The sequence below is a fragment of the Kribbella sp. NPDC048928 genome (assembly GCF_043197975.1).
Lineage (GTDB): Bacteria > Actinomycetota > Actinomycetes > Propionibacteriales > Kribbellaceae > Kribbella.
The window spans coordinates 678,311-734,881 of sequence record NZ_JBICUC010000004.1; the positions used below are offsets into that span (position 1 = coordinate 678,311).

The following is a 56,571-nucleotide window of genomic DNA, read 5'->3' on the forward strand; positions in this document are numbered from 1 at the left end:
TGGCGGGCCGCCGACAAGGCGATCGCGAACGCCGGCCTGGACGTCACCGAGATCGACTACGTGATCGTCGCGACCTGCACCGCGATCGACCGGTCGCCGAACATCGCGGCCCGGGTGGCCGCCCGGCTCGGCCTCGGCAACCCGGCCGCCATCGACCTGAACACCGCCTGCTCCGGCTTCGCGTACGCACTCGCGACCGCCGACCAGGCGATCCGCGCCGGCGCCGCGTCGAAGGCGATCGTGATCGGCGTCGAGAAGCTCAGCGACTGGACGGACTGGACCGACCGCACCACCTGCGTACTGATCGGCGACGGCGCCGGCGCGGCGGTTCTGGTCGCCGACGAGTCCGATGACGAGCCCGGTGTCGGCCCGGTGGTCTGGGGTTCGGTGCCGGAGATGTCCGACGCCGTCCGCATCGAGGGCCGCGAGGGCCCGTTCGCGCAGGAGGGTCTGAGCGTCTTCCGCTGGGCCACCACGCAGCTGCCGCAGATTGCCCAGCAGGTCTGCGAGAAGGCCGGCCTGAAGCCCGAGGAACTCGGCGGCGTCGTGCTGCACCAGGCGAATCTGCGGATCATCGAGCCGCTCGCGAAGCGCCTCGGCGCGGTCAACGCCGTGGTCGCCAAGGACGTCGTCGAGTCCGGCAACACCTCTGCCGCGAGCATCCCGATCGCACTGTCCAAGCTCGTCGAGAAGCGCGAGATCTCGTCCGGCGCGCCGGTGCTGCTGTTCGGATTCGGCGGCGGTCTGACGTACGCCGGCCAGGTCATCCGCTGCCCCTGACGCAGCAGGCGCCGGACCGCCGTACGCGGGACATCGCCCGTTCTACCTACTGCACGGTCCGGATGCACGGTCGGGTGCACGCGCACCTACCGCCGTGCACCCGGCTGTCCGTGCCGTACCCGGCGAGCTGACCGATATCCGCGCAACTGTCTGCGGGGAACCGCATAGACTCAGGTTCCGTGGCGGCGAACACGGACAAGAACAGCACCGGCGCCCGGCTGCGCGCGACCCTCGCGGCGGTGGCCCCCGGTACCGAACTGCGCGAAGGCCTGGAACGGATCCTGCGAGGACGGACCGGTGCCCTGATCGTGCTCGGGCACGACAAGGCCGTGGACGCGATCTCCACCGGCGGCTTCGAGATCGACGTCGAGTTCACCGCGACCGGGTTGCGGGAGCTCAGCAAGATGGACGGCGCGATCGTCCTCGACCGGGACGCCACCCGGCTGATCCGCGCGGCCGTGCACCTGATGCCGGACCCGGCGATTGTCACCCAGGAGACCGGCACCCGGCACCGGACCGCGGACCGCGTGCACCGGCAGACCGGGTTCCCGGTGATCTCGGTGTCGCAGTCGATGCACATCATCGCGCTGTACGTCGACGACCAGCGCTACGTACTGGAGGACTCCGGCGCGATCCTGTCCCGCGCGAACCAGGCGCTCGCCACCCTCGAGCGCTACAAGCTCCGCCTCGACGAGGTGTCCGGCACCCTGTCGGCGCTGGAGATCGAGGACCTGGTCACGGTCCGGGACGTCGCCGCGGTCGCGCAGCGGCTGGAAATGGTCCGGAGGATCGCGACGGAGATCGACGGGTACGTCGTCGAGCTCGGCACCGACGGCCGGCTGCTCACGCTGCAGCTCAACGAGCTCGTCGCGGGCGTCGCCGGCGAACGTGAGCTGGTCGTCCGCGACTACCTCCCGCCGGCCACCGGACGGCGCGCGAAGACCGCCGACGACGTGCTGGTCGAGCTGGACGCGGTGAGCCCGTCCGACCTGCTCGACGTGGGTCAGGTCGCGCGGGCGCTGCAGATCGGCGGCGCCGAGCAGCTCGACGCTGCGGTCACCCCGCGCGGCTACCGGCTGCTGGCCAAGGTGCCGCGGCTGCCGGGGGCCGTGATCGATCGGCTGATCGACCACTTCGGCCACCTGCAGAAGTTGCTCGCGGCAAGCATCGACGACCTGCAGACGGTCGAGGGCGTCGGCGAGAACCGGGCCCGTACGGTCCGCGAAGGCCTGTCCCGGCTGGCCGAGTCCAGCATCCTGGAACGCTACGTCTAAGTACTGAAAGTCACCCGACGCCTCCGGTTCGTGAAAGAACCGGAGGCGTCTTGCATTTGGGTCCGATACGTCTAATACTCCACATGGAACATTCCGTTTGGAGGATGATGTCCGACCTGACCCCGTTGGCGATCGCGGTGCTGGCGTTGCTCCGGGAGCGGCCGATGCACGCGTACGAGATGTACCAACTGCTGATCAGCCGGCAGAACCACCGGCTGGTGAAGGTACGGCCCGGCTCGCTCTACCACACTGTCGAGCGGCTGGCCCGGCACGAGTACGTCCGCGCGACGGGCACCGAGCGCGCCGGGAACCGGCCCGAGCGGACCACGTACGAGATCACCCCGTCCGGCGGCGAGGCGCTCACCGAGCGGGTGGAGAGCGGGATCGAGAAGTTCGTCTACGAGTACCCGCTGTTCCCGGTGATGCTCAGCGAGGCGCACAACCTGGACGCCGACGACGCCGTACTCCGCTTCCGGCGCCGGATCGAGGACCTGGACCACTGGCTCACCGACGTGGACCGGGCGGTCGCGGGTGCCCGCGCCACCGAGGTTCCCGAGCCGTACTGGATGGCCGCCGACTACGTCCGCGAACAGGTCGTCGCGGAGCGCGCGTGGCTCACCAAAACCATCGAACGTATCGAGAGCAAGGATCTGGAATGGCAACCGCGCAAGACCCACAGCAAGACACAGTGAGGCCCGAGATCCGGCCCTGGCCGGCGTTGTGGGCACTGGTGCTCGGCTTCTTCATGATCCTGGTCGACTCGACCATCGTCTCGGTCGCCACCCCCGCGATCCTCTCGGACTTCAAGTCCGACGTCGGCACGGTGGTCTGGGTGACCAGCGCCTATCTGCTCGCGTACGCCGTCCCGCTGCTGATCACCGGCCGCCTCGGGGACCGGATCGGCCCCAAGAAGCTCTACCTGACCGGACTGGCGCTGTTCACGCTCGCGTCGATCTGGTGCGGCCTGACGAACTCGATCGAGATGCTGATCGTGGCCCGGGTTTTCCAGGGCCTCGGCGCCTCGATGATGACGCCGCAGACGATGGCCGTCATCACCCGGATCTTCCCGCCGAACCAGCGCGGCCGTGCGATGAGCCTGTGGGGTGCGACCGCCGGCGTCGCGACGCTGGTCGGCCCGATCCTCGGTGGCGTACTGGTCGACGGGCTCGGCTGGCAATGGATCTTCTTCATCAACGCGCCGGTCGGCGTGGTCGGCTTCGTGCTGGCGATGCGCCTGGTGCCGGACCTGCCGACCCACCAGCACAAGTTCGACCTGGTCGGTGTGGTGCTGAGCGCCGCCGGACTGTTCCTGCTCGTGTTCGGCATCCAGGAGGGGCAGAAGTACGACTGGGGCAAGATCACCGGCCCGATCTCGGTCTGGTCGCTGATCATCGCCGGCGTCGTCGTCCTGGCGGCGTTCGTCGTCTGGCAGTCCCGGAACAAGGGCGAACCGCTGCTGCCGCTCGGGCTGTTCAAGGACCGCAACTTCTCACTCGCGAACGTCGCGATCACCACGGTCGGTTTCGCGATCACCGCAATGGCGTTCCCGCTGATGCTGTGGGCCCAGGCGGTCCGCGGCCTGACCCCGACCAAGTCGGCCCTGTTGCTGGTACCGATGGCGGTCATCTCCGGCGCACTTGCACCGTTCGTCGGCCGATTGGTCGACCGGACGCCACCGCGGTTCATCGCCGGCTTCGGGCTGGCCTGCTGCGCGACCTCGATGTACTGGATGAGTCAGGTGATCGAGCCTGACGTACCGATCTGGCATCTGCTGCTGCCGATCGCGCTGCTCGGTGTCGCGAACGGCTTCATGTGGGCCCCGATCGGTACGACGGCCACGCGGAACCTGCCGCTGCACCAGGCCGGTGCGGGGGCCGGCGTCTACAACACGACGCGCCAGGTCGGCGCGGTGCTGGGCAGTGCGAGCATCGCCGTACTGATGGAATCCCGGCTGGCGCACAACCTTCCGGCGATGCCCGGCGGGGCGCCTGCTGCGGAAGGGTTCTCGAGCGGCAAACTGCCGGAGATCGCACGGCAGGGGTTCAGCGACTCGATGGCGCAGGCGCTCGTGCTGCCTGCGGTGGTGCTGCTGATCGGCCTGGTCGCGGCACTGCTGTTCACGGCACCCGGCCACCTGCAGAAGCAGCCGACCGACGCGAGCTGATCAGGGCGTGTCTGGTGATTCCGCGCCGTAGCGAGGAGGTGCTCGGCGCCGTGCCGAGTGCCCCGCAGTAGGCGGGGAATTGCCAGACACGCCCTATACGACCTGGAAGGCCTGAGCGCCGGACGGGCGGCCGTTGTACTCGGCCTTGACGACATAGGTTCCAGGCTTGGCGATCGGTTGACCCGGAAGGCAGCCAGGCCTGGACCGGTGTCCGTCCCACGGTACGGTGACGGCCGCTTGCTTGCCCTTGGCAACGACGAGGGTGGCGTTCTGGACCGCCTTCTCGCACTGCGTGGTGCTCCAGATCAGGTCCTTGCCGGACATCACCGTGACGGTCAGCTTGTCGGGGCCGACGGCCGCCTTGCAGCCGTCACCGGTCGGCACCAGCTGGATGACGAAGTTCAGCATCGAGCCGGAGACGATCTTCCGGTTCGCCGGCAGCGCGGTGACCGTGACGTCCGAGCTCTTGCACGGCAGGTCCGTCGGCGGGGTGGTCTTCGTCGGCTTCGGGGTCGGTGTCGGGGTCGGTGTCGGGGTCGGTGTCTTGGTCGCCGCCGTGGTGCCCGCACTGGTCGGCGTCGACGTGGGTGCCGACGCCGGTGGCGCGGTGGTCGGGTTCGGCTCCGGATCCGACGCGGCGACGTTCTGCGCGTCGCCACCGCCGCCGAACAGGTTCGAGATCAGAACGATCAGCACCACCAGGACCGCGAGCACGAGCCCCCGCCGGAACCAGTACACGCTGGCAGGCAGGTGCCCGACCGGACGGAGCAGACTGCTCATGGAGCGCACTCTAATATCGGCTCCGTGCTCGACCACTCAGGCTCGCCGCTGTACCTTCTGCCGCGACTCCGTCGCGGCGGGTCACGGGGCTGTTGCTCCCGTTCTTCCCTCGTCGCTCCGCTCCTCAGTCCAGAACGGGAGGCCCCGTGACCGGTCTTTACACCCCTGTGCTGACCTGGTACGACGCCAACAAGCGCGTCCTGCCCTGGCGGGAACCGGGTGCGAGCGCCTGGGCTGTGATGGTCAGTGAGTTCATGCTGCAGCAGACACCGGTGAATCGGGTGCTCCCGGCGTACGTGCGCTGGCTGGAGCGGTGGCCGACGCCCGCTGACCTGGCCGCAGAGGCTCCTGGTGAGGCTGTGCGGGCCTGGGACCGCCTCGGGTACCCCCGGCGCGCCCTCCGGCTGCACGCGACCGCTCAGGCGATCGTGGAGCGTCACGGCGGCGAGGTGCCGGACGACCATGCCGCGTTGCTCGCACTGCCCGGCGTCGGGACGTACACGGCCGCCGCGATCGCGTCGTTCGCGTTCGGCCAACGGCACGCGGTCGTCGACACGAACGTACGCCGAGTCCTCGCCCGAGCCCTGACCGGCGTCGCGCAGCCGGCGATCTCCCCCACTGCCGCCGACCAACGGCTGGCCGTCAGCGTGCTCCCTGCCGACGAGCCGACGGCCGCCCGCTGGGCCGTGGCGTCGATGGAGCTCGGCGCGCTCGTCTGCACGGCCCGTACGCCGCACTGCGCCGACTGCCCGATCCAGTCCCGGTGCGCATGGGTCCTGGCCGGCAGCCCGCCGTACGACGGCCCGCCCCGCAAGGGCCAGACCTACGAAGGCACCGACCGCCAAGCCCGCGGCCGCCTCCTCGCCGTACTGCGCGCCGCCTCGGCCCCAGTCCCCAAGGCAGCCCTGGACGCATCCTGGCCGCACGCCCCGCAACGCGAACGCGCCCTGGACGGCCTAGTAGCCGACGGCCTGGCAGAGCCCCTCAGCGAAGGCCGCTACCGACTCCCCCGGTAAAAGCACTTACGTCCGAAGATGTGAGGGCCGGAGCCCACACACCTTCGGACGTAAGTGGGGGTACTTCAGTTCTTCTTGCTGCCGGTGGTGGCGTCTGCGTCGTCGTCGGCCAGCAGGTCGAGCGGCATCGCGGGCTGGCCGGACAGCGTCGCCAGCATCTGGCGGACGTTGGTCAGCTGCGCGTTGATGCTGTCCCGGCGCTGCGTCGCGGCCGCGAGCTCGCGCTCGGACTCGGCGCGGATCCGCTCGGACTTGTCCTTCGCGGCGGCGACGATCTCCTGGGCCTGCCGGTTCGCGTCGGCCAGCTGCTGCTGGGACAACCGCTCGGCCTCGGAACGCGACCGGTCGGCCTCCCGCTGCACCTGCGCGGCGCGGTCGGTGACGGCGGCCAGCTGCTGCTCGGCCAGCGCGGTACGAGCGGCGAACTCCTGCTCGACCTTGCCCCGGCGCTCGGCCAGGGTGGTCTCGAAGGCGGCCGCGGCCTGAGCGGACTTGGCCCGCTCCTGCTCGTACAGCGCCTGAGCCTCGCTACGGCGCGCAGTCGCGTCGCGCTCGGCCTCGTCGCGCATGTCGTCGGCCTGGGTCCGGGCCTCCTCGAGGATCCGGGCGGCCTCGGCGTCGACCTCGCTCTTCCAGTCCAGGGAGTACTGCTCGGCCTCCTTGCGGACCTTCTTCGCGTGCGACTCGCCGTCGGCGACGATCGCCTCCGCATCGGTGCGGGCGCGGGTCACCAGGTCACGGGCCTCGTCGTCGGCCAGCGACAGGATCTTCGCCACCCGCTCACCGAACTCGGTGAAGGTCGGTGCGCGGTCCTTGGCATCCTCCTGGGCGGAGATGACGGCCGACTCCGCGGCGTCCGTACGGGACTGGAGCTCCTGAACGTGCCGCTGCAGCTGCTCGGACTGCTGCTGCAGGGCGGTCAGGGAGGTGGTCAGCTCACGGATGTGCTGATCCACCTGGGCAGGCTCGTAGCCACGCAGAACGGTACGGAACGGGGTTGGGCTTTCACTGCTCATGTTTTCCGATGCTCACTTCGATGGGTGGGTGGATCACACATTGTCACTGACAAGGATCTGACTGTCACGTCCTCATCCTGATTCCCCCGTGGAACCCTCACTGGAGGACATTCCACCACCTGGGCGGAACCCCGGTACAGCGAGTGCCTCGATCACACCCGAAAGCTGGGTGAGCTCCTTGGTGATCTCATCACGGCGCTGGTTCAATGCCGCGACCCTCGCCTCGGCGTCGGCGAGAAGTTTTCGGGCCTGCGCACGCAGGTCGTCGGAGTGCTCGCGGGCCTGGGCCTCGATCTGCTGGGCCTCGGCGCGGGACTTGCGGATCAGTTCGTGGGACTGGCGCTGCGCCTCGGAGAGGTCGTTGGCGGCGCGTTCGCGCAGTACCTGGGTGCTCGCCTCGGCCTCGGCCTCGCGGCGGTTCGCGCGCTCGATGATGGAGCGGGCGTCCTCGCCGGCGGTCGACTTCAACCGGTCCGCGCGGGTCTGCGCCTGGGTGGTCAGCTTGTCGGCCTGCTGCTGGGCAGCCGCGAGCGTCGCCTCCGCCTGCTCGCCGGCCGAGTACAGCGTGGTCTCAGCGAGCTGGGTCAGCTCGGCGTTCTCCTTGGCGATCGCGTCCTGAGTCTGCTTGAGGCGGCTGGTCGAGCGGCCGACCACGCGGCGCAGGTGCGCGCGCTTCTTCTTGAGCAGCTCGGTCGCGTCGGCGGCTGCCTGGTCGCGGATCGACTGCGCCTCGCGCTCGGCGGCAGCGATCAGTTCGTCGACGGTCTTCCGGCTCCACTGCGTCTGCTTCTCGGCCTCGGCCAGCGCGACCTCGGCGGCCTGGTTCGCCTCCTCGACGATCCGCTGTGCCTCGCCGGACGCGGCCCGGCGGTCCGCTTCGATGGAGTCCACCACAAGCTTGGCCTGGGCGCGGGCGTCGGCCATCAGCCGCTCGTTGCCGGCCTCGGTCTCGGCCTTCCGTTCGGCGATCTCCGCGACCGCCTCGGCGCGCAGCTTGTCGATCTCCAGCTTGATCGCGGCCCGCTTGGCGCGCTCGGTCTCCTCAAGCTCGGCCGTCCGGCGCTCCAGCTCGGTACGGTTCTCGCCGCGCAGCCGTTCGATCTCGGCATGCGCCTCGGCGATCTCGACGCGGGACCTCTCCCTGGCGGTCTCGACCTCACGCTCGACCGCGGCCCGCAGGTCGCTCGCCTCCGCCTCGGCCCGGGCGATCAGGTCGGCCTCGTTCCGGACGGCGGCCTGGGACACCAGCGCGGCCTGCTCACCCGCGTCGGCGACCAGCTGCTGCGCCTCCTTGCCCGCACGGTCGACGGCCGTCTGCGCGGACTCACGCGCCATCCGGGCGTCTTCGAGAAGCTCCTCGGCCTCTTCCTGCACGCGGGCCGCCTCGGCCTCCGCAGCCGCCACCCGCCGATCTGCCGCCGCCTGCGACTCGACCCGAACCTGCTCAGCCGCGGCCTCGGAGTCCGCCTGCCACTTGGCCACCTCTTCGGCCACCGCAGTCCGCAACTGCTCAGCCGCCGTCTCCGACTCCACCGTCAACCGTTGGGCCGCGGCTTCGCTCTCCGCCTTCAGTTGCGCCGCGGCCGCCTCACTGTCCGCCTTCAACTGCGCGGCCGTGGACTCGCTGTGCGAGGTCAGCTGCTCGGCTGCGGCCTCGGAGTCCGCCCGGCGTTCGGCGACCTCGTCAGCGACCGTGGTCCGGAGCAGCTCAGCAGCCGCCTCCGACTCCGCCTTCAACCGCTCCGCGAACCCGATCGCCTCGGCCCGAACCCGCTCCGCCTCCGCCGTCGACTCGGTCTGCAGCCGGTCCGCCTCGGCGATTGCCTCGGTGCGGACGCGGTCGGCTTCAGCGGTTGATTCCGTCGTCAGCTTCTCGGCGGCGGCGATGGCTTCGCGCCGGACCCGCTCGGCCTCGGTGGTTGATTCGACGTGCAGCCGGTGGGCGATCTCGTCGGCTTCCTCGCGGACGCGTAGCGCTTCCGCCTCGGATTCCGTACGGAGCTGCTCGGCGGCCCGCTCCGCGTCGTTCAGCACCCGTTGGGCGGCCGCCATCGCGTCGCTGCGGAGCTTCCTCGCGGCGGTCTCGGCGTCGGCCTTCAGACGCTCGTTCGCGGTCCGGAGCCGGCTTGCCTCGTCGCGGGCGAGATCGTTCTCGTGCTCGGCCTGCTCGCGCAGGGTGTCGGCGATCCGCTGCGCGCGTTCGAGGACTCCGCCCGCCTGCCGCACGCCAAAGGAACCGGTATCGACGACCGGTTCCTGGGTCAGCGGCAGACGCGGAGCGTCCATGCGACGAGATGATTCCATCACCGGCCCCCTTTCCGACAGTCCGGGTCCGAACAGCGTGCTCACAGGGTTACAACGCGGTAGACAGGCGGTAAGTAACTGCTTCATCAGCAGTCGCGCGATCTTCCCATCGATCCGTCGGCCGAGGCGAGCCGTCAGCGTACCGAGTTGATCACGCTCCGCAGGACGATACGACCAATCAGTAGCCCCCGCGCAAATCAAGCGTGTCCCCCAGTACGCCAAAGCCCCCCGCAGTACTACCCACCCGCCCGAGACCACCCACCCACACCACTCACCCGCCCGAGACCACCCACCCACACCACTCACCCACCCGAGACCACCCACCCACCCACACCACGCCCAACCCAGACCACCCAAGCCCTCGCCCACCCCAGACCACCCACCCCAGACCACCCACCCCAGACCACCCACCCCAGACCGTCCACCCCCGTGCCCGCCCCAGACCGTCCACCCTCACGCCCGCCCCCACCCACCCCTGCACTCCGCCACGCGCCGAAGCCAGGGTTGGGGAGGAAAACTTCCCGAATCGGGCAGAGGATCCTCCCCAAGACCTCCCCCTCCCCCGACGTGAGCGCCGAGTCGTGGCGTTTGGCTCCAGCCCGCTACGCCGAGTCGTGGATCGAGGTTCCGCAAAGCCGCATTTCGCTACCGCGATCCACGACTCGGCGAAAATGCTGGGGCTGCGGCGCGGTAAGTAGGCGGAATGGCGGCGGCGTCCGCGGATGCGTCGGACGGGGAATGGTTGTCCACGGTTGTTGGGGGTTCTCCGCCGGTATACGCCCAGAGAACCCCCACCACGAGCGGATATCCACTGGCGTCGACCGCGCCGGGGCGAGCGTGAGTGGCGCGGACGTGCGGCGTCCGGGTAGACGGGGCGCGGGGCCGGCGCCGGGGTGGCAGGTGGCGGAGTGCGGGTCGGCGCGGGATGGCAGATGGCGGGGCGCGGGGCATATGGCGGAGTGCGGGCAGGCGCCGGGCGACGGGTGGCGGGGCGCGGGGCCGGCGCGGGATGGCAGATGGCGGGGCGCGGGGCGAGCGCGGGGTCGGCGCGGGATGGCAGGTGGCAGGCCCCGGGCGGCAGGTGGCGGGGGCGCGGGTGCGGGTGCGGGGTGGGACGTGGCGGGGCGCGGGGCGGGCGCAGGGAGGAAGGTGATCACCCCCTGATCCAGCCGGCCCCGGCGGCGTTGTTCGCGCGGTTCGCGTCCCGGCAGGTGGCGGGGCGCGGGGAGGCAGGTGGCGGGGGCGGGGGCGGGGGCGGGGTAGGGCAGACGTGCGAGACGCTCGGCTGGAGGGGTCCGGCCGAGCGTCTCTTGGGGGTTCGGTTTTGGGTTAGGTGTCCTGGAGGCCGGTGGTGCCGGGGTTGGTGCCGCCGGTGGTCAGGTCGGTGAGCTCCAGGTCGGAGGTCGAGGACTTCTCGTTGCCGGTGAAGGTGAAGTACTCCGTCAGGCCGTCCTTGTCGACCGTGCCTTCCGGAGCGACGTCGACCAGGACGATCTGGCCGGGACGCAGCTCCCCGAACAGGATCTTCTCGGCCAGCACGTCCTCGACGTCGCGCTGGAGTGCGCGGCGCAGCGGGCGGGCTCCCAGGACCGGGTCGAAGCCACGCTTCGCGGCGAGTTCCTTCGCCGCCGGCGTGAGCTCGATGCCCATGTCCTTGTCCTTCAGCCGCAGCTCGATCTGGGCCACCATCAGGTCCACGATCTTCACGATGTCCTCCATCGTGTGCTGGTGGAAGACCACGATCTCGTCGACCCGGTTCAGGAACTCCGGCCGGAAGTGCTGCTTGAGCTCCTCGGTGACCTTGCCCTTCATCTTCTCGTACGACGAGGTGGTGTCGTTCGCCTGCGAGAAGCCCAGGGAGACCGCCTTGGCGATGTCCTTGGTGCCGAGGTTCGTGGTCATGATGATCACGGTGTTCTTGAAGTCGACCACGCGGCCCTGGGCGTCGGTCAGCCGACCTTCGTCCAGGATCTGCAGCAGCGAGTTGAAGATGTCCGGGTGGGCCTTCTCGACCTCGTCGAACAGCACCACGCTGAACGGCTTGCGGCGGACCTTCTCGGTCAGCTGGCCGCCCTCTTCGTAGCCGACGTACCCAGGAGGCGAGCCGAACAGCCGGGAGGCCGTGTGCTTCTCCGAGTACTCCGACATGTCGAGGCTGATCAGCGCGTTCTCGTCGCCGAACAGGAACTCGGTCAGTGCCTTGGACAGCTCGGTCTTACCGACACCGGACGGGCCGGCGAAGATGAACGAGCCGCTCGGGCGACGCGGGTCCTTCAGGCCGGCGCGGGTACGCCGGATCGAGCGGGACAGCGCCTTGACCGCGTCGGTCTGGCCGATGTAGCGCTTGGCCAGCTCCTTCTCCATGTCCAGCAGCCGCGAGGACTCCTCCTCGGTCAGCTTGAAGACGGGAATGCCGGTCGCGGTGCTGAGCACCTCGGCGATCAGCTCCTCGTCGACCTCGGCGACGACGTCCATGTCGCCGGCCTTCCACTGCTTCTCCCGCTCGGCCTTCGCGTTGATCAGCTTCTTCTCGTCGTCCCGCAGCCGGGCAGCGCGCTCGAAGTCCTGCGCGTCGATCGCCGACTCCTTCTCCCGGCGCACGGTCGCGATCTTCTCGTCGAACTCGCGCAGGTCCGGCGGAGCGGTCATCCGGCGGATCCGGAGCCGGGCACCGGCCTCGTCGATCAGGTCGATCGCCTTGTCCGGCAGGAACCGGTCCGAGATGTACCGATCGGCCATCTGCGCGGCGTTCACCAGCGCGGCGTCGGTGATCGTCACCCGGTGGTGTGCCTCGTACCGGTCGCGGAGGCCCTTGAGGATCTCGATCGTGTGTGCGATCGAGGGCTCGGCCACCTGGATCGGCTGGAACCGGCGCTCCAGCGCGGCGTCCTTCTCGACGTACTTGCGGTACTCGTCGAGGGTGGTGGCGCCGATCGTCTGCAGCTCGCCGCGGGCCAGCATCGGCTTCAGGATGCTCGCCGCGTCGATCGCGCCCTCGGCCGCACCGGCCCCGACGAGGGTGTGGATCTCGTCGATGAACAGCACGATGTCGCCGCGGGTGCGGATCTCCTTGAGGACCTTCTTCAGCCGCTCCTCGAAGTCACCGCGGTAGCGGGACCCAGCAACGAGGGCGCCCAGGTCGAGGGAGTAGATCTGCTTGTCCTTCAGCGTCTCCGGGACGTCACCGCGGACGATCTGCTGGGCCAGACCCTCCACGATCGCGGTCTTGCCGACACCCGGCTCACCGATCAGGACAGGGTTGTTCTTGGTCCGCCGGGACAGCACCTGCATGACCCGCTCGATCTCGGTCTCCCGGCCGATCACCGGGTCGAGCTTCGCCTCGCGGGCGGACTGGGTGTAGTTCCGGCCGAACTGGTCGAGCACCAGGGAGCTGCTCGGGGCATCACCCTGGGTGCCGGCGCCGGAGGTCTGCGTCTCCTTGCCCTGGTACCCGCTGAGCAGCTGGATGACCTGCTGCCGGACCTTGTTCAGGTCCGCACCGAGCTTGACCAGGACCTGCGCAGCGACACCCTCACCCTCGCGGATGAGGCCGAGCAGGATGTGCTCGGTGCCGATGTAGTTGTGGCCCAACTGAAGGGCCTCGCGCAGGGAGAGCTCCAGCACCTTCTTGGCGCGGGGGGTGAACGGGATGTGCCCGCTCGGTGCCTGCTGCCCCTGGCCGATGATCTCTTCGACCTGGGAGCGAACGGCCTCGAGCGAGATACCCAGGCTCTCGAGAGCCTTGGCGGCGACCCCTTCACCCTCGTGGATCAGGCCGAGCAGGATGTGCTCGGTCCCGATGTAGTTGTGACTGAGCATCCTGGCCTCTTCCTGAGCCAGGACGACTACCCGACGGGCGCGGTCCGTAAATCGTTCAAACATCGCCAAAGCGCTCCTTGCCTCAGAGGAGTCGGACGTGCCGTGTAGGCCGACCCCCGTACCTGCATGCTAGTCCCCGGCGCCGACAGGCTCGCTCTCGGCGAACACCCGATCACGCTTCCACCGGCCGCCCGGGCAGCATCACAAGTGAACAACCGACCGGATCTCCAGCGTGTTCCCGCGGGAGCCGGATGCGACACCATGTTCGCCACCAGCGAATTCCCCGAACTACCTGCGGACTCAGTCACCGACGCCGACACGCCCGGGTCCCACTCTGTGAAACAACCGGAATGCGGACGGTCCCGGCACCCCACTTCGGGTGCCGGGACCGGCGAAAGCTGAAAACCCGTACCACCGCGCCGAGCGGAGCGACGCGGGTAGTTACTTCGCTTCGTTGTACGCCGCGCGCACCTCGGCGGAGATCCGGCCGCGCTCGCTGACGTCGTACCCGTTCTCCTTGGCCCAGGCCCGGATGTCCGCGGAGTCCGACGCCGAGCGGCCACCACGGCCCCGGGAGCGGCCCGCAGCACCCCGGCGGCCGGCTACGCGGCGGCCGGAACCGACGTACGCGGCGAGGGCGTCGCGCAGTTTGGCGGCGTTCTTCTTGGACAGGTCGATCTCGTAGGTCGTTCCGTCCAGCCCGAATGTGACGGTCTCGTCGGCCTTACCGCCGTCGAGATCGTCCTCGAGAACCACCTGCACCCTTTGTGCCATCGATGACAACCTTTCCGCGCCCGCCATCGGGCACAATCCCCCTGCTGAATTGTTAGCACCTGATTTGTACCGCACAAACCAGGTTCTTGTCATTCATCGACGCAGCGGAGTCGTGGTGACCTTGCGTATTCATCCGGTTCGAACCGGCCGGTCCGGAATCACCGTACCGGCTCCGAAACAAAACCGGGGACCCGGGATTTGCGAAGGCCGTCCGTTGTGCTATGCAACGACCTGGGAAAATCACTCAGGCCGCAGCAACGGGAACAGAATCGTCTCCCGGATACCGGTACCGGTGAGCAACATCACCAACCGATCCAGGCCCATCCCCATGCCACCGGCCGGCGGCATCCCGAATTCCATCGCGCGCAGGAAGTCCTCGTCGAGATCCATCGCCTCCGGGTCGCCGGCCGCGGCCAGCAACGACTGCTCCTCCAGGCGATCGCGCTGGATCACCGGGTCGTTCAGCTCCGAGTACGCGACCCCGAGTTCGACCCCGTTGAAGAACAGGTCCCAGGCCTCGACCAGCCCCGGAATTTCCCGGTGCGGCTTCGCCAGCGGCCGCGCCGACTCCGGATAGTCGCGCACAAAGGTGGGCTGGATCAGGTTGTGCTCGCAGAGCTTCTCGAACAAGTCGACGGCGATCTCGCCGGCATTCCGGCCGGGCTGCAGCTCGACCCCGTGCTGCTCGGCCAACTTCAGCAGCGTGGGCAGGTCGGTGGTCACGTCGACGCTCTCCCCGACCGCTTCCGAGAGCAGCCCGAAAAGCGTCGCGTGCTGGAACGGCTGCTCGACGTCGATGGTCGAACCGTCGCGCCCGGTGACCGTCGTCCGGCCGATCGCCCGGCCCGCGTTCCGGATCAGCTCCTGGATCAGCTCGGCCATCGTGTCGTAATCGCCGTACGCCTGGTACGCCTCGATCATCGAGAATTCCGCCGAGTGGGTGGAGTCCAGCCCCTCGTTGCGGAACGTCCGCCCGATCTCGTAGACCCGGTCGACGCCGCCGATCATCGCCCGCTTGAGGTCGAGCTCGAGCGCGATCCGGAGCTTCATCTCCTGGTCGAACGCGTTCAGGTGGGTCGAGAACGGCCGGGCCGCGGCGCCGCCGTTGGTCAGCTGCAGCACCGGCGTCTCGACCTCGACGAAGCCGTGGTCGTCGTACGTCGCGCGCAGCGCCTTCAGGACGGCTGCCTTCGCGCGGACCATCTCGCGCGCCTCGGGACGCACGATCAGGTCGACGTACCGCATCCGGACGCGGGCCTCTTCGCTGAGCGGCTTGTGCTCGTTCGGCAGCGGGCGGAGCGTCTTGGCGGCCATCTGCCACGCGGTTGCCTGTACGGACAGCTCGCCGCGCCGGCTGGTGATGATCTCGCCCTGCACGGACAGCAGGTCGCCGATGTCGACGAGGTGCTTGAACCGGGCGAGCCCCTCGTCGCCGAGGTCGGCCAGCGAGAACATCACCTGCAACTCGGTCCCGTCGCCCTCGCGGAGCCGTACGAAGCAGAGCTTGCCGGTGTTGCGCAGGAAGATCACCCGGCCGGTCACCGCGACCTGCTCGCCGGTCCGGGTGTCGGCCGCCAACTCCTGCGCGTCGTACTTCGCCCGGAGGTCCTTCAGCAGGTGCGTCCGCGGCACCGAGATCGGGTACGGCGGCACTCCCTCCGCCACCAGGTGGTCACGCTTCTCCCGGCGAACCCGCATCTGCTCGGGCAGGTCGTCCTGCCCGCTGTCGGGGTTCGTTGGGTTCACGTGTGCGTCAGTCATGCCCAAAGGCTAGTGACTGAGTGCCTCGAGTTCCGAATCCTTTGTCGCGCCCGGCACCTGCTCCTTGGTCCGTACGACGAGCACGCCGACCACCGCGGCGGCCGTCGCGCAGGCGATTCCGGAGGTCACGAACGTCCCGCGCGGGCCGAGCAGCGCACCCGCCAGACCGCCGAGCAACATCGCGAAGATGCTGAACGAACGGACCGTTCCGTTCAGCGCGGCGATCACCCGGCCGCGCAGCGCCTCGGCCGACCGGGTCACCACGAGCGCGCTGGTCGCCGCGTTCAGCAGGCCGCTGCCGACGCCGATCGTGGTGGCGCCGATCATCAGCATCACCAGGTTCCCGGCCAGGCCCATCAGCACGCTGGACCCGCCGATCGCGGCCATCCCGCCGACGACCGCCAGGGACCGGGCGCGGTCGCCGCGCAGCCTGCCGCTGTACCAGGCGCCGAGGATCGCACCGGCGCCGGTCGCCGCGCCCGCCGCGCCGTACAGGCCAGGACCGAGGCCGAGCTCGCCGGTGATCAGGAACACCTCCACGACGTTGGCCGCCTCGCCCGCCACCACGAAGATCCAGAGCGCCGGCACCAGGATCCGCAGTACGTCGTCGCCGAAGATCGCCCGCAGGCCGGCGGAGACGCCGCCGCGCTCACGAGCCGCACCGGGCTCGGGCTTGCGCCGGGTCCGGACCAGGCCCGCCACCACCGCGAGCACCAGGAAGGTCGAGGCGTCGACGAGCAGGGCGCCGCGGCTCCCGGACCAGCCGACCAGGACGCCGCCCGCCGCCGATCCGGCGAGCGTCGCGACGCCGATCAGTGCCTGGCTGGTCCCGGTAGCGCGGCCGACCAGCTCCTCACCGACGATCCGCGGAATCAACGCGCCCCATGCGGGACCGGCCACGGCCTGACCGACCTGAAGCACACACACCAGCGCGAGCGTGCTGACGAGGTCGTGGACGAATGCCAGCCCGACCCCCGCGGCCACCTGCAGCAGGCCCGACCAGACCAGGACGGTCCGGGAGTCGTACCCGTCCACGATCCGTCCCGCGAACGGGATCATCGCGACCGTCGGTACGGCGAACGCGAGCAGCAACGCCGTGACGGCGGCCGGCCCGTGCCCGTCGGAGACCCGCAGCAGCAGCGCGATCAACGCGATCGAGTCCCCCGCGTACGACAGCGCACGGGCCGGCAGCACCAGCCGTACGTCCCGGTTGGACCAGATCGAAGTGTGAAGTGGTTGCTTCATAGTTGTGAAGTAAACCCTTCAGATTTGACGGCGTCAAGAGGTTCGCTACGCTGACCTGGTGGCGAAGAAGAAGCGGCTGGTGATCACCGACCCGCGAGCGATCCGTGCGCTTGCGCATCCGGCCAGGCAGCGGGTCATCGACGAGCTGTTCAACGGCCGGGTGCTGACCGCGACCGAATGCGCGGAACTGGCCGGCCTGACCCCGTCGGCGATGAGCTACCACCTCCGCGCGCTGGAGAAGTGGGGCATCATCCGCCGCGCCGACGAGTCCACCGACGGCCGCGAACGCCCGTGGGAGGCACCGGCGAGCAGTCTGATGATCTCCTCGCAGTCGACCGGCGCCGGCCGGCTCGCGAGCCAGGCGATGATCCGGACCGCGATGGACGCGGTCGCCGACCAGTTCCTGGAGATGGCGGTCGACGATCCGTGGGACGACGTCAGCTCGATGAGCAGGTCGCGGCTGTGGCTGACCCACGAGGAGGCGAAACGGTTCTCCGACGAGCTGAACGCGATCGTCGACCGGTACAAGAAGGGCCGGTCGGCGAAGAGTCATCCGGCAGCCGCCCGGGAGGTCACGTCACTGATCGCGGTGGTGCCGACCGGCGAGGCGCCGGAGCAAAGCTGAACCGTTAGCTGCCTCGGGACGTATCTCGGAGTACCTTCGAGTAGAGGCAACTTCGTATGCAGTCCTGGATTCTTTGGCTGATCGTCGCCGCCGTTCTCGGCACGGCCGAGTTGATGGCTGCGACTTTCGACCTGCTCCTGCTCGCGGTCGCCGCGCTGGCCGCCGCCGGGGTCGGCGCGGTCGGGCTCGGCATCGCCTTCCAGGTGGTCGCGTTCGCGGTCACCGCCGTCACGATGATCACGCTGGTCCGGCCGGTCGCGCGCCGGCATCTGACCGGCCACCCGGGCCTGCGGTCCGGGGTCGCCGCACTGGTCGGGCGGGAGGCCGTCGTGCTCGCGCCCTGCGACCGCGACGACGGCCGGGTCCGGATCGGCGGCGAGGAATGGAGCGCGCGGTCCTACGACCCGGACCTGCACATCCCCGCGGGGACCCGGGTCGACGTGTTCGCCATCGAGGGGGCTACCGCCCTCGTGCATCCCCAGGAGGAACCATGGCCGAACTGATCATCGGAATCGTCGTGGCACTGCTCGCGGTCGTTCTGGTTCTGCGGACCGTGCGGATCGTCCCGCAGGCGCGGGCCAGCAACGTCGAGCGCCTCGGCCGCTACATCCGTACGCTGGAGCCGGGGCTGAACGTCGTGATCCCGTTCATCGACCGGCCGCGGCAGCTGATCGACCTGCGCGAGCAGGTGGTGTCGTTCGAACCCCGGTCGGTGATCACCGAGGACAACCTGGTCGTCGACATCGACACCGTCCTGTACTTCCAGGTCACCGACCCGCGCGCGGCGGCGTACGAGATCGCGAACTACATCCAGGCGATCGAGCAGCTCACCGTGACCACGCTCCGGAACGTGATCGGATCGCTGGACCTGGAGAAGGTCCTGACGTCGCGCGAGCACATCAACTCCACCCTCCGTGGCGTCCTCGACGAGGCCTCCGGCAAGTGGGGGATCCGGGTGAACCGGGTCGAGATCAAGGGCATCGAGCCGCCGGTCTCGATCAAGGAGTCGATGGAGAAGCAGATGCGCGCCGAGCGCGAGAAGCGGGCCACGATCCTGGCCGCCGAGGGCCAGCGGCAATCCAAGATCCTGACCGCGGAAGGCGAGCGGCAGGCCGCGATCCTGCGCGCCGAGGGCCAGGCGAAGGCGATCGACGCGGTCTTCGACGCGATCCACCGCAACGACCCGGACCCGAAGCTGCTCGCGTACCAGTACCTGCAGATGCTCCCCGAGCTCGCCAAGGGGCCCGGCAACACGTTCTGGGTGATCCCGTCCGAGGTCACCTCCGCGCTGCAGAACGTGACCAAGGCGTTCACCGGCGAGACCCCCAAGATTCCCACCGAGATCCCCTCAGAGAACGGGCACAACCCTGAAATCACCCCCAGATAGTTGCCCCGGCACCTAATCGGTTGTCTCTCGATGTCACTATGGGTGCATGGGGGAACCTCTGCTGCTCGCGCAGGCCATCGCCATCCCGACCGGCGTCGCCGTGCTGGCGTACCTGGTGGTCGGACTCGTCATCGGCGTCGAGAGCATGGGCGTGCCGCTGCCCGGTGAGACCACGCTGATCGCGGCCGCACTGCTCGCCTCACAGCACCATCTGAAGATCGAGTTCGTCATCCTGGCGGCCGCGCTCGGCGCGATCGTCGGCGACTCGATCGGGTACTTCATCGGCCGCAAGGCCGGGCGGAGCCTGTTCGAGCGGCTCGGCCGGCGCTTCCACCACTTCTCCCCTGACCGGATCGTCCGCGCGGAGAAGTACTTCCACAAGTACGGCGTCTGGACGGTGTTCTTCGGCCGGTTCGTCGCGCTGCTGCGGATCTTCGCCGGCCCGATGGCCGGCATGCTGCGGATGCACTACCCGCGGTTCCTGGCCGCGAACGCCGCCGGCGGCATCGCGTGGGCAACGACGATCGGCATCGTCGCGTACAAGATCGGCGACAACGCCGACCAGATCTTCGGCCGGGTCTCGGTCGGGGCGCTGATCGCGGTCGCGGTCGTCGCGGTCGTGCTGTACGTCGTGCACCGGGTCCGCAAGCGCCGTCGCGAGCAGGCCGAGACCACGGCCGCGGCTACGGCGCCCGAGTCAGCGGACGTGTAGCGGCAACTGCGGTGTGGTGATGCCCTCCATCGGCCGGCCGAACATCATCGCGCCCGGCACCACGATCCGGTAGACGAAGTCCCCCGGCTGCGCGGCCGTGAAGGTCAGCGCGGCCACACCCTTGCGCATCGCGAGCGGCTTCGAGTTCACCCATTTGCGGGTCTGCCGGTTCCAGGCCTGCAGCATCACGGTCGTGTTCAGCGCCGGTGCGACGCCCACGGACACCGTCACCGCGGTCCCGTGCGGCTTCGCCGTCGCCCCACCGGCGAACCCGGCCGAGACGACCCGGACGACGCTCTTCGTGTACTCCGGCTTGCTGCTCGACGTACCGGTGAACGTGCTGCCCTTGCTGTACACAGGCACGGTGATCTTGTACGGCCGGCTGCCGCCGGTCAGTACGGGGATGTCGTAGTACCCACCCGAGGTCGTCGCACCGCGCGCCGCCGGCGTCCAGCGCGAGCCGGGTGTGACCTGCGTCAGCACCACGACCGGTACGCCCGCCGGAGTCGCCCGCTTGCTCGTACACGGCGACTCGAGGTCGCACGCGGTCTCGTGCAGGATGACCCGGCCGCGGGCGTGGATCGGCACGCTGTACTGCGCCTTGGGCGGCACGGCGCCGCTGATCGAGCTGGTCAGCCCGAGGACCGCGCCGCCGGTCCCGGCGCTCCACTCGTTCTGGGTGCGGAGCTGGAAGGCGTACGGCGGCTTGATGCTCTTGATCACCTGGTGGTTCGACGTGGTCGCCGGGCCGATCGCCTTCAGCAGCTGACCGGGCCGGCCGACCATCGGCACGTACCGCTGGGTCTTCTTGCCGGTGACGTCCAGCGGGTCGTTCGGCGTGAAGTCCTGCGGCGCGACCGGCACCGACCACTTGATCAGCACCCCGCGGCCCTGCTGCGCCACCGTCGCCGCGCTCGGCCGCACCGGGCCGTCGGTGTCGAACACCGGCGACTTGGTCGGCTTGCTGCTCACGCCGCCCTGCGACGTACCGATAGCGACGACGACCTTGTAGTTGCCGTCGGACGGGAACTCCGAGGTCGGGATCGCCCACTGGTTCGGGTCGCCGGCCGGGATGTACTTCACGTACGACGGGCTCTCGCTGAGCACGCCCTCGATGGTGATCCGGTTCGGCTGGTTCGTGTCCTTCCACGTCACCATCACCGCGGCGCGCCCCTTGGGCGCCCAGGCCACGGCGACATCGGTCGGCGCCGGGTCCGAGGCACAGGCCGTCAGACAGGTGGCTCCCGCCACAACGGCGAGCGCCACGGCGAGCATCCGCCGCACTCCGACCACCTCCGCCTCACGGTGCCGTCTCAGAAGGCCAGGTCGCAGCCAACCGGGTGAACCATACCCAGTCGCGGGTGCCCTCCCCCCACACCCGTTGCCGGATCGGTATGCCGGACCTACCGTGAGAGGAGCCAAAAAGGGGGAATCACGATGGCTTTCATCAGTACGCCCGACGACCCGGCGCTGTTCGCCGCCAACCGGGCCGCGGCCGGGCACGTGCCCAACTTCGTCCACACGTTCGCTGCGCGACCGGCCGTGTACGAGGCGTGGAAACAGCTGAACGGCGCGATCAAGGAGTCGATGGACCTGCGCCGCTACGAGCTCGCGACCCTGGCGGCCGCGACCGCCCTGAAGTCGAGCTACTGCAGCCTCGCGCACGGCCAGGTCCTGGCCGACAAGTTCTACACCGCCGAGGAAGTCGTGGCCCTGGTCGACGAGCCGCCGAACGATCCGGTCGACCGCGCCGTGATGGCCTTCGCCCGCAAGATCGCCCTGGCCGCCGATACCGCCACGCAGGCCGACGTCGACGGCTTGAAGGCGCTCGGCCTGACCGATGCCGACGTCCTCGACGTGGCCCTGGCCGCAGCCGCCCGAGCCTTCTTCTCCAAGACCCTGGACGCGACCGGCACCCAGCCCGACGAAGCCTTCAACGGCCTCCCGGACTCACTCCGTACGGCGCTCACGGTCGGCCGGCCGATCTACTCGGGCTGATTGTCCGGCGGGCCGCCGAGGTGGTACTTCGTGCTGACGCCGGTGTACATCAGGTGCGTGACGAGCCCCTGCGCCGCGTGCGGCAGGTTGTGGCAGTGGTCCATCCAGATGCCGGGGTTGTCCGCGACGAAGGCGACCTCGTAGGTCTCCTTGTCCTCGACGTTCAGGGAGTCCGTCCACCACGGGCTGCCGGTCGCTCGCACTCCGTCGCGGCTGAGTACGACGACGTGGTGGCCGTGCAGGTGCATCGGGTGCACCTGGCCCGAGGTGTTCTTGATCGTCATCCGGACGACGTCCCCCTCGGTGACCACGAACATCGGCACGTTCGGGTACTGGTGCCCGTTGATCGTCCACCACAGCCCGGGCTTCCCGTCGAAGAACCCGAACCGGCGGCCGATGTCGTACCGGAAGACCCGCTGCGCCTTCGCGGGGTCGAACCCGATCGGCTTCGGTGAGCCGTAACCGAGCAGGTCGACCCGTTCCCGCGGCTCGGTCCCCGAAGGCGCGTCGCCGTCCCCGATCACCAGCGTGGTCGGTCCGCCGCCGAGCCCGATCCGGACGGCCTTGGTGGTCGGTACCTCGAGGTCGATCCGCCCGCCGGCCGTGACCAGTACGGCCTTCCCGCTCACCTCGGTCGGCGCGTTCACGTTTGTCCCGTCGACCGCGAGCACCTTGTACGACGCGCCGTCGACCCAGACCGCCATCGGCCCGTTGTCGGTGTTGATCAGCCGTACGCGGGCCGTCGGACCGGGCGCCTCGACCCGGCGTTCGCCGTACTCGCCGTTGACCGTCCGCACCTTGTCGTACGTGTGCACGGCCGCGATCACGTCGGACGGACCCGGTTGGACGATCAGTACGCCGTACAGACCCTTCTGCACCTGCTCGTGCGAGACCTGGTGCGAGTGGTACCAGTACGTGCCGGCGTCCTGCGCGACGAAGCGGTACACGAACGACCGGCCGGGGCGGATCGCGTCCTGCGTCACGCCCGCGACACCGTCCTCGGCGTTCGGTACGTCGACGCCGTGCCAGTGCAAGGTGATGCCTTCGGCAACGTTCTCGTTGTGCAGCGTGACCTGCACCAGATCCCCTTGTGCCGCGATGATTCGAGGACCCGGTGAAGTGTGGTTCAGGGTGTACCCGTCCACCGTGCCGCGACCCGCGATGTCGATGCGCTCCTTGCGCGCAACGAGATCCACCGCGACATCGGGCTTCCGATCGGCCGGACCGGTCAGCTCGCTGACATCCTCACCGTGGTGGACGTGCGCCGACGCGGGGCCGCCACCGTAGTCGGCGTACCCCATCGCCATCGGCGACAAGTCCCCCGGCACCAGACTCCGCTGCCAGAAGAACCCGATCGGCGCCAGCACCACGAGCGTCGCCACGACAGCGATCAACGGCCGGCGCCGCCCGGCGAACTTGGTTGCCAACGGCATCTAGACGACGGTGGTGGGTTCGGTTGTTGCTGCCGGGCTCGGTGCCCGGGAGGCGCGGCGGGACGCCATGGTGGCGATGCCGAGCAGGCCGAACGCGTTCAGTCCGTGCAGCAGGCCGACCACCGGCGCGCTGAACGACAGGAACGCGAGCGCGATCTGCAGCACCACCAGACCGACGACGTACAACGCCCATTTGATGCCGCCGTCGACCTTCGCGAAGAACGAGACGATCAGCAGCAGCAATGCGATGATCGGGATGACCATCATTCCGACGGTTCCGTGCAGTGTCTGCCCGGCGTTCAGGTCGGAGTTCTTGTCGAACACCGCCCCGCCGTCGATGTCCTTGATGGCCGTGAACCCACCGAGGGCGATGAACATCGCCTGCAAGACCACGCCGACCGCGACGAGACTCGCCAACACCCGATAAGCAGCTCTCATGGTTCCCCCCTAGCTAGCTGCCTTCATGGTGATCCAGATCACCTCAAGGGCACAAGAGCTTTTCGGGGTCAGGCGTAATTTCGGGCGAAGGCCTGGTACAGACCGCGCAGGGTCAGTAACGGTTCGTCGCGTACCGGGGTGCCGAGTTCGCCGGCCAGCAGCGGCGCGAGGGCGCCGGTGAGCACGACCGGGAGGTCGTCGTTCAGAGACTGCTCGGTCCGGATCCGTGCGACCAGACCGTCGACCAGGGCCGCGAAACCGTGGATCGCGCCGGACTGCAGCGCCTCGACGGTGTTCTTGGCGACCACCGATCGCGGGCGGACCAGCTCGACCCGGCGCAACTGCGCGGCCGCCTCGCCGAGCGCGTCGCTGGCGGTTTCGATGCCGGGGGCAATCACTCCGCCGATGAACGCGCCGGCCGGGTTGACCACGTCGATCGTGATCGCCGTGCCGACGTCGACCACCACGCAGGGTGCGCCGTGCAGCGCGACCGCGGCGAGCGCGTTCGCGATCCGGTCCGTACCGACCTCGCGCGGGTTGTCCACGAGCACCGGCAGGCCGGTCTTCACACCGGGCTCGACGACGACGCTCGGCACGTTCCGGTAGTACCGGGAGACGACGTCCCGGAGCTCGTGCAGAACGTGCGGCACGGCGGAACACACGGCGATCCCGCTCACCGGTGTCTCGCCGGCGAGCAGGCCCTGCAGCAGCACGGCCCATTCGTCGGCCGTACGACGAGGATCGGTCCCGACCCACCAGTGCCGCTTGACCGTGCCCTCGAACACCAGGCCGACCAGCGTCCTGGTGTTCTCGACGGCAACAGTCAGCAACATCAGGCTTCCTTGAGGTCCAGACCGATGTCGAGGACCGGGGCGGAGTGGGTCAGTGCACCGACCGCGAGGAAGTCGACGCCGGTCTCGGCCACGGCTCGCGCCCGGTCCAGGGTCAGACCGCCGGACGCCTCGAGCCGTGCGCGGCCGGCGACCTTCTCGACGGCCTCACGGAGCAACGGGACGTCCATGTTGTCCAGCAGGATCAGCTCGGCACCGGACTCGACCGCGATCAGTGCGTCGTCGACCGAGTCCACCTCGACCTCGATCGAGATGTCCGGGTACGCCTTGCGGACCAGCCGGAACGCCTCCGCGACCCCACCGGCCGCGATCACATGGTTGTCCTTGATCAGCGCCGCGTCCGACAGCGCCATGCGGTGGTTCTTGCCGCCGCCGCAGCGGACCGCGTACTTCTCGAGGGAGCGCAGCAGCGGCATCGTCTTGCGGGTGTCGCGAATGACCGCGCCGGTGCCCGCCACCGCGTCCACCCAGCGCCGGGTCAGCGTGGCCACGCCGCTCAGGTGGCAGAGCAGGTTCAGCGTCGTGCGCTCGGCGGTCAGCAGCTGCCGGGTCTTGCCACGCGCCGTCAGCAGCACGTCACCCTGGTGTACCTGGGCGCCGTCGCGGACGCCGATCTCGATCTCGATCTCGTCCGGTGCCGCGACCTGACGGAGCACCAGCTCCGCGATCTCCAGACCGGCGACCACACCGTCGTCCCGAGCGACCAGCTCGGCGATCGAGACCTGGTCCTCCTCGACGGTGGACGTGGTGGTCACGTCGACGCCGCCCGCCAGGTCCTCTTCGATCGTGGCCCGCACGAGGTCTCCGGCCCATTGCCGGTCGACTGTCTCATCCATGCCGCTCATTCTCCTCGGAAACGCGCCTGTACAAACGTGGCCTGACGCACAACGTCAATTGGTGACCGTACCAAGCGAATTCATCGGAGGGTGATGGAGATGTTGTCGATGAGACGGGTCTGGCCTACTCGGGCGGCGATCAGCATGCGGGCCTCGCCGGGGCCGATCACCGGGCCCAGATCGGGAGCGCGCAGGGCGAGGTAGTCGATCTTCACCGACGGTACTGCCTCGAGCTCGGCCTGTGCCGCGGCCAGCACGGCGTCCGGACCGTTCATCCCGGCCTTCGCTCCAGCGCTCAGCGCCCGGTACAGCACGAGCGCCTCGTCACGCTCGGTCTCGCTCAGATAGCGGTTGCGCGAGGACCGCGCCAGCCCGTCGGGCTCGCGAACGGTCGGCACCGGCACGATGTCGACGTCCATGTCGAGGTCGCACACCATCTCCCGTACCAGCGTGAGCTGCTGGTAGTCCTTCTCACCGAACAGCGCGAGATCCGGCGCGGTCAGGTGCAGCAGCTTCGAGACCACGGTCAGCATGCCGGAGAAGTGCCCGGGCCGGAACACTCCCTCGAGCTCGTCCGCCAGCGGTCCCGGATGCACGGTGACCGACGGCTCGTTCGGGTACAGCTCGTCGCGCGACGGGTTGAAGACCAGGTCGACGCCCTCGTTCTTCGCGATCGCGAGGTCGGAGGCCAAGGTCCGCGGGTACCGGTCGAAGTCCTCGGCCGGCCCGAACTGCAACGGGTTCACGAAGATCGTCAGCACCACGCTGCCGTCCGGCCCGACCCGCTCGCGGGCCTCGGCGAGCAGCGCGGCGTGGCCCTCGTGCAGGGCGCCCATGGTCATCACGACCGCCCGGGGCCGGATCGCAGCCGCTGCCCGCAGCTCGGCCTTGGTCTGGGTGAGTCTCATCGCGGTGCCTCCCCTGTCCGATCTGACCGGTGCCCGTTCAGTACTTCGGTGAACCGTGCGGCCGTCGCAGCGTCCAGCCGGCCGTCCGCCGTCGCCAGCTCCAACGTCGCATCGGCCAGCTCGGCGTACGTACGCCGCACGCCGCCCTGCAGTACGGCCAGATGCGCAGCCACGGTGTCGACATCGCCCCGGGCGATCGGCCCGGTGAGCGCATGATGACCGGATCGCAGCGTGTTGTCGAGAGTCGCGGCCACCAGCGGGCCGAGCGTGGCGACCGGATCCGCGACCCCGGCGTCGCGCAGTACGGCGAGCGCCTGGGAGACCAGCGTGGTCAGGTGGTTCGCACCGTGCACGAGACCGGCGTGGTAGCGCGCACGCTGCTCGTCGGCGATCCACTGCACCTGAGCACCGACCGCCTTCACCAGCCGCTCCACGACGGCACGGGCCGCGTCGGGCGCGGTCGCGGTGAACATGACTCCGTCCAGCCGCACCGGTCCGCCCGGGAACGTCATCGAGGGGTGCAGCGCGACAGGTGTCGCGGCCAGACCGTTCAGTGGTGCCAGCCCGTGCGCTCCGGACAGGTGCACGACGTACTGCGCACTGGTCAGTGGAAGCGTGTGCGCCACGTCCTGGATGAGGTCGTCCGGTACGGCGACCAGCATGACGTCAGCGCGGGCGGTGACCTCGTCAGCGGTCAGCACCGGCACAGCGGGCAGGAGGCGAGCGGCGCGCTCCAGCGACGCGTCCGACCGCGCGGTCACTCCGACCAGGGGGTGTCCGGCTGCCGCCAAGGCTGCTCCCAGGGCGGTCCCGGCCCGGCCGGCTCCGATCAAGCCGATCCGTTCCATCACTCACTCTCTTCTCGTTCCAGTCCCACGGCGGGGTACCAGACGATCTATTAGCCAGGGTAGGTGATGAGAGCATGGGTGGGTGAGTGATGCGTGGGCGGCAGGGACCGAATTGACCGCGATTCTGATCACAGTGCCGGAGTTGGAGGCGTACACGGACCGCTGGCGGTCGGTGTCTCGTTCCACCGCACGGCCACAGGTCCCGCTGACCGAGCTCATCCCGCCACACGTGTCCGTACTGGTCCCCTGGGTTGCTGAGCCGACCGACACCGACAGGGCGCGGCTGCAGGCGGCCGTTGCGTCGGTGCAGCCGTTCGAGCTGAGCTTCCCGACCGCTGGTCAGTTTCCGAACGGTACGGCGTGGCTGAAGCCGGAGCCGTTCGACAAGGTCCGTGCCCTGCTCATGGCGGTGTTCGACGCGTTCCCGGAGTGCCCGCCGTACGGTGGCGAGTTCCCGGACCCGCATCCGCACCTGACCATCTCGTCGTCCAACCAGGGCGGCCCGGCTGTGGTCGCCGAGGCGAACGCCGCCCTGGCCGCCACGCCGGCTCCCACAGTCCAGCTCACCGAGCTGGGCCTGTGGCGCGAGGACGCGGAGGGCGTGTGGCGCCAGTTCGGCGCCGTACCGCTCGGCGCTCCTATCGCCTGACCTGAAAGCCCATCGGCGCCACTGCTGCCTCGCTGCGACGCCAGTCCGTCGGTACGTCGGCCGGTGTCAGCGCGCGTACCTGCTCGACGGCCGGATCGCGGAGGGCGTTGATCCGGACCGCCTGCTGCGAGACGGTCGCCTCGAACAGGTTCCGAACGTCGCGCCCGTTGCCGAAGTCCGGCGCGCTCCGGACCTGCTGCAGCGCCGCACCGATCCGCTCCAGGACACCATCGGCGAGCACGTAGCCCGCCTTGCCGCTCAGGTACTCGAAGATCTGCTCGAGCTCCGGCCCCGAATAGTCCGGGAACTCCACCGCAGTAGGCACTCGCGAGCGCAGCCCCGGATTCATGGCGAACAGCTTCTCCATCGGCTCGGTGTACCCGGCGAGCACCACCACCAGGTCGTCGCGGCGTTCCTCCATGAGCTTGATCAGGGTGGCGATCGCGTCCCGCCCGAAGTCGCTCAGGTCGGCCAGCGTGTACGCCTCGTCGATGAACAACACGCCGCCGAGCGCCCGCTCCACCAGCCGGCGCACCTTCGGAGCCGTGTCGCCGTAGCGATCGCCGACCATCTCGCTCCCGGTCGTCTCCACCAGGTGACCGACCCCGAGCAGGCCCAGGTCCCGGTAGATCTCGGCGAGCAGCCGGGCCACGGTCGTCTTGCCGGTGCCCGGGTTGCCGGTGAACATCAAGTGCCGCGACCGGTCCGCCGGCGGCATCCCCGCCTGCGCTCGCAGAACGTCCGCCTTGGCCTCCGCGGCCAGCCGCTCGACCGTGGCCTTGACCTCGCTCAGACCGGTCATCGCGGCCAGCTCGGCCTGCGGGTTCTGGTGCCGGCGCAGGTCGCCGAGACTCTCCTCGGACAAGCTGGTCACGTCGGCGAGCTCGATCGTCCGGACCTGGTCCAGACTCGGCGCCTCCATCCCAGCCAGCCGAACGGCCTGCAGCGTCGCGATCCGCTCGAGCAACGTACGGATCGTCCGGGCGTTGCCGAACCCCGGTGCCCGCGGCACCTTGTGCAGGCCGGCCAGCACCAGGTCCGACACCCCGTCCGCGAGCTCGAAGCCGGACTTCCCGACGGCGCTGAGGAAGATCTTGTGCAGCTCGATGTCGGTGTAGTCCGGGAAGTTGACGAAGGTCCGGATCCGCGATTTGACCCCGGGGTTGCTGTCGAGCAGCTGGTACATCTCGGCGGGGTACCCGGCCATCACCACGACCAGGTTGTCGCGGTGCTTCTCCATCAGCTGGATCAGGGTGGCGATCGCCTCCCGGCCGAAGTCCCGCCCGGAGCCGCCGTACAGCGCGTACGCCTCGTCGATGAACAGCACCCCGCCCAGCGCCCGCTCGACCACCTCGGTCACCTTCGGCGCGGTCTGGCCGATGTAGGTCGCGACCAGATCGGCCCGGCCGACCTCGACCAGGTGCCCGGAGGTGAGCATGCCCAGGTCCCGGTACACCTCGGCCAGGATCCGGGCCACGGTCGTCTTGCCGGTGCCGGGGTTGCCGCTGAACACCAGATGCCCCATCGGCTTCGGCAGCCGCAGGCCGGCTTCGATCCGCAGTTTCGCGACCCGGGCCTCCGCGACCAGTTCGTGCACGCGGGTCTTTACCGGGCCGAGCCCGATCATCGCGTTCAGGTCGGCGATCGGGTCACCGGCGGCCGGTACGTCCCCGCGCTGCGCGTCCGGCGCGGCCTCGTCCCCGTCGGCGCGGGTGGCCGCAGCGGCTGACGGCCGGAACGAGTGCAGGTCCCGCAGCCTGCGAATGAAGCCGGAGACCAGGAAGAGCTCCTTCGACGGCTTGGCCCGGTCCGGCAGCCCGTTCAGGCAGGCACCGACCTGATAGAGCGCTGCCAGGTACTCCCGGGCCTCGTACGGCGCTCCGGCCTCGACCGCGCGGGTCATCCAGTCCTGCCGCTGCCGCCGCCAGCCGGCCGGATCCGGCTGCGCCACCGGCTTGTCGAGTGCCTGCCGTACGTCCGCCGTACCGCCCGGCCCGAGCACCGTGAACGAGAGGCCCGCGGGAATGTCGGTCCGTCCGACCTGCCGGAACAGGCCCGCCAGTTCCTCCGTGAACGGCTTCTCCGCCTCCGGCGTAGCCGCCGAGACCTTCTCGTACGCCGCCTGCAAGCGGTTCACGCTGTGCACCATCAGGTCGAGCGGGTTGCCGGACAGGTTCGGGTACGCCTGCCGGATCGCGTCGTCGTCGAACTCCTCCGCCCAGCGCTTCAGCAACTCGCTCCGCGGCGCCTGGCTGTGCAACGCGAGCAGCTCCGGGGTGGCCAGCACACGGTCGAGCATCGTGGCCATCGCCGTCCAGCGAACCTGCAGGCTCGGGATGCCGGCCAGCAGGTCGAGCATGTCCCGGCAGGCCCGTACGTACGCCTCCTGCACGGCGACGTCCTTGCGGAGCGTGAACGGGATGATGAACTCCGCCTTGGTGTCCATCCAGTTGGCGACGTCGGTGTCCGGCTCGTACCGGACCTTGCGCCACTCGTTCAGGATCAGGAACTGCAGGCTGCGCGCCCCGCCGGCCACGATGCCGACCGGCGGCAGCAGGCTCTTGAACAGGTAGTAGAAGTTGTCGACAAGCAGCGGCGTGTCCTCGGCGAAGAATGTGTTCCTGACCATCTTCGAGTCGGGGGGCACCCGGGCGACGATCTCTCTGAGCTTCGCGGTCGTCTCGTCCAGCCATCCGGGGGTGACGACGAACGGGCGGTGCCGGCCGACGAGGTCGAACACAGGTTCGGCGGCGAACAGGACCCCGAGGTCTTCTGGAAGGATTGCCACGATGCCGATCCTAAGAGCGGTCTGGTCCACGTGACCGAGACCTTCCGCAACGCCTGGCAGCAAGCCCTGTACGGTCCGGACGGCTTCTACCGCCGGGAGCGGCCGGCTGCGCACTTCCGTACGTCGGTGCACGCGTCGCCCCTGTTCGGTCAGGCGATCGCGCGACTGGCCGTGCAGCTCGAGCTCGATCAGGTCGTGGACGTGGGCGCCGGGTCCGGCGAGCTGGGCGAGGTACTGCGGGCCGAAGGGCTCGCTGTTACCGGCATCGAACTGGACGACCACCTGCCCGAACGACTGACCGGCCTGGTGATCGCCAACGAGTGGCTCGACAACGTCCCGTGTGAGGTTGTCGAGTGGGACGAGGACGGCGTACCGCGCTATCTGGCGGCCGACCTGACCCCAGGTGCCGTTGTGGACGGCAACGATCTGAGCTGGTTGCGGGAGTGGTGGCCTGGCGAGCCTGGCGACCGTGCGGAGGTTGGCCGAGCACGGGACGAGGCTTGGCAGGAGGTAGTGCAGCGGCTTGCGGGCGGTGCGGTCGCGATCGCCATCGACTACGGACACCTGAGGTCGAGCAGACCGCCGTACGGGACGTTGACCGGGTTCCGCGCTGGGCGGGAGTGTGCACCCGTTCCGGACGGCAGCTGTGACATCACGGCGCATGTGGCTCTGGACTCGCTGGGCGGCACGGTTGTGCGCCAACGCGACGTACTGAAGGCACTGGGCGTCAGCGGCGCCCGTCCGAGCCTGGAGCTCGCTCGGACGGAGCCGAGGCGCTACCTGTCCGAGTTGTCGTCAGCAGGCGAGGCGGCCGAGCTGCTGGACCCGTCCGGGCTCGGCGGGTTCGGCTGGGTCTGGACCGCGGCCGGAGCGGACGCCGAGAGGCGTGCAGCGCGCGCCCTGTCCGCCTGAGCCTGCACCAGCGCCGCAGCCAGGACCTGGTCCTGGTGCAGCGCGACCGCGTCCGTCGGGCCGAGGGGCGTGTCCACATGGACGTCGGCCAGCCCCAGACGGCGCTGGATCGGCCCCTGCTCCAGCCGGACCGACTGGGTCTTGTGGTGCAGCACGATCGACGTACGGCGACTCACCCAGCCGCGTGTGGTGACCATGACCTGCTCGTCGACTCCGTACGCCAGGTACCGCCAGCCGATCGGCCGGAGCCACTTGGCGCGCTCCGGCGCCGGATGCATCTGGATCTGGCTCAGGTCGAGGCCGGGCAGGATCCGGTTGAGTACGTACGCCACCTCTGCACGCTCGCCGACAGGCAGCAATTGCGCACCCTCGAGCAGGTCGTCACCGTCCTCCTTCTGCCCGGTGACACCGGCGATGTCCAGCTCGACCCGCGACCAGCCGAGCAGGCGCCAGATCAGCGGCTCGGTGATCAGCAGGCCCTGGACGCGGCCGGGCGGAATGGTCTGCCGCTGCACGTCGAACAGCCCGCGCTTGGTCCGCAGGCCGTGGCTGGACTCGGACAGCGTGAACCCGTGGTTGCCGACGACCTGCTTCCAGATCGGCTGCACCACACCGAGCAGCAGCGGCAGACCGGCGAACAGACCGACGTGGAAGTTCAGCACCATGGTCGCGACGATCAGCCAGATCAGTGCGCCCGCACTACCGACGACGGTGGACGACAGCAGGGTCGCCCCGAGCAGGCGGCTGGTCGGCACCGTCAGCAACGGTGGAGCCACCGCCTCGGCCTGCTGGTCGACCGCCTGTTGCTCGGCGGCCTGCTCGCCCTTGGCACGAACGAGGAGCGTCGTCCGCAGGCTCTGCGCCTCCTCGTACCGGAAGTAGCTCAGCTTGCCGTCGCTCTTGCCGCCGCCGGCCACGTCCATCCGCAGCTCGGCCATGCCGAACAGCCGGGCGACGAACGGCTGCGCCACGTCGATCGCCTGGATCCGGTCGAACCGGATGATCCGCGTCCGCCGGAACAGGAACCCGCTGTCCACCCGGATCGCGTCGTCGGTCAGCTGCCACTTGGTGAACCACCACGACAGCGTGCCGAGCAGGATGCCGCCGACGAGTACCGCGGCCAGGCCGATGCCGGCGAACGTCAGGTTCTGCCGGAGGCCCTCGTTGTTGACCAGGGCGAAGGCTGCGACGACGAAGTACCCCCAGCCCTTCACGAACGGGGTCAGCGGGTGCAGCCGCTGTCCCATCGTCTCCACAGCTTGCTGAGTCACAGGCCCCACGCCTGCGCCTGGCCGAGGGCGGACAGCCGGTCACGCAGGCGACCGGCCTCGTCGGGGTGCAGCCCGGGGATCTTCGCGTCGGTCGCCGGCGTCGCCGTGTGCAGCTCCACCGTCGCCATCCCGTACGCCCGTTCCAGCGGCCCCGCGGTCACGTCGACGAACTGCATCCGGCCGTACGGCACGACGACCAGCTCGCGGAACATGATCCCGTGGCTGACCAGCAGCTCGTCCTCGCGCTCGGCGTACCTCCAGGACCGCTGGTTGCGCCCGATCAGGATCCACGACCATCCGAACAGGAGCGCGATCAGGACCACGGCGAGCACGCCGTACAACCAACCGAGCGTCAGCCCGAGAACCACCAGCGCCGCGACAGCCACCAGCCCGGCGAGGATCGCCGCGTTCAGCCGCCGCAGCGTGGCCAGCTTCGGTGAGACCGCCGTCCAGCTGACATCCGAGGGTGCGAAGAGGTCATCCACGCCCCAAGCCTGTCACGATAGGAGGCATGAGCACGGAAAAAGTCGTTGGAGTCGGGGCCGGAGCTGCCGGATTTGACCCTGCGTACGAGCGTGGCGGGGCCGGGACGGACCTGCCGACCACCGACATGGTGCTCAACATCGGGCCGCAGCATCCGGCGACGCACGGCGTGCTGCGGCTGCGGCTGACCCTGGACGGCGAGCGGATCGTCGGCTGCGAGCCGATCATCGGCTACATGCACCGCGGCGCCGAGAAGCTCTTCGAGGTCCGCGACTACCGACAGATCATCGTGCTGGCGAACCGGCACGACTGGCTGTCCGCGTTCGCCAACGAGCTCGGTGTGGTGCTCGCGGTCGAGCGGATGATGAACCTCGAGGTCCCGGAACGCGCCGTCTGGCTGCGCACCCTGCTCGCCGAGCTGAACCGGGTCCTGAACCACCTGATGTTCCTCGGCTCGTACCCGCTCGAGCTCGGCGCGATCACGCCGGTGTTCTACGCGTTCCGCGAGCGCGAGACGATCCAGGCGGTGATGGAGGAGCTGTCCGGCGGCCGGATGCACTACATGTTCAACCGCGTCGGTGGCCTCAAGGAGGACCTCCCGTACGGCTGGCTCGGCCGCGCGTCCGCCGCCTCCGCCGCGGTCCGCAAACGGCTGCCCGACATCGAGGAGATCATCCTCGGCAACGAGATCTTCCGCGCCCGGACCGTCGGCGTCGGCAAGCTCGCCCCCGAGCTCGTCGCCCAGTACGGCGTCTCCGGCCCGATCGCCCGCGCCTCCGGGGTGGACGCCGACCTGCGCCGCGACGAGCCCTACCTCGCGTACGGCGAACTGCAGGACGTACTCCGCGTGGTCACCCGCCCCGAAGGCGACTGCTACGCCCGCTTCTCGGTCCTGCTCGAGCAGGTGAAGGTCTCCCTCGACCTCGTTGACGCCTGCCTCGCCAAGCTCTCCACCCTCCCAGCCGGCCCGGTCAACGTCCGGCTGCCGAAGATCCTGAAGGTCCCCGAGGGCCAGACGTACGCCTGGACCGAAAGCCCGCTCGGCATCAACGGCTACTACCTGGTCTCCCGCGGCGACAAGACCCCGTGGCGCCTGAAACTCCGCTCCGCCAGCTTCAACAACATCTCCGCCCTGCCGGCCCTGCTCCCCGGCACCATGATCCCCGACATGATCGCCATCCTCGGCAGCATGTTCTTCGTCGTCGGCGACATCGACAAATAGGTCAACGCCGGGTCAGGATCCGGGCCGCGATGCGCTGCTGCGCGTCCACGGTCTTCGGCAGTGGCGACAAGCTCGGGTCGTGCGTCCAGAGCCCGAACGGCAGGATCCCCGCCACCCGCGGATGGCGCACCGCCAGGTTGTAGTAGTCCCACTGCAGGGCGGCGACGGCCGCGTCGGTCTTCTTCGTCGACCCGCACAGGTTGCGCGCCGACTCCGTGTACACGAAGAGCTTGACGTCCGGCCGGGAGGCGGTCGCCGTCTCCAGCGTTTTCAGGGTCCCCTCGACCTTGTCCATCCCGACGCAGTACTGGTCGAACGCCACCCAGTCCACCGCCGGCGGGACCTTCACCCCCGGTTTCACCGACGGGGCAGCGAAGTTGAGCATCACCGGGATGTTCGGGAATGTCTTCTTGATCATCGCGGCCGCCGCTGCGGTGTCCTCGTACGACGCTCCTTGCCAGTACGCCTCGTCCATCAGCGCGAACGCCGCGATGCGATCGACGTAGTGCGAACTCTTCAGCTTCGCCACGAACGTTGTCCACTGCTGCTCGGCGTCCGCTCGCAGCCGGCACTTCGGACCAGGGCAGTCGACGAAGAACTGCCAGCGGGTGTTGAGCATGCAGGTACCGGGGGCGCACTTGGCCAGCTCGTCGAGCTTCGGGCCGCTCGAGTCGCTGACGCTCACCCAGTTGAGGTTCGAGTAGCCCGCAACGTCCGGCACGTGGTTGGTCGGGATGCTCTCGATCCGCGCGGCGAAATAGCCGAAGTACCGCAGGCCGGACGCCGTTGGAACCGTCAGGGCGGCGGGGTCCACGGCCGACACGTGCAGGTCGTCGACGGTGGACACGAGCTTCGCGTTGGTGCCGTACCGGCCGAGGAACAGCCAGTCGCGGGCCGGCAGCGGTTGCGGCAGCGTCGTCCGGAAGTCCTGCCCGTTGACGGTCCAGGTCAGGTTCTTGCTGTCGGCAACAGTCAGCGTCACCGCATACCGCGCGGCCGGGGCCGAAACCTTGGTGTTGATCAGCAGGGCACCGTGATGGAACACCTGCAGCTTGCCGTCGGCGGTGACGAGCGCACCGGTGACGTCCTTGTCGGACACGTACCCACGCGATCCGGCCGACGCCGCGAGCACGATCGACGACCAACCGCTGCCTGAAGCCGTCGTACCGACCGCGGGCGTGAGGGTCGCGGAGACCTTCGCCGTCCCGTCGTTCACCACCGGCGCATCCAGGCGTACGGCGCTTGTGCGCAGATGGAACGACAATTTGCCGCCGTACGCCGGGCTACCGACCTGCGCGTGCCACGGCCGCAGCGGGACCTTGGGGTCGTCACCGGCGTACCAGAGGCCAGGGACGCGCGTATACGTCACACCGCGGACAGCGCCGGTCTGACGGCCGTCCACGTTGTCGTTCAGGCCGTACTGCGGGTCCGTGTCGTGGGCGCCGTCGAAGGAATCGCTGAACGCAGCCGTCGAGGTGGCCGCGGACGCGGCGTGATGGGTCAGCGGATAGGTCACGAGAGACCCAAGAACGCCGGCCAGGACCAGCCCGAGCACCGTGAGTCGCTTCTTCCGCATGACCGCCGTCGCACCCCTTCGAGTCGTGTGGCGGCCAGTGTGGCAGCGGGAGGTCTCAGCCGGCGATCAATTCGAGGAGAGGCTCACGCAGGCCGTTTGACACTGCGAAGGTGGTACGGGATTCGGGTGAGTGCTCGGCGCCCTGCAGGTCGAGGACGGTGACGCCCGCCTCGCGGCAGATCGCCACGCCGGCCATCGTGTCCCAGGGCTTGTTCGAGTACATGATCATCGCGTCGAAGTAGCCGGCCGCGGTCCAGGACAGCGCGGTGGCCGCCGTACCGATCATCCGGAGCCGCTGGGCCCGCGGGTAGAGGCGCTGGGTCAGCGCGAACCGCTCGGCGTTCATCCCCTCCGCGTCCGGGCCGACCGCATAGTCGCCCACGGCAACCAATGCCTCGGACAACTCGGTGCAGTCGCTGCCCCGGATCGGCTTGCCGTTACAGGTCGCGCCCAGTCCCTCGGCGGCAGCGTACGTCGTACCAAGCGCGGGATGGTCGATGACACCGGCAACCGTTCGGCCTTCGTGAATCAGCCCAAGGGCGATGCACCACAGCGGTACGCCGTGGATGAAGTTCACCGTGCCGTCGACCGGGTCGAGCACCCAGCGGGTCCCGTCGGTCGCACCGCCCTCCTCCTCGCCCAGAACGCCGAGATCCGGCGTCTCCCGTTGGAGGAACGCGCGTACCTCCCGCTCCACGGCGAAGTCCACCTCGGAAGCCATGTCCCGGTCGCCCTTGGAGGTCAGCTCCCCCGGCGCCATCGACTCGGTGACGGCCCGGCCCCGGGCGACGGCGGCTTCGGCAACCTTCAGCAGTTCGGCGAGATCCACACCGCCGAACCTACACGGCGTTCAGGACGCCGCGAGGCCGCGGAGCTTGAGGTCCACGACGGTGGGGGCGTCGGCCTGGGAGTGCTTGTCGCCGGCCGCGACGACGGTCGCGACCTCCTCGTCGATCTTGTCCAGGCGCTGGTCGATCTTGTCCAGGCGGCGCTGCATCAGGTCGACGAACTCCGCGTTCTCGACGACGCGGGCACTGGTGATCCGCGAGTACTCCTGCGCGACCTGCGCACGCTCGTCGGAATGGGCCAGCCGCTCCACCAGCAACTGGTGGCGGAACAGGACCGCGCCGCCGATCGCAACGAGCGCGGCACCGACCGCAGCGGCCCGGAGAATCCAGGCATTCTGCGAGAACAGTGCGACACTCACCCCCACGCAGACAACGATCAACGATGCGTTGGCAACGGTGAGAACGGTGGTCCTGGTTCGACGGCGGCTACCCCTTGACCCCATGGGTCGCCATGTTAAGGGGTCTCGTCGGGGTCCTCGGGAATGCGACACGCCCGTTCGAGCAACAATCCGGCCGTGACGACCAGCACTGAGATCACCGCCGCAATACCGGCCATGACCACTCGTTGACGAGGCCCGGAGGCCCCCATCGCCTGCAGGAAGGATAACGCGAACCCTGCGTAAACACCGGTGCACAACGCGCCGACAAAAGCGCTGGCCTTCCCGATCATCAGCAGGAAGACCGCGCGGGACGCCTCGACACGTTCGCGGCGCACCTGGATCCGCTGATGGGTGTTGCGCGCCGCCACGAACAGCAGCGCGGCCAGGAAGGCCCAGGCGACCAGCGTCAGCCAGGACACCGTCGGCGCGACCCCGTCACCGGCCTCGATCGCCTTCACCAGCGTGACGCCGATCGCGACGCCGAGGACGGCGATCGCGACCAGCAGCCGGCGCGACGTCGGCCGCACTGAACCCTCGGGCGGTTCCTTCTGTGGCGCCCGGCCGGGCTCGGTACCGCCGGACACCACTACTGCAGCTCGATGTCGAGCTTGGTCACGCCCTCGGCCCCGACCTTCGCGAGCAGGTCCGCGACCGGGCCGTGGCCCGGCAGCACGGCGTCCCGCTCGATGTCGAGCCACGGCGCCAGCACGAACGCGCGCTCGTGTGCCCGCGGATGCGGGATGGTCAGCTCCTCGGACTCGATCGTCTTCTGCCCGTAGGTGATCAGGTCGATGTCCAGGGTCCGCGGTGCACCCGGCACGCTGCGCTCGCGGCCGAACGCCTCCTCGACCGCGTGCGCGCGCTCGAGCAGCAGGTCGACCCCGAGGGTGGTGTCGGCGAGCAGCACGATGTTCAGGTACGGCCCGGACTCGTCCGGACCGCCCACCGGCTGGGTCTCGTACACCGGCGACACCTCGACCACCACGACGTCCGGGGTGTCCCGCAGCGCATCGACCGCGCCCTGCAGGTTCGCCTCCCGGTCGCCGAGATTACTGCCGAGCGACAGGATCAGCTGACGGATCGGCTTCAGGCCTCCGCTCAGGGTGTCCGCGTCGATGACGTGGGGGCTAGGGGTCTCAGTCACGAGGATTCTCCGGCTCTGCGCTGCACGGTCAGGACAACGTCGTCGAACGGCACCGAGATCGGCGCCGAGGGTTTGTGGATGGTCACGGCCGTCGCTGTCACCCGCTCGTCGGCGAGACAGAGATCGGCGATGCGCTGGGCGAGGGTCTCGATCAGGTCCACCGGATCGGACTCGATGGCGGTGTGCACCTGCTCGGCCACCACGCCGTAGTTCACGGTGTCGGCCAGGTCGTCGGAGGCTGCGGCAGGCCGGGTGTCCAGCTCCAGCCGGACGTCCACGACGAACTCCTGCCCGTCGGCCCGCTCGTGATCGAACACCCCGTGGCGCCCGAATCCGCGGATGCCCCGGATCTCGATCACATCAGGAGGAGTCAGCACGGGACCGCTCATTCCGCCTCCTCCTGTCGGCCCCCAGACGACAGTACCGGTGAGGCATGGTGGATCCACAACCGCCAGCCGGAGGAAGTTCTGCGGAAAACGTTCGTCGCGAGCGCCTTTCCGCCCGCGAAACCTTCCTCCGGGGCGCCCTCGCCGGACGACAGGACATTCTCCGTACACGTGACGTACGCCACGTTGTCGTCGACCCGCACCTGGACGTCGGTGAGGAAGAACTGGATGTACGGCGTGTTCGCGAAGATCATCGCCCAGGCCCGCATCAGCTCGGGGTACCCGGAGATCGCGGCGTTGCCGGGGTGGATGCAGACCGGATCCGGCTCCGGCAGCCAGACGGCCGCCATCAGATCCAGATCGCCGGCCTCAAAGGCGTTGTAGAACGCCATGTTGGCATTCAGGACGGCATCCTCGACGGTCGCACCCGACGGCCTGTTACGTGCGGCATCGCCGCCGGTGCCCTGCCGTGGTGCATCCGTCATACCTTTCCCCATCTCTTCGCCACCCGGACCGCGTCCACGCTCGGGGCCACCGCGTGCGCCCGGACACACCAGGCACCGGCGGCGGCGGCCAGGGCGGATACGGCCACGCTCGCGTCGTCTCGTCGTACGGCCGGTCTGGGTTCACCGGTCTGCTCGTCGGCGAGCAGCCTACCGAGGAACGTCTTCCGGGACGCACCGATCAGCAACGGTCTTTCCAGTACGGCGAATTCCCGCAACCGGCGCAGAATCTCCCAGTTGTGGTCCGCGGTCTTCGCGAAGCCGAGCCCGGGGTCGAGCGCGACCCGGTTCAGATCGATGCCGGCCGCGCTGAGCGCGTCCAGGCGTTGGGCCAGCTCGGCGATCACCTCGGCGACGACATCGACGTACTGGGCCCGGTTCTGCATGTCGACCGAGTGGCCGCGCCAGTGCATGCACAGGTACGGCGCGCGGCGCTCGGCGATCAGCGGCAGCATGTCCGGATCGGCCAGCCCGCCGGAGACGTCGTTGATCATCGTGGCGCCGGCGTCCAGGACGAGCTCCGCGACCTGCGAGCGCATCGTGTCCACCGAGATGATCGCGCCGTCCGCGGCGAGCGCCTCGACGACCGGGATCACCCGGCGGAGCTCCTCGTCCTGCGACGGCCGCACCGCACGCGGACGGGTGGACTCGCCGCCGACGTCCAGCAGGTCGGCGCCCTCGGCCAGCAACTCCCGGCCGTGCTTGATCGCGGCGCTCGGCTCGAACCACTCGCCGCCGTCCGAGAACGAGTCCGGCGTCACGTTCACAACGCCCATGACGAGGCACCGGTCGACGACCGGCAACCCGTCCACGTGACTCCACGCCTCAGTTCTCACCCACACACCGTAGTAGCCCCACCCCCCAGGCCGAAGGCTGGGCCCGGGAAGGCTCAGTTGGCGAGGATCAGGCGGGATGCGGTGGATTGCAGGACGGGGGTGATCGGCTGTGAGTACGACTCGTTGGTCTGGCCGTACTTCTCCAGGCACTTGCCGTCGATCAGGGCCGCCCCGCTGGTGATGCCCTGGGCGTAGTTCCCGGTCATGTTCGCGCCGCCGGAGTCGCCCGCTTCGACGCACGCGGTGTGCTGGAAGAGGCCGCGGACCACGCGGTTGTTGCCGTAGTTCACCGTGACGTTCCGCGCGACGATCCGGCCGCAGGTCCAGCCGGTGCTCTTCCCGGACTTGCACAGCGTGGAGCCGATGGTGGCGTCCGCGAGGCCCTTGACCGCGACGTTGCCGTTGCCCCAACCCTCGACGTACCCCTGCTGGTCCCAGCCCTCGATCACGCCGACCGACCCGAAGTCGCTGCCCGGGAAGCTCGATGTGTAGGTGTTGCCGAGGACGTATCCGTTCCGGGAGAACGACGGCTTGCCGGACGTGCAGTGGCCGGCGGTCAGGAAGATGCGGGTGCCCTTGCGGGTCCGGGCGTTGAAGCCGAGCGAGCAGACGTACCCGGTGTTCTTGTCGACCTGGACGCCGCCGCGCAGGCCGAAGTCGTCGGCGGTGGTGCGGACCGTCCCGGTGACCCGGCGGACCGTCACCCGGTCGCCGTTGGCCTCGGCGCGGGACAGGAACCGCTGGGTGATCGAGTCGTGCGCGGTCTTCGGCACCGAGACCACCACGGTCCCGGAGACCGGATCGACGTACCAGGACCGGACCTTGCCGGCGCTGGACGCGGAGGCCAGGTGGTTCAGCTCCCCCTGGACGGCGTTCAGCTGATGGGCGGTGTATTTCACCAGGCGCGGGATGGCGCCGATCTGACGGACCAGCTCGGCGGTCGACAGGTCCGACACCGCGACGACCAGCTCGCCGCCGGCGTCGTAGTAGCTGCCCACGACGCCGGAGTCGGAGCCGAGCTCGGACTCCAGGGTCTGGGCGACCAGCGGGTCCACAGCCCCGTTGGTGGCCTTCGCGGCCTTGGGGGCCTGCTGATCGGTGTGGGAGCCGGTCTTGGTCCGCGTGTCCGCGGTGGCCCAGTTCGCCGCGGCCAGCCCGCCGGTCGTCAGGACGACGACCCCGGCTAGTGCGGCGCCGACCCGGAAACGCCCCGACATCCTGTCCTCCTCACACCGGCGCTCTGGTCCCCGTTGGCCGAGTGCCACTACGGAAAGTAAACGCTCAGCGACAGAATGTCCATAGTGCCGGACTCTTAAACTTCAACGACGGCTGGGGTTCCCGGGCTACGGGTCAGCCGACGATCAGGCTCATCGCCTCGGCGCGGGTGCTCGGGTTGCGGAGCTGGCCGCGCACGGCGGAGGTGATCGTCTTCGCGCCCGGTTTCCGGACGCCGCGCATGGTCATGCAGAGGTGTTCGCACTCGATCACCACGATCACGCCGCGCGGCTCGAGGATCTCGACCAGCGACTCCGCGATCTGCGTGGTCAGCCGCTCCTGGACCTGCGGCCGTTTCGCGTACACGTCGACCAGCCGCGCGAGCTTCGACAGCCCGGTGACGCGGCCGTCACGGCTCGGGATGTACCCGACGTGGGCGACGCCCGTGAACGGCACCAGGTGGTGCTCGCACAGGCTCCACACCTCGATGTCCTTCACCAGCACCATCTCGTCGTGCTCGAGCGCGAACGTGGTCGTCAGTACGTCCTCCGCGCCCTGCCCGAGCCCGGCGGTGATCTCCGCGTACGAGCGGGCCACCCGCGCCGGCGTGTCCTGCAGACCCTCGCGGTCCGGGTCCTCGCCGATCGCGATCAGCAGCTCCCGGACGGCCCGCTCGGCCCGCGCGTGGTCGAACTTCGGTGACGTCATCGCAGAAACGCTACGGCAGCACAGCAGAAAACGCCGCCACCCGGTCCGGGTGGCGGCGTTCCTGGTGATTCGCGGTGAAGAGCCCTACTGGTTGGTCGGCGGGGTCGGGCCGCTGCCGTAGTCCGGCGGGCGGATCGCCTCGTCCGGGCCGACCGAACCGCCCGGCAGCACGTCCGAGAGCGAGCCGTTCTGCTCCGCACGGGTCGGGATCGGCATCACCGGCGGCTGGTCCGACGGCACCCGGGTGGACGAACCGGTCCAGGCCGGCCGCCGCTCGCGCATCACCACCGGCTCGAAGATCCGGGCGATCTGGCCCTTGTCCAGGGTCTCCTTCTCCAGGAGCTCCTCGACCAGGTGGTCCAGCACCGCGCGGTTCTGCACCAGGATGTCGAACGCCTCCTGGTGCGCGTTCAGGATCAGCTTGCCGACCTCCTCGTCGACCGCTGCCGCGATCTCCTCGGAGTAGTTCCGCTGGCTGCCGATGTCCCGGCCGAGGAACGGCTCGCCGTTGTCCTGGCCGAACTTGATCGCGCCCAGCCGCTCGGTCATGCCGTACTGCGTGACCATCGCACGGGCCAGCGCCGACGCCTTCTCGATGTCGTTGCTGGCGCCCGTGGTCGGGTCGTGGAACACCATCTCCTCGGCGGCCCGGCCACCGAGCATGTAGGCCAGCTTGTCGAGCATCTCCGACCGGGTGGTCGAGTACTTGTCCTCGTCCGGCAGGACCATCGTGTAGCCGAGCGCCCGGCCCCGCGGCAGGATCGTCACCTTGTGCACCGGGTCGGAGTGCGGCAGCGCGGCGGCGACCAGGGCGTGCCCGCCCTCGTGGTACGCCGTCAGCACCTTCTCCTTGTCGGACATCAGCCGGGTCCGGCGCTGCGGGCCGGCGATCACGCGGTCGATGGCCTCGTCCAGCGCGCGGTTGTCGATCAGCTGCGCGTTCGACCGGGCGGTCAGCAGGGCCGCCTCGTTCAGTACGTTGGCCAGGTCGGCACCGGTCATCCCGGGCGTCCGGCGGGCGACCGCGACCAGGTCGACGTCCTGCGCCATCGGCTTGCCCCGGGCGTGCACCTTGAGGATCTGTGTCCGGCCCGGCAGGTCGGGAGCGTCGACGGCGATCTGCCGGTCGAACCGGCCCGGCCGCAGCAGCGCCGGGTCCAGCACGTCCGGACGGTTGGTGGCCGCGATCAGGATCACACCGCCGCGGACGTCGAACCCGTCCATCTCGACGAGCAACTGGTTCAGGGTCTGCTCGCGCTCGTCGTGCCCGCCGCCGAGGCCTGCGCCACGGTGCCGGCCGACGGCGTCGATCTCGTCGATGAACACGATCGCCGGAGCGTTGGTCTTGGCCTGCTCGAACAGGTCCCGGACCCGGGAGGCACCGACACCGACGAACATCTCGACGAAGTCCGAACCGGAGATCGAGTAGAACGGCACCCCGGCCTCGCCGGCGACCGCACGGGCCAGCAGCGTCTTACCGGTACCGGGCTGGCCGTAGAGCAGCACGCCCTTCGGGATCTTGGCGCCGACCGCCTGGAACTTGCCGGGCTCCTGCAGGAACTCCTTGATCTCGCCGAGCTCCTCGATCGCCTCGTCGACCCCCGCGACGTCGGCGAACGTGGTCTTCGGGGTGTCCTTGGTGACCAGCTTGGCCTTCGACTTGGCGAAGCTCATCACCCGGGAGCCACCACCCTGCATGGAGTTCATCAAGAAGATGAACACCACCGCGATCAGCAGGAACGGGATCAGCGTGGAGAGCACCTGGCCGATGAAGCTCGGCTTCGGGTTCTCGACGTCGTACCGCTCGATCTTGCCGTCCTGGAAGAGGGTCTGCAGGTCGTTGCCGAGGTTCTCGCCCTGGCCGTCGACCCAGTGGGCCCGGACCTTGCTGCCGTCGGTCTTCTCCAGCCGGATCTCCTCGTCCGGGTTGACCAGCGTGACCGACTTGATCGTCTTGTCGCTCGACGACTTGGCCTGCTGGATCAGCTGGACGACCTGGCCGGTGGGCTCGGTCTTGTACCCGGTCGAGCCGGTCAGGAGCTGCCCGATCACCAGGACGCCCAGGAAGGCGACGACGATCCAGAACAGGGGTCCGCGGAAGATGCGCTTCACGTCCATGATCGGGGCCTAGACCCCGTCCCTCCTAGCTCGGCAGGCCCGGGTGTGGCGGGCTTGTGACGGTAATACCAGTCCAAGTGTCTCGTGTCGCACAAGACAACACAGCACGAGGGTCACCAAAGGACAGTACGACCCGTTGTACAGGCCGTCACCAAGTCTGCCCTGAAGGGCGCGTCAGGAGTAGACGTGCGGTGCCAGCGTGGCGACGCAGCGCAGGTTCCGGTACTTCTCGGCGTAGTCCAGCCCGTACCCGACCACGAACTCGTCCGGCAGGTCCAGACCGACGTACTTCACCGGGACCTGCATCTTCGCCGCGTCCGGCTTCACGAAGGCGGTGCACAGCTCCAGCGAGGCGGGCTTGCGGGACTCCAGGTTGCTGACCAGCCAGCTCAGCGTGAGCCCGGTGTCGATGATGTCCTCGACGATCAGCACGTGCCTGTTGGTGATGTCGGTGTCCAGGTCCTTCTGGATCCGCACCACCCCGGAGGACTTGGTGCCCGAGCCGTACGACGAGATGGCCATCCAGTCCATCTCGATGTGCCGGCTGAACGACCGGGCCAGGTCGGCCATCACCATCACCGCGCCGCGCAGCACCCCGACCAGGAGCAGGTCCTTGCCCTCGTAGTCGGCCTCGATCCGCGCTGCCAACTCCCGCAGCTTCGCGAGGATCTGCTCCTCGGTGTAATGGATCTTGGTCAGGTCCTTCTCGATGTCCGCCGCATCCACGGGCTCAGCCTGTCACATCCGGCCCGAGGATGATGAATCCGCCCTTGCGGACGGCGCGGATCCCCTGTGGCAGGTCGATCCAGCGCTGACCGCGCCACTCGGTCACCAGCGCCTCGACCGCCGCGATGTGCCGCGCTGTGAGGTCCGTGGCCCGGCAGCCGGCTTCCAGCGCAGCTTGTCGGAGTACGCGCGTACGGACCGCGGCCGGCTCCTCCTCGAGTACGCCGACGTCGCACCGCACCTGTCCTTCGGCACGGCTCAGTGCGGTCTCGGCGACATCCGCGGCCAGCTGGTCCAGCGCGTCGGCGTCCGCGCGCAGCAGCCCTGCCGTACGGGCGAGCGCATCGACCACACCCGGACCCAGCGCCTCCTCCAGTACGGGCAGTACTTCGTGCCGTACGCGAACGCGCGTGTACTGCGGGTCGTCGTTGTGCGGGTCGTGCCACGGCCGCAGCCCCGAGGCGATGCAGGCGGCGGCCGTGGTGGACCGCGGTACCTCCAGGAACGGTCGCCGCAACAACCCGACGACAGCAGCCATCCCGGCGAGCGAACGAGCACCTGAGCCGCGCCCCAGCCCGAGGAGGACGGTTTCGGCCTGGTCGTCGCGGGTGTGCGCCAGCAGGACGACGTCCGCTCCCAGCTCATCAGCCGCGTCACGGAGGGCGTCGTACCGCGCTGTACGCGCGGCGCCCTCCGGCCCACCCTCTGTACCGACCTGCACCGCGCGGACCAGTACGGGGTCGAGCCCGAGCGTCCGGCACTGCCCGGCTGCTCTCTCCGCGACCTGTGCCGAGTCGGCCTGCAGGCCGTGATCCACGACGACCGCACCGGCACTCAGACCGAGCTTGGGCGCCTCGAACGCGGTAGCGGCCGCGAGCGCGAGCGAGTCGGTGCCGCCGGAGCAGGCGACGAGCACCGTCGTACCTTGCGGCAGCTCAGCCAGAGTCGTCCGCACCGCCTCCCGGGTGCGGGCGATGGCGGGGTGGAGCTTCCCCCGCCGCTGCTGCGTCAGCTGCTCAGCCGTGGAGTCTGGCGACCCAGGCATCGGGGTTCGCGATCTCGTTCTTGGTCGGCAGCGTGTTCGGACCGGTCCAGACCCGGTTGAAGCCCTCCATGCCGACCCGGTCGACCACGCGGCGGACGAAGGCCGCACCGTCCTTGTACTGCCGCATCTTCGCGTCCAGCCCGAGCAGCCGCTTCAGCAGCTGGTCCACCGGGTTCCCACTGGTCCGCCGGGACGTGAACTTGGACCGGATCGTCTCGACGGTCGGGATGACCGACGGCCCGACCCCGTCCATCACGAAGTCCGCGTGGCCCTCCAGCAACGACATGACCGCCGTCAGCCGGTCCAGCACCGCACGCTGCTCCGGCGACTGCATCAGGTCCACAAGGCTCAGCTCGGCCTCACCTCGGACGGAACGGCCCAGCCGCTGCACGGCCTCCCGGAACATCGCGGCGTACGCCGAAGCGTCCAGCTCGGCCTGGTCGAGGAACAGTGCGATCTCCGACCGCAGGTGGTCCCGCAGCCACGGGACCGCGGTGAACTGCACCCGGTGCGTCTCCTCGTGCAGGCACACCCACAGCCGGAAGTCCCGCGGTACGACACCCAGCTCGGACTCCACGTGGACGACGTTGGGCGCCACCAGGAGCAGCCGACCGGTCAGACCGGGACGGTCCGGGTCCGGCTGCGCCGGGTAGAACGGGTCGAACTGACCGAGCACCCGCGACGACAGGAACGCCAGCAGCGCACCCGCCTCGATCCCGGTCACCCGGGAGCCGACCGCCGACGACAGGCCCGCAGTACGGTCCACCTTCTCGCGCAGCTTGTCGGCCAGCGGCTGCAGCACGGTCCGGAAGCCGTCCGCGTTCGCCTGCACCCAGCCGGGCCGGTCGACGATCACCACCGGTGCGGTGGCCGAGGTGGCCTTCAGCCCGGTGAACTCGCGGACGTGAGTCTCGGACTCGGCCGCGAACTGCCGCAGGTCCGCGACCACCTGGTCCGCCTCAGCACGGCTGACCGCCGGCCCGGGGCGCACCAGCTTCCGCGCCACGCCGGTCGCCAGCTGCCAGTCGACCATCTCGGTCGTGGTCCCGCCTTCCGCCGTACTCATACAACGACCCTAGTGCCATGTCCCAACATGTGCCGGTTGATCAGCAGCCGCAGTTGGCGAGTGCTGCGGTCGCTCTGTCGAGGGCGGCTCGCGCGTCGAGGGTCTTCGGGACCGGGACGCTGTCGCTGGCGATCGCGAACACCAGGAGCGTGCCCGAGCGGTCCCGGGCGTACCCGGCGAGGCTGTGAACGCTAGTGAGTGTCCCGGTCTTCGCATGCACCAGGCCGGTCCCAGTGCTCGTACCGGCCGTGGTGAAACGCTCCTTGAGGCTCCCGTCGAACCCTGCGATCGGCAGACCGGTCAACAGGTGCCGCAGCTCCGGGTGCTCCTTCGACGCGGCTACACGCACCGCACCAGCCAGCAGGTCGAGCGGGACCTTGTTGGCACGAGTCAGCCCGCTGCCGTCGTACGTCGTGGCTTTGGAGACGTCCAGCCCCAGCTTGGTGAGCGTGGCGCGTACGCCCTCCACACCACCCACGTACGACCCGCCGTTGCCGGTCGCGATGCCCACGTGCCGCAGCATCACCTCGGCGCCGTCGTTGTCGCTGTGCAGGTTGATGTACTCGACGATCTGCCCCACGGTCGGCGACTTCACCTGTGCCACCGGCGCAGCGGCCTTCGCGGCGACGGCGGGCTTCGTAGCGGCCACCTTGATCCCGTACTGCACCAGGAGCTTCTGGAACGCCAGCGCGGCGGCTTGGGACGGTGAGGTCGACCGCTTCGCCATGCCCGGTGCGATCCGGCCCTCGTTCACCCACAGGGCGGACGTGGGGGCCGCGATGCCTTCCGGTACGTAGTTGGCCTCCCAGTGCGTGTTGACCGCCGGCCCGGTGAACAACGAGGCGTCGTACCCGAGGGTGACCGAGGCGTTCCCCTGCGCCTTCAAAGCCTTGGCCGTGCTCGCGGCAAGCGTCTGCAGGCTGGCCCGCGCCGGGAAGCCGTCGTTCGCGGACGGCTTGACGGTCAGCAGCGGGTCACCGCCGCCGACCAGCACGATCGAACCCTTGCCGCCGCTCACGACCTTCGTGGCGAACGTGTGGTCCGGCCTGAGCACCGACAGCGCCGACACCGTGGTGAGCAGCTTCAGGGTGGACGCGGGCGTGTACGAAGTCGCAGCGCCGACCGAGAACACCGGCTTGCCGCGGGAGGCGTCGTACACGTAGATGCCGTGATGCTTGCCGAGCGACGGGTCCTTGAGGATCGCCGCGAGCGCCTTTCCGACACCCGCCGCGGTCGGAGCGGCACCCTCAGTGGCGGCCGGCGCCAGCACCGGCGGCGCCTGCTTCGTGATCCGCACCGATTCGGGTACGGCACGTGCGCTGCTCACCGCGCTCGTACTCAGGGCAGCACACAGCGCCGTACTGAGAAGCGTGACGAATGCCGCACGGGCAGGTCGGGCCACCGGGCTGCTCCTGTCATGAGGTCGGTCGGAACCGTGACAGTATCTGCCGTATGGAGTTCGACGTCTTCATCGAGATCCCCAAGGGCACTCGCAACAAGTACGAGCTGGACCACAAGACGAACCGTCTGCGCCTGGACCGCACGCTGTTCACCGCGACGCAGTATCCGTCTGACTACGGGTTCATCGAGGACACCCTCGGCCAGGACGGCGACCCGCTGGACGCGCTCGTACTGCTGCCGGAGCCGACGTTCCCGGGCTGCCTGATCCGCTCCCGGGCGATCGGGATGTTCCGGATGACCGACGAGAAGGGCCCGGACGACAAGGTCCTCTGCGTCCCGGCCGGTGACCCGCGCCAGGAGCACCTGCGCGACATCCACCACGTACCGGAGTTCGACCGGCTGGAGATCCAGCACTTCTTCGAGGTCTACAAGGACCTCGAGCCGGGCAAGTCGGTCGAGGGCGCCACCTGGGTCGGCCGCGCCGAGGCCGAGGCTGAGATCACCGCCTCCTTCCAGCGCCTCAAGGCCGAAGGCCACTAGCCTCCGGCAGGTCAGTCGCCTGAGAGCCGGCGGAGCAGGCCCAGCAGGGTCTTGCGCTCCGCCGCGCTCAGCGGCTGCAACAGGTCTGCCTCGGCAGCGCGGATCAGCTCGTCCATCGTGTCGAGCTGCCGCTCGCCCGCGGCCGTGATCGCGACGATCTTTCGGCGCCGGTCGGCGGAGTCGACCCGGCGCGCCAGGAACTCCAGCTCCTCCAGCTCGTCGAGCAGCGTGACCAGATCGCTGCGGTCGAGCCCGATCCGGTCCGCGAGCGTCGCCTGTACGGCCTCGCCGTCGTCCGAGAGGCTCGCCAGCACGTGGTAGTGCAGCGTGCGGATGCCGGCCTCGGTCATGTGCTGCCGGACCAGCCGCTGGGCGTGCTGGCTGGCCCGCCCGAGCGCGAACAGCGCATGGTCGGACAGCCGGTGCTTCGGCGACTTCTTCACCCGCCAACTCTATTGGCATCCCTCAGTTGCCGAGTTATCGTGGGAATCTCCCATTATTTAATCCTCCCACGATATGGAGTTCCCACGATGCGCGCAGTGCGCTTTCACCGCCACGGCGGTCCCGACGTCCTCCAGCTCGACGAGGTCGCCGTTCCCGAACCCGGCAGCGGGCAGGTCCTGATCGAGGCCGAGGCGATCGGTGCGAACGCGATCGACACCGTCCTCCGCCGCGGCGGCAGCCCCTGGGACCGGCCGCTGCCGGGCACGCTGACCGGCGAGGTCGTCGGCCGGATCGCCGCCCTCGGCCCGGACGCGCCGCCCGGGATCGCGATCGGCCAACGCGTCGTTGCCCTGGCCGAGGACGCGTTCGCCGACCAGAGCATCGCCGAGGCCGACTTCCTCGCCCGGATCCCCGACGACGCGGACGCAGCCGAGGCGACCATGATGGCGATGACCGGCCCGCTCGCCTACCGGCTCCTCGAGACCGCGCACCTCCCGGCCGGCGGGGCTGTCGTGATCCACTCCGCGGCCGGCACCATCGGCCACCTCGCGGTCCAGCTCGCCCGCTCGTACGGCCTCGGAACCGTCATCGGTACGGCGTCCTCGCCGCACCGCCTCGACTTCATCCGCTCGCTCGGCGTCGAGGCCGTGGACCTGACCGATCCGGACTGGCCTGCGAAGGTCCGCGAGCTCGCGCCGGACGGCGTCGACGCGGTCCTCGACGCGGTCGGCGGAAAGGTCTTCGAGCAGGGCCTCGACCTGATCAAGCCGCTCGGCAGCATGATCACGTACGGGGCCATCACCACCGAGCTGCCGACGGTGCCGGCCGGCGCCCTGTTCGGATTCAGGTCGGTGACCGGCGTCTCGATCATGGGCTGGCGCGGCGCCCGCCCCGAGGCGGCCCACGCCGACATCGCCGAGGTCGTCCGTCGCTGGCAGTCCGGCGAGCTCCGGCCGGTCGTCGCCGCCACCCATCCGCTGGCCGAGGTCACCCGCATCCACGAGGCGCTGGACGCCCGCTCCAGCCTCGGCCGCCTCGTCGCCACCCCCTGACCCGGTTCCCCCAGGCCATCACAATCGCCCGCGCCGCACAGACCTGAGCGCGCGTCGCCGCCAACCGGCGCATTGTGATGGCCTGGGGATCCGCAGCCGATAAAGTCGGCGCGTGGAGCTTCGGCAGATGCGGTACTTCGTGGGTGTCGCCGAGGAGCTGCACTTCGGCCGCGCCGCGGAGCGGCTGTACATCTCCACGCCGACGCTGAGCCAGCAGATCAAGCAGCTCGAACGCGAGGTCGGCACCGGGCTGCTGATCCGGCACAGCCGCGGCGTCGAGCTCACCCCGGCCGGGCAGGTCTTCCTCGCCCGCGCCCGGGAGACGCTCCAGGCGGCCGGCCTGGCGCTCAAGGACACGCGCCGGGCCGCCGGCCTCGACGAGCCCGTCCTCCGGCTCGGCCTGCTGAACGGCGTCCCCGGCCGGCTGCCCGCCGCCCTTGAACAGCTCGCCACCGAACGCTTCCCGAACAGCACGGTCACCCTGGAGGCAGGCACCACCACCGACCAGCTCCGGATGCTCGCCGCCGGCGAGATCGACCTCGGCCTGGTCCGTACGCCTTTGACGTTGCCCACAGCAATGACCTCCGAACACCTGGCCACCGAGGAGCTCGGCGTCCTGCTCAGCGCAACACACCCGCTGGCGGCGAGCGCCGAGCTCACCCTCGACGACCTGACCGGCCTCGAGCTGATCTGGATCCTGCGCGCCGCGGCACCCGAGTTCTACGACGACACCATCCGCCTGATCGGTGCCGGCGTCCGGCTGAGCGACATCAGCATGAGCCACTCCCAACTCCGCTCGGCTTTGCTCGTACGACGGTCCGCGATCAGCCTTGGATCCCGACGCGCGGCGACCCCGGACGTGGTCTGGCGACCGCTCGCCGGACGCCCACTGGTCGCCCGGTACGCCGCCGTCTGGCGCACCGACTCGAACAACCCGGTGCTGCAGGCGATGACTGTTAGCCCCGGCCTAACGGTCGTTAGCGAACAGGTCGTGGTGGACTGACGCTCCCGGTGGTTGGCTCGAAACGTCAACCACCGAAGGAGAAACAGGTGCAGGAACACGTCGTGATCGTCGGCGGCGGCTCGGGCATGGGCCGCGCGCTCGCCGCCGAACTGGTTGCCCAGGGCAGCGAAGTCACCGTCGCCGGACGGTCCCTGGACAAGCTCGAAGCAGTACGCCAGGAGCTCGGCATACGGACCGTCGAGACCGACCTCGGGAACGAGAAGGACATCGAGCGGCTCTTCGCCACCACCGGCCCCGTCAGCCACATCGTCACCACGGCCGCGGACGTCGGCGGCGCGTACCAGCCGATCAGCTCGTACGACGTGAACGCGGCCCGCGCCGCGATCGACTCCAAGCTGCTCGGACCGCTACTGCTCGCCAAGCACGGCGCACCACTGCTCGAGCCCGGCGGCTCGATCGTCTTCACGTCGGGGATCGCTGCGTACCGCCCGGGACCGCGTGCTTCGTTGCTCGCGGCACTCAACGGCGGACTCGCCTCACTGGCGGCCGCCCTGGCCGTCGAGCTGGCTCCGCTCCGGGTCAACGTGATCTCGCCGGGCTGGGTCGACACCCCGATCTGGCAGGACGTGGCCGGGGACGCGGCGCCCGAGACACTGGCCGCGATGGCGGCTCGCCTTCCGGTCGGACGGATCGGGCGGACCCAGGACATCGCGGCGGCCGTGATCGCCTTGCTGCGCAACGGTTTCATCACCGGCACCGTCCTGCACGCCGACGGCGGACACCGGCTGGTGTAGAACGCGAGCGTCCCCGGCAACAGGGCATTGTTGCCGGGGACAACCGATCTGGCGGTGGCTACGGGCGGCCGAAGAAGTTCGGTGGGATCCAGTAGTAGACGCTGTCGATCTGCACCGGCTTGCCGGTCCGCGGCGCGTGGATCATCATCCCGTTGCCGATGTACATCGCGACGTGGTGGATGGTGCCCGGGTCGTTCGGGTTCAGCGCCCAGAAGATCAGGTCGCCGGGCCGCAGGTCGTCCTCCTGGATGTGCTGGATCTGCTCGTACTGCGCGACGCTGTAGTGCGGCAGCTGGACGCCGGCCCGCTCCCAGGCACCCTGCGTCAGGCCGGAGCAGTCCCAGCGGTTCGGCCCGGTGCCGCCCCACAGGTACATCTCGCCGAGCTGGTTGCGCGCGAAGTCGATCGCCGCCGAGGCGCCCTTGCGCGAGCTGTGGCCGCCGTCGTCGTTGGTGTCGCGGCTGGGCTTGGACGGCTTGTGCTTCTTCGGCTTCTTGCCGTGGTTCTGCTTGGCCTGCTCGCGTTCTTCCTGCTCCTCGCGGGCCTGCTCGGCCGCCTCGCGCTTGCGTTGCGCGGCCTCGGCCCGGCGCTCCGCTGCCTCGCGGGCGGCGATCCGGCGCTTCAGCTCGGCGGCCTTCCGGGCCGCGAGCTCGGCGGCGCGCTGCCGGGCGAGCTCCTCGAGCCCGTGCTGGCGCTGGGCTGCGACCTTGACCGAGATGTTCTGCAAGGTGGCGAGCTGGGCGATCGAGTTCGTCCGCTGGACGCCGATCGCGGTCACGGCGGCCGACTGTGCGGCCTCCGCGTCCTGCGCGGCCTTCTTCGCCTTGGCGGCCTCGTCGGTCGCCTTCTTGACCTTCGCGACCGCCTGGTCGGCCTGCACCTTGAACAGGTTCGTCATCACCTGGGTGGCCGAGAACCGCAGATACGAGCCCTGCATCGCCGCGGACACCGAGTGCGCCGCGCCGGCCGAGTCGAGCAGCTGCTGCGGACCGTCCGCGGTGAACAGCGGGGCGAGCTTCGCGACGTCGCCTCCGCCCTGGTACGACGCGGCGGCGAAGCGGCCGATCTGCTGCCGCTGGGCGGTCAGCGTCTTCTCCGCCTCGGCGGCGCGGGCCGCGGCAGCAGCCGCCGCTGTCTTCGCCTGCTGGAGCCGGTAGACCGCGCCGTTGTAGGCCTCGTCGGCGATGCCGGACTGGATGCCGAGCTGCTCGAGCCGGGCGTTCGCGGCGCCGAGTTCACGCTCGATCTTGGCCACCTGGCCGGCCTTCGAGGCGGCGGCCTGCTTGGCCCGCTCGACCGCGGCCTTGGACGGGATCACCGGCGGCTTCGGCTTGGCAGCCTCGGCCGGGAGCGTGGGCACAGCCATGGAGCCGGCCAAGCAGATCGCGAGCACCCCGGAGACCAGCAACCTGCCTGCTCGTCCGGTCTTCCCAGCACTCACGACCCGCCTGCCGGACGTGGCCCTTGGGGGCGTCCGCATCGGGATCGTTCCTTCCGCCGGTCACGAACCCCTTCCCCAGGGTTCGTGAACTTTTGGTCCTCCTGGACCACATACGTGACACTAGTTGCCTACAGCCCCATTGGGAACAGTTTTCACACAGGTAACTTTGTTTCACCCGTGTGTCGACTTGACAAACTACAAGCTTGTAATTCCGCGAAGCCGCAGGTGGGCAACGGAAAACGCCCCTCCGGCCGGAGCCGGAGGGGCGTTGCGGGACCGCGGGGATTCAGCTCAGGACGAACGACGCGACCACCGGCAGGTGGTCCGAGGCCGGCGTCACCGGGACGGCGGCCCGCACCGGCCGCAGGCCTGCGCTGTGCAGCTGGAAGTCGATGCGCTTGGTCGGGTTGCCCGCCTCGATCGTGTAGCCCGGGCCGTCGCCGACCTCGGTCCAGGTGTCGTCCAGTACGGCGGTCAGCGTCTTGATCTCCGGCGCCTCGGGGGTCGCGTTCAGGTCGCCGACGAGTACGGTCGGCGTCTTCGATGCGCCGAGCAGCTCGACCACCTTCTGCGCCTGCTCGAGGCGTTCGGCGTTGTTGTTGCTGGTCAGGTGCGTGTTCGCGAACCGGAGCTTGGCGCCGCGGACCGTGAGGTTCGCCACCGCGAGGCCGCGCTGCTCACCGGTCGGGTAGAGCGGCAGCAGCGTGTTCTTGAAGCTCTGGATCGGGTACTTCGACAAGATCGCGGTCCCGTACTGGCGGCGCGGCTCTCCCGGGTTCACCGGCGGCAGGTCGAGGTTCGCGGCGTACGCGTAGTGCATCTTCAGCCGCTGCGCGAACCAGGCGGGCTGGTCCACCCAGTTGCTCCGCACGTCCCAGTGCCGGTCGACCTCCTGGAGCCCGATCACGTCGGCCTTGGACTGCTCGATCAGCTTGGCGATCCGCTCGAGGTCGAGGACGCCGTCGATCCCGGCGCCGTGGTGGATGTTGTAGGTCATCACCGTCAGCGGCCGGCCCGGACGACCGGCGTCCGGCTGAGCCGCGGCAACGGTAGGTACCACCATCAAGAGCCCCACGAGGGCGGTCAGCAATTTACGCATACAGCCATCCTCTCGGAAAACCAGCGACACCCGCGCAACGAGCGAGTGTCGCCGGACCCAACATCAGCGGACGAGCCGCCCGACGGCGCCGTTCGCACCCGACGCCCAGCAACCGGCCTGGAAGCCGTGGCCGGCGCATTCGACGCTGTCGAAGCTGCCGTCGTAGAACTGCTTCCAGCTACGGCCGCCGTCGAGGCTCACGTCGCTCCCGGACGGACCGACCGCGATCACCGTGAACGGCGACCACGGCACGAAGTGCGAGCCGCTCCGGTACCCCTTCGGGGCCTGATCGGCCGGCACGAGCTTCCACGTACGGCCACCGTCGTACGTCACCGAGGCGGCGTTCACGGCCTCGGTCGGCTTGGTGAAGTCACCGCCGACCGCGACGCCGAACAACGTGTTCCGGAACGCCAGGCTGAAGATCCCGGCCGCCTCGCCACTGGCCATCGGCGAATCCGACACCGTCCAGCGCCGGCCGCCGTCGACGGTCCGGAACACCCGCGGCCGGTCGCCGCCGCCGGTCGCGAACCACGCCGTACGGCCAGAGCCGGCAACCAGGCACGTCCCGCTCGCGGCGAACGCGAACTCGCCCGGCAAGGCGGCCGGCATCCCGGCGTTCGGCTGCACCTTCCAGGACCGGCCGCCGTCCGACGTCGCCGCGATCCGGAACTTTCCGTCGACCGGATCGCTCATCGCGAGACCGTGCTTGTTGTCGTTGAAGGCGAAGCAGTCGTAGAACGCCTTCGGATCCGGATTCCGGAAAGTTTCCGACCAGGACTTTCCGCCGTCGGCCGTGCGGTAGACCCGGGAGTCCGCACCCTCGCCGATCGTCAGCGCGACCGCATGCTCGGCGTCGAACGCCTCGACGTCGCGGAACTGCAGCGCCTCGGCCCCGGCCGGGCTGACGTCACGCCAGTGCTTCCCGCCGTCGATCGTCCGGAGCACGGTCCCTTCGGTCCCACCGACCCAGGCGACATCCTTGTTCACCGCCGCGAGCCCGCGGAACTGCGCCGTCGTACCGGTCGGCGTCAGTTCCCACCGGTACGACGGTCCGCCGTGCGCCTGGGCTGGTACGACCTGACCCATCAACAACAAACCTCCTACCGCCAAAGCGGCCCCACGCAGGATTCTCATGCGCGGCAATCTAACGCGCCCTCACCCCGCCGTCAGCTTGAACGACTGAGGCGCGCTGCCGTTGCAGGTGAGTTGGACTAGTTGGGTGCTGTCGGCGAGCGAGCCGCCGGGGACGGTCAGGCACTTGGTGCTGAGGCGGCTGACGAGATGGAAGTACCCGCCGCCTTCGGAGACTGCCTGCCACTGCTGGTTGTTTCCGTTGCTGTACGTCCACAGCTGCAGGCCGGCGTTGTCCGCGGCGGACACACCGGTCACGTCGATCACCTTGGTCGCGTCATTGCGGTTGTTGATCCGGCTGAACCCGCCGGACGTCGGCTGGAACTGGAACTGCTGCGCCTGCGTTCCGTTGCAGCTGTACTGCTGGATCACCGTCCCGTTGGCAGTACCGGCCGCGCGGGCATCGATGCACTTCCCGCTGGACTTGCCGGCGAGCTGGTACCACGCACCCGGCGCCGGCTGATCGACCGGCGGCGTCGTACCGGAGCCGCCGAGCCACTTCAGCGCATCCATCATGAACTGGTTCTGGGCGGGGCTGTCGAACGTCGACGACAGGCGGGTGTTGGTCTCGTAGTTCATCGCGTTGTGGCCGAAATTCGCGTAGATCATCTTGTAGTTCTTGTTTGTCCAGATGATCGGGTAGTAGCCGGAGGTCCAGATGTTGCCCTGCTGGTTGCCGACCGGAAAGCTCGACGGATCGATCGACGCCAGGACCTGGATGTCGGGGTTGGTCCGCAGGTCGTTCTGCCAGCTGTACCACTCGCTCACCGACGACCGGAACGTCGCGCCGGTGTTCACCAGCGCCGGATGCGAACGGTTCTCGGTCCGCAACGTCACCGCGGACGGACCCCACGTGTTCG

General features: G+C 69.3%; 53 protein-coding genes and 1 pseudogene (2 of these 54 only partly in view). 17 read left to right on the plus strand and 37 right to left on the minus strand.

Annotated elements, in window-relative coordinates:
- The 4 genes from ACGFI6_RS21205 to ACGFI6_RS21220 all read left to right on the plus strand — a co-directional run.
- A protein-coding gene (locus tag ACGFI6_RS21205; RefSeq protein WP_393120937.1) for a beta-ketoacyl-ACP synthase III crosses the window boundary here: on the plus strand, positions 1-780 show its 3' portion. The gene continues 168 nt to the left of window position 1, outside the view; the window shows 780 of its 948 coding nt (coding positions 169-948); the start codon falls outside the window, past its left edge; its stop codon occupies positions 778-780.
- 179 nt (positions 781-959) lie between these two features.
- Complete coding sequence (gene disA / locus ACGFI6_RS21210; RefSeq protein WP_393120939.1) at positions 960-2,054, plus strand: DNA integrity scanning diadenylate cyclase DisA; 1,095 nt, start codon at positions 960-962, stop codon at positions 2,052-2,054.
- A gap of 83 nt (positions 2,055-2,137) precedes the next feature.
- Positions 2,138-2,746, plus strand: a complete 609-nt coding sequence (locus ACGFI6_RS21215) for a PadR family transcriptional regulator (RefSeq protein ID WP_393120940.1) — start codon at positions 2,138-2,140, stop codon at positions 2,744-2,746.
- Positions 2,710-4,218 (plus strand): DHA2 family efflux MFS transporter permease subunit, encoded by a 1,509-nt coding sequence (locus ACGFI6_RS21220; protein ID WP_393120942.1) that lies wholly within the window; start codon positions 2,710-2,712, stop codon positions 4,216-4,218. Before ACGFI6_RS21215 ends, ACGFI6_RS21220 begins: the two co-directional genes overlap by 37 nt.
- 93 nt (positions 4,219-4,311) lie before the next feature.
- On the opposite strand, the gene ACGFI6_RS21225 is transcribed toward ACGFI6_RS21220, so the two are convergent.
- Complete coding sequence (locus ACGFI6_RS21225) at positions 4,312-4,998, minus strand: hypothetical protein (protein WP_393120944.1); 687 nt, start codon at positions 4,996-4,998, stop codon at positions 4,312-4,314.
- A gap of 146 nt (positions 4,999-5,144) precedes the next feature.
- Between ACGFI6_RS21225 and ACGFI6_RS21230 the strand changes: the two genes are divergently transcribed.
- The gene (locus ACGFI6_RS21230) at positions 5,145-6,014 is read left to right on the plus strand and encodes an A/G-specific adenine glycosylase (RefSeq protein ID WP_393120946.1); all 870 of its coding nucleotides are present in this window, start codon (positions 5,145-5,147) and stop codon (positions 6,012-6,014) included.
- 65 nt (positions 6,015-6,079) lie between these two features.
- Here ACGFI6_RS21230 and ACGFI6_RS21235 read toward each other — a convergent pair whose 3' ends face one another.
- The 6 genes from ACGFI6_RS21235 to ACGFI6_RS21260 all read right to left on the minus strand — a co-directional run bounded on the left by ACGFI6_RS21235 (position 6,080) and on the right by ACGFI6_RS21260 (position 16,933).
- The gene (locus ACGFI6_RS21235) at positions 6,080-7,030 is read right to left on the minus strand and encodes a DivIVA domain-containing protein (RefSeq protein ID WP_393120948.1); all 951 of its coding nucleotides are present in this window, start codon (positions 7,028-7,030) and stop codon (positions 6,080-6,082) included.
- Between the two features lie 72 nt (positions 7,031-7,102).
- Positions 7,103-9,316, minus strand: a complete 2,214-nt coding sequence (locus tag ACGFI6_RS21240; RefSeq protein WP_393120950.1) for a kinetoplast-associated-like protein — start codon at positions 9,314-9,316, stop codon at positions 7,103-7,105.
- Between the two features lie 1,347 nt (positions 9,317-10,663).
- Positions 10,664-13,216: an ATP-dependent Clp protease ATP-binding subunit gene (locus tag ACGFI6_RS21245; protein ID WP_393120952.1), complete on the minus strand. Its 2,553-nt coding sequence runs from the start codon at positions 13,214-13,216 to the stop codon at positions 10,664-10,666.
- 378 nt (positions 13,217-13,594) lie between these two features.
- Positions 13,595-13,927: an Lsr2 family protein gene (locus ACGFI6_RS21250; RefSeq protein WP_141855383.1), complete on the minus strand. Its 333-nt coding sequence runs from the start codon at positions 13,925-13,927 to the stop codon at positions 13,595-13,597.
- 240 nt (positions 13,928-14,167) lie between these two features.
- The gene (gene lysS / locus ACGFI6_RS21255; RefSeq protein ID WP_393120954.1) at positions 14,168-15,688 is read right to left on the minus strand and encodes a lysine--tRNA ligase; all 1,521 of its coding nucleotides are present in this window, start codon (positions 15,686-15,688) and stop codon (positions 14,168-14,170) included.
- Positions 15,689-15,697: 9 nt separating this feature from the next.
- A complete protein-coding gene (locus tag ACGFI6_RS21260; RefSeq protein WP_393120956.1) occupies positions 15,698-16,933 on the minus strand; it encodes an MFS transporter in 1,236 nt (411 codons plus the stop codon).
- A 58-nt stretch (positions 16,934-16,991) separates the two neighbouring features.
- Here ACGFI6_RS21260 and ACGFI6_RS21265 point away from each other — a divergent pair, with 58 nt between their 5' ends.
- Genes ACGFI6_RS21265 through ACGFI6_RS21280 form a run of 4 tightly spaced genes read left to right on the plus strand, consistent with a single transcriptional unit; the run spans position 16,992 to position 19,657 of the window.
- Positions 16,992-17,558, plus strand: a complete 567-nt coding sequence (locus ACGFI6_RS21265) for an ArsR/SmtB family transcription factor (protein ID WP_393120957.1) — start codon at positions 16,992-16,994, stop codon at positions 17,556-17,558.
- A gap of 56 nt (positions 17,559-17,614) precedes the next feature.
- Positions 17,615-18,061 carry an NfeD family protein gene (locus ACGFI6_RS21270; protein WP_393120959.1) on the plus strand — a complete coding sequence of 149 codons (447 nt, stop codon included), beginning with the start codon at positions 17,615-17,617 and terminating at the stop codon, positions 18,059-18,061.
- Positions 18,049-18,945: an SPFH domain-containing protein gene (locus ACGFI6_RS21275; protein ID WP_393120961.1), complete on the plus strand. Its 897-nt coding sequence runs from the start codon at positions 18,049-18,051 to the stop codon at positions 18,943-18,945. The genes ACGFI6_RS21270 and ACGFI6_RS21275 overlap by 13 nt, the downstream gene beginning before the upstream one ends.
- Positions 18,946-18,991: 46 nt before the next feature.
- Positions 18,992-19,657, plus strand: a complete 666-nt coding sequence (locus ACGFI6_RS21280; RefSeq protein WP_393120963.1) for a DedA family protein — start codon at positions 18,992-18,994, stop codon at positions 19,655-19,657.
- Here the strand turns inward: ACGFI6_RS21280 and ACGFI6_RS21285 are convergent.
- Positions 19,643-20,932, minus strand: coding sequence for a hypothetical protein (locus ACGFI6_RS21285; protein ID WP_393121285.1), 1,290 nt, complete (start codon positions 20,930-20,932; stop codon positions 19,643-19,645). The genes ACGFI6_RS21280 and ACGFI6_RS21285 overlap by 15 nt on opposite strands.
- Before the next feature lie 162 nt (positions 20,933-21,094).
- On the opposite strand from ACGFI6_RS21285, the gene ACGFI6_RS21290 reads away from it, so the two are divergent.
- Complete coding sequence (locus ACGFI6_RS21290; protein WP_393120965.1) at positions 21,095-21,655, plus strand: carboxymuconolactone decarboxylase family protein; 561 nt, start codon at positions 21,095-21,097, stop codon at positions 21,653-21,655.
- Here the strand turns inward: ACGFI6_RS21290 and ACGFI6_RS21295 are convergent.
- The 6 genes from ACGFI6_RS21295 to ACGFI6_RS21320 form a co-directional block, all read right to left on the minus strand.
- Positions 21,643-23,088 carry a multicopper oxidase family protein gene (locus ACGFI6_RS21295; protein WP_393120967.1) on the minus strand — a complete coding sequence of 482 codons (1,446 nt, stop codon included), beginning with the start codon at positions 23,086-23,088 and terminating at the stop codon, positions 21,643-21,645. The two genes, ACGFI6_RS21290 and ACGFI6_RS21295, sit on opposite strands and share 13 nt — an antisense overlap.
- Complete coding sequence (locus ACGFI6_RS21300) at positions 23,089-23,526, minus strand: hypothetical protein (RefSeq protein ID WP_393120970.1); 438 nt, start codon at positions 23,524-23,526, stop codon at positions 23,089-23,091.
- 68 nt (positions 23,527-23,594) lie between these two features.
- Positions 23,595-24,359 carry a type III pantothenate kinase gene (locus ACGFI6_RS21305; protein WP_393120972.1) on the minus strand — a complete coding sequence of 255 codons (765 nt, stop codon included), beginning with the start codon at positions 24,357-24,359 and terminating at the stop codon, positions 23,595-23,597.
- Positions 24,359-25,213: a carboxylating nicotinate-nucleotide diphosphorylase gene (nadC, locus tag ACGFI6_RS21310; RefSeq protein WP_393120974.1), complete on the minus strand. Its 855-nt coding sequence runs from the start codon at positions 25,211-25,213 to the stop codon at positions 24,359-24,361. Before nadC ends, ACGFI6_RS21305 begins: the two co-directional genes overlap by 1 nt.
- Before the next feature lie 80 nt (positions 25,214-25,293).
- A complete protein-coding gene (panC, locus tag ACGFI6_RS21315; RefSeq protein ID WP_393120976.1) occupies positions 25,294-26,121 on the minus strand; it encodes a pantoate--beta-alanine ligase in 828 nt (275 codons plus the stop codon).
- Positions 26,118-26,969, minus strand: coding sequence for a Rossmann-like and DUF2520 domain-containing protein (locus tag ACGFI6_RS21320; protein WP_393120978.1), 852 nt, complete (start codon positions 26,967-26,969; stop codon positions 26,118-26,120). The genes panC and ACGFI6_RS21320 overlap by 4 nt, the downstream gene beginning before the upstream one ends.
- A gap of 82 nt (positions 26,970-27,051) precedes the next feature.
- On the opposite strand from ACGFI6_RS21320, the gene ACGFI6_RS21325 reads away from it, so the two are divergent.
- Entirely contained in the window at positions 27,052-27,618 is a 567-nt protein-coding gene (locus ACGFI6_RS21325; protein ID WP_393120980.1) for a 2'-5' RNA ligase family protein, read from the plus strand.
- Here ACGFI6_RS21325 and ACGFI6_RS21330 read toward each other — a convergent pair.
- Entirely contained in the window at positions 27,608-30,406 is a 2,799-nt protein-coding gene (locus ACGFI6_RS21330; protein WP_393120982.1) for an AAA family ATPase, read from the minus strand. The genes ACGFI6_RS21325 and ACGFI6_RS21330 overlap by 11 nt on opposite strands.
- Positions 30,407-30,607: 201 nt before the next feature.
- Here ACGFI6_RS21330 and ACGFI6_RS21335 point away from each other — a divergent pair.
- Positions 30,608-31,084, plus strand: a pseudogene (locus ACGFI6_RS21335) (SAM-dependent methyltransferase); the annotation flags it as partial.
- A 98-nt stretch (positions 31,085-31,182) separates the two neighbouring features.
- Here the strand turns inward: ACGFI6_RS21335 and ACGFI6_RS21340 are convergent.
- Together ACGFI6_RS21340 and ACGFI6_RS21345 are read right to left on the minus strand one after the other, a co-directional pair.
- Positions 31,183-32,589: a PH domain-containing protein gene (locus tag ACGFI6_RS21340; protein WP_393120984.1), complete on the minus strand. Its 1,407-nt coding sequence runs from the start codon at positions 32,587-32,589 to the stop codon at positions 31,183-31,185.
- Positions 32,586-33,074, minus strand: a complete 489-nt coding sequence (locus ACGFI6_RS21345; RefSeq protein WP_393120986.1) for a PH domain-containing protein — start codon at positions 33,072-33,074, stop codon at positions 32,586-32,588. The genes ACGFI6_RS21340 and ACGFI6_RS21345 overlap by 4 nt, the downstream gene beginning before the upstream one ends.
- A gap of 26 nt (positions 33,075-33,100) precedes the next feature.
- Here ACGFI6_RS21345 and ACGFI6_RS21350 point away from each other — a divergent pair, with 26 nt between their 5' ends.
- Complete coding sequence (locus ACGFI6_RS21350) at positions 33,101-34,294, plus strand: NADH-quinone oxidoreductase subunit D (protein WP_393120988.1); 1,194 nt, start codon at positions 33,101-33,103, stop codon at positions 34,292-34,294.
- Between the two features lies 1 nt (position 34,295).
- Here ACGFI6_RS21350 and ACGFI6_RS21355 read toward each other — a convergent pair whose 3' ends face one another.
- The 15 genes from ACGFI6_RS21355 to dacB all read right to left on the minus strand — a co-directional run bounded on the left by ACGFI6_RS21355 (position 34,296) and on the right by dacB (position 48,247).
- Positions 34,296-35,870 carry a hypothetical protein gene (locus ACGFI6_RS21355; RefSeq protein WP_393120990.1) on the minus strand — a complete coding sequence of 525 codons (1,575 nt, stop codon included), beginning with the start codon at positions 35,868-35,870 and terminating at the stop codon, positions 34,296-34,298.
- Positions 35,871-35,925: 55 nt separating this feature from the next.
- On the minus strand, positions 35,926-36,699 hold the full coding sequence (locus ACGFI6_RS21360) for an inositol monophosphatase family protein (protein WP_393120991.1): 774 nt from the start codon (positions 36,697-36,699) through the stop codon (positions 35,926-35,928).
- A gap of 21 nt (positions 36,700-36,720) precedes the next feature.
- Positions 36,721-37,077, minus strand: a complete 357-nt coding sequence (locus tag ACGFI6_RS21365; protein ID WP_393120992.1) for a hypothetical protein — start codon at positions 37,075-37,077, stop codon at positions 36,721-36,723.
- A gap of 95 nt (positions 37,078-37,172) precedes the next feature.
- Complete coding sequence (locus ACGFI6_RS21370) at positions 37,173-37,625, minus strand: DUF3180 domain-containing protein (RefSeq protein WP_393120994.1); 453 nt, start codon at positions 37,623-37,625, stop codon at positions 37,173-37,175.
- 59 nt (positions 37,626-37,684) lie between these two features.
- Positions 37,685-38,242, minus strand: coding sequence for a 2-amino-4-hydroxy-6-hydroxymethyldihydropteridine diphosphokinase (gene folK / locus ACGFI6_RS21375; protein ID WP_393120996.1), 558 nt, complete (start codon positions 38,240-38,242; stop codon positions 37,685-37,687).
- Complete coding sequence (gene folB / locus ACGFI6_RS21380) at positions 38,239-38,631, minus strand: dihydroneopterin aldolase (RefSeq protein WP_393120998.1); 393 nt, start codon at positions 38,629-38,631, stop codon at positions 38,239-38,241. The genes folK and folB overlap by 4 nt, the downstream gene beginning before the upstream one ends.
- A complete protein-coding gene (locus ACGFI6_RS21385) occupies positions 38,628-39,113 on the minus strand; it encodes a nuclear transport factor 2 family protein (RefSeq protein ID WP_393121000.1) in 486 nt (161 codons plus the stop codon). The genes folB and ACGFI6_RS21385 overlap by 4 nt, the downstream gene beginning before the upstream one ends.
- Complete coding sequence (gene folP, locus ACGFI6_RS21390; RefSeq protein WP_393121287.1) at positions 39,110-39,907, minus strand: dihydropteroate synthase; 798 nt, start codon at positions 39,905-39,907, stop codon at positions 39,110-39,112. Before folP ends, ACGFI6_RS21385 begins: the two co-directional genes overlap by 4 nt.
- A 113-nt stretch (positions 39,908-40,020) precedes the next feature.
- The gene (locus ACGFI6_RS21395; RefSeq protein WP_393121002.1) at positions 40,021-41,184 is read right to left on the minus strand and encodes a S1 family peptidase; all 1,164 of its coding nucleotides are present in this window, start codon (positions 41,182-41,184) and stop codon (positions 40,021-40,023) included.
- Between the two features lie 133 nt (positions 41,185-41,317).
- Complete coding sequence (folE, locus tag ACGFI6_RS21400) at positions 41,318-41,890, minus strand: GTP cyclohydrolase I FolE (RefSeq protein WP_393121004.1); 573 nt, start codon at positions 41,888-41,890, stop codon at positions 41,318-41,320.
- 84 nt (positions 41,891-41,974) lie between these two features.
- Positions 41,975-44,011: an ATP-dependent zinc metalloprotease FtsH gene (gene ftsH / locus ACGFI6_RS21405; RefSeq protein WP_393121290.1), complete on the minus strand. Its 2,037-nt coding sequence runs from the start codon at positions 44,009-44,011 to the stop codon at positions 41,975-41,977.
- A gap of 171 nt (positions 44,012-44,182) precedes the next feature.
- Positions 44,183-44,734 (minus strand): hypoxanthine phosphoribosyltransferase, encoded by a 552-nt coding sequence (gene hpt / locus ACGFI6_RS21410; RefSeq protein ID WP_393121006.1) that lies wholly within the window; start codon positions 44,732-44,734, stop codon positions 44,183-44,185.
- A 4-nt stretch (positions 44,735-44,738) separates the two neighbouring features.
- Entirely contained in the window at positions 44,739-45,779 is a 1,041-nt protein-coding gene (gene tilS / locus ACGFI6_RS21415) for a tRNA lysidine(34) synthetase TilS (protein ID WP_393121007.1), read from the minus strand.
- Positions 45,751-46,845, minus strand: coding sequence for a zinc-dependent metalloprotease (locus tag ACGFI6_RS21420; RefSeq protein WP_393121009.1), 1,095 nt, complete (start codon positions 46,843-46,845; stop codon positions 45,751-45,753). The genes tilS and ACGFI6_RS21420 overlap by 29 nt, the downstream gene beginning before the upstream one ends.
- A 40-nt stretch (positions 46,846-46,885) precedes the next feature.
- Positions 46,886-48,247 carry a D-alanyl-D-alanine carboxypeptidase/D-alanyl-D-alanine-endopeptidase gene (dacB, locus tag ACGFI6_RS21425; RefSeq protein WP_393121011.1) on the minus strand — a complete coding sequence of 454 codons (1,362 nt, stop codon included), beginning with the start codon at positions 48,245-48,247 and terminating at the stop codon, positions 46,886-46,888.
- Positions 48,248-48,297: 50 nt separating this feature from the next.
- On the opposite strand from dacB, the gene ACGFI6_RS21430 reads away from it, so the two are divergent.
- On the plus strand, positions 48,298-48,786 hold the full coding sequence (locus ACGFI6_RS21430) for an inorganic diphosphatase (RefSeq protein ID WP_393121012.1): 489 nt from the start codon (positions 48,298-48,300) through the stop codon (positions 48,784-48,786).
- Positions 48,787-48,797: 11 nt separating this feature from the next.
- Here ACGFI6_RS21430 and ACGFI6_RS21435 read toward each other — a convergent pair whose 3' ends face one another.
- Positions 48,798-49,229: a MarR family winged helix-turn-helix transcriptional regulator gene (locus tag ACGFI6_RS21435; RefSeq protein WP_393121014.1), complete on the minus strand. Its 432-nt coding sequence runs from the start codon at positions 49,227-49,229 to the stop codon at positions 48,798-48,800.
- A gap of 87 nt (positions 49,230-49,316) precedes the next feature.
- Between ACGFI6_RS21435 and ACGFI6_RS21440 the strand changes: the two genes are divergently transcribed.
- From ACGFI6_RS21440 to ACGFI6_RS21450, 3 genes are all read left to right on the plus strand, one after another.
- Positions 49,317-50,282 carry a zinc-binding alcohol dehydrogenase family protein gene (locus ACGFI6_RS21440; protein ID WP_393121016.1) on the plus strand — a complete coding sequence of 322 codons (966 nt, stop codon included), beginning with the start codon at positions 49,317-49,319 and terminating at the stop codon, positions 50,280-50,282.
- 112 nt (positions 50,283-50,394) lie between these two features.
- Positions 50,395-51,285 (plus strand): LysR family transcriptional regulator, encoded by an 891-nt coding sequence (locus ACGFI6_RS21445; protein WP_393121018.1) that lies wholly within the window; start codon positions 50,395-50,397, stop codon positions 51,283-51,285.
- Between the two features lie 47 nt (positions 51,286-51,332).
- Complete coding sequence (locus tag ACGFI6_RS21450; RefSeq protein ID WP_393121019.1) at positions 51,333-52,040, plus strand: SDR family oxidoreductase; 708 nt, start codon at positions 51,333-51,335, stop codon at positions 52,038-52,040.
- Positions 52,041-52,098: 58 nt separating this feature from the next.
- On the opposite strand, the gene ACGFI6_RS21455 is transcribed toward ACGFI6_RS21450, so the two are convergent.
- From ACGFI6_RS21455 to ACGFI6_RS21470, 4 genes are all read right to left on the minus strand, one after another.
- Positions 52,099-53,481: a C40 family peptidase gene (locus ACGFI6_RS21455; protein WP_393121021.1), complete on the minus strand. Its 1,383-nt coding sequence runs from the start codon at positions 53,479-53,481 to the stop codon at positions 52,099-52,101.
- A gap of 286 nt (positions 53,482-53,767) precedes the next feature.
- Positions 53,768-54,580 (minus strand): endonuclease/exonuclease/phosphatase family protein, encoded by an 813-nt coding sequence (locus ACGFI6_RS21460; protein WP_393121023.1) that lies wholly within the window; start codon positions 54,578-54,580, stop codon positions 53,768-53,770.
- Positions 54,581-54,643: 63 nt separating this feature from the next.
- Positions 54,644-55,714, minus strand: coding sequence for a WD40/YVTN/BNR-like repeat-containing protein (locus ACGFI6_RS21465; protein WP_393121025.1), 1,071 nt, complete (start codon positions 55,712-55,714; stop codon positions 54,644-54,646).
- A 21-nt stretch (positions 55,715-55,735) separates the two neighbouring features.
- Positions 55,736-56,571, minus strand: the 3' portion of a protein-coding gene (locus tag ACGFI6_RS21470; RefSeq protein ID WP_393121027.1) for a ThuA domain-containing protein. 436 nt of this gene lie beyond the right edge of the window; only the last 836 of its 1,272 coding nucleotides appear in the window; its start codon lies off the right edge, out of view — the gene reads right to left on this strand; the stop codon is at positions 55,736-55,738.

Coding starts and splice junctions, on each gene's coding strand:
- ACGFI6_RS21215 (WP_393120940.1), top strand. CDS start 2,138: ATGGAACATTCCGTTTGGAGGATGATGTCCGACCTGACCCCGTTGGCG.
- ACGFI6_RS21300 (WP_393120970.1), bottom strand. CDS start 23,526: ATGAGAGCTGCTTATCGGGTGTTGGCGAGTCTCGTCGCGGTCGGCGTG.
- ACGFI6_RS21320 (WP_393120978.1), bottom strand. CDS start 26,969: ATGGAACGGATCGGCTTGATCGGAGCCGGCCGGGCCGGGACCGCCCTG.
- ACGFI6_RS21355 (WP_393120990.1), bottom strand. CDS start 35,870: ATGCGGAAGAAGCGACTCACGGTGCTCGGGCTGGTCCTGGCCGGCGTT.
- ACGFI6_RS21250 (WP_141855383.1), bottom strand. CDS start 13,927: ATGGCACAAAGGGTGCAGGTGGTTCTCGAGGACGATCTCGACGGCGGT.
- ACGFI6_RS21440 (WP_393121016.1), top strand. CDS start 49,317: ATGCGCGCAGTGCGCTTTCACCGCCACGGCGGTCCCGACGTCCTCCAG.
- nadC (WP_393120974.1), bottom strand. CDS start 25,213: ATGGATGAGACAGTCGACCGGCAATGGGCCGGAGACCTCGTGCGGGCC.
- ACGFI6_RS21460 (WP_393121023.1), bottom strand. CDS start 54,580: ATGCGTAAATTGCTGACCGCCCTCGTGGGGCTCTTGATGGTGGTACCT.
- lysS (WP_393120954.1), bottom strand. CDS start 15,688: ATGACTGACGCACACGTGAACCCAACGAACCCCGACAGCGGGCAGGAC.
- ACGFI6_RS21305 (WP_393120972.1), bottom strand. CDS start 24,359: ATGTTGCTGACTGTTGCCGTCGAGAACACCAGGACGCTGGTCGGCCTG.
- ACGFI6_RS21295 (WP_393120967.1), bottom strand. CDS start 23,088: ATGCCGTTGGCAACCAAGTTCGCCGGGCGGCGCCGGCCGTTGATCGCT.
- folP (WP_393121287.1), bottom strand. CDS start 39,907: ATGGGCGTTGTGAACGTGACGCCGGACTCGTTCTCGGACGGCGGCGAG.
- ACGFI6_RS21275 (WP_393120961.1), top strand. CDS start 18,049: ATGGCCGAACTGATCATCGGAATCGTCGTGGCACTGCTCGCGGTCGTT.
- ACGFI6_RS21220 (WP_393120942.1), top strand. CDS start 2,710: ATGGCAACCGCGCAAGACCCACAGCAAGACACAGTGAGGCCCGAGATC.
- ACGFI6_RS21420 (WP_393121009.1), bottom strand. CDS start 46,845: ATGAGTACGGCGGAAGGCGGGACCACGACCGAGATGGTCGACTGGCAG.
- ACGFI6_RS21240 (WP_393120950.1), bottom strand. CDS start 9,316: ATGGACGCTCCGCGTCTGCCGCTGACCCAGGAACCGGTCGTCGATACC.
- ACGFI6_RS21290 (WP_393120965.1), top strand. CDS start 21,095: ATGGCTTTCATCAGTACGCCCGACGACCCGGCGCTGTTCGCCGCCAAC.
- ACGFI6_RS21430 (WP_393121012.1), top strand. CDS start 48,298: ATGGAGTTCGACGTCTTCATCGAGATCCCCAAGGGCACTCGCAACAAG.
- ACGFI6_RS21280 (WP_393120963.1), top strand. CDS start 18,992: ATGGGGGAACCTCTGCTGCTCGCGCAGGCCATCGCCATCCCGACCGGC.
- ACGFI6_RS21385 (WP_393121000.1), bottom strand. CDS start 39,113: ATGACGGATGCACCACGGCAGGGCACCGGCGGCGATGCCGCACGTAAC.
- tilS (WP_393121007.1), bottom strand. CDS start 45,779: ATGCCTGGGTCGCCAGACTCCACGGCTGAGCAGCTGACGCAGCAGCGG.
- ACGFI6_RS21270 (WP_393120959.1), top strand. CDS start 17,615: ATGCAGTCCTGGATTCTTTGGCTGATCGTCGCCGCCGTTCTCGGCACG.
- panC (WP_393120976.1), bottom strand. CDS start 26,121: ATGAGACTCACCCAGACCAAGGCCGAGCTGCGGGCAGCGGCTGCGATC.
- folE (WP_393121004.1), bottom strand. CDS start 41,890: ATGACGTCACCGAAGTTCGACCACGCGCGGGCCGAGCGGGCCGTCCGG.
- ACGFI6_RS21465 (WP_393121025.1), bottom strand. CDS start 55,714: ATGAGAATCCTGCGTGGGGCCGCTTTGGCGGTAGGAGGTTTGTTGTTG.
- ACGFI6_RS21350 (WP_393120988.1), top strand. CDS start 33,101: ATGAGCACGGAAAAAGTCGTTGGAGTCGGGGCCGGAGCTGCCGGATTT.
- ACGFI6_RS21395 (WP_393121002.1), bottom strand. CDS start 41,184: ATGTCGGGGCGTTTCCGGGTCGGCGCCGCACTAGCCGGGGTCGTCGTC.
- ACGFI6_RS21285 (WP_393121285.1), bottom strand. CDS start 20,932: ATGCTCGCCGTGGCGCTCGCCGTTGTGGCGGGAGCCACCTGTCTGACG.
- ACGFI6_RS21245 (WP_393120952.1), bottom strand. CDS start 13,216: ATGTTTGAACGATTTACGGACCGCGCCCGTCGGGTAGTCGTCCTGGCT.
- folB (WP_393120998.1), bottom strand. CDS start 38,631: ATGAGCGGTCCCGTGCTGACTCCTCCTGATGTGATCGAGATCCGGGGC.
- ACGFI6_RS21235 (WP_393120948.1), bottom strand. CDS start 7,030: ATGAGCAGTGAAAGCCCAACCCCGTTCCGTACCGTTCTGCGTGGCTAC.
- ACGFI6_RS21260 (WP_393120956.1), bottom strand. CDS start 16,933: ATGAAGCAACCACTTCACACTTCGATCTGGTCCAACCGGGACGTACGG.
- ACGFI6_RS21225 (WP_393120944.1), bottom strand. CDS start 4,998: ATGAGCAGTCTGCTCCGTCCGGTCGGGCACCTGCCTGCCAGCGTGTAC.